Raw genomic sequence first — 55,803 nt, forward strand, 5'->3', positions numbered from 1 at the left:
ACGCTTTACACGCAATCGGGCGGCAAGGCGCTGGCGCAGCTGCGGCTGGATGCGCTGGAGGGGCCGATGCAGGCCGGAGAGGCGCAGTTGCGGGCGGTGGAGGCGATCACAAAAGCGTGAAGCCCGCGCCCGATTTGCGGCGCGCCCAAAGGACAGGCGGCGCCGCGCGGTCGAAGCGCAAAAACGCGGCGTCGCGCAATACCCCTTGTTTTGCACGCTCCGGACTTGAACGCAACGGTTTGGTAACCATATATGCGCCGGTGTTGCCGTTAACGGCACCTAAATACGGGGGCTGTTGCGGCAAGCCATGCACCATGCGCATGCCGGACATGCCTTTCAGGGCATATCGAATCGGTGGGCAGGGGGCCTAGATGGCCGCCACGCCAGCAAACGCAAGAGCAATAACAAAGGACGGAATAATGCGCGATTTCGTTGACGGCTCCGCATTCAACTATGAGCAAGGTCAGAGGGCGCGCAAGCTGTTTGCCGCGGTCGTCCTGGCGGCTCTGGATGATGCGATTGCCGATGACAAGAAATACGGCAACGGCCCCGAGCAGATCGCCCGCTGGGCGCGCTCGCGCGATGGGCGCGAGGTCTTGTCCTGCGCCGGGATCGACCCGAACGAGCGCGTGGTCAAGGGGCTGATGGAATTCGTGTCGAAAGGGGTGCGGACCTCGGTGGCACTGTCGCGCGAAGAAAGCGAACGGCGGATCGCGGCAGAGGAAGCAGAGGCGGCCTGACCGCCCCTGCCCTGCCAGAGACGGAAAACGGCGCGCCAGGGGCGCGCCGTTTTCATTTCCGGGGGGGGTCGCGGGGGGCCTTCGGCGCGACGGGGGCCGCGCCGGGGCCGGATCAGTCGTAATCCTGCCCCAGCAGCGCGCGCTGGATTTCGCGGCGCACCAGCTTGCGGACATTCTGGGTGATCCGCTCGCCCAGGCTGCCGCGCAGCTCCTCGCGCACGAGCTGGGCCACCATGTCGCGCAGAACCGTCTCGTCGATCAGCCCGTCCTCATAGGACGGCACCAGATCTTCGGGGTAAAGCTCCGCGGCCTCGTCCAGATCCTGCGCCAGCTCCTCGCGCAGCTCCTCGTAGCTCGAGCGCATCGTGGCGGCGTCCTGCACCGTCTCCTCGGCCTCCGAGACGGCCAGACGCCGCGGCGGGGTCCGACGCGCCAGATTGAGCGTCGCCTCGGCCCAGTCCATGCCGACCCCGGGCTCTTCGGGGCCGCTGTCGCCCTGCGGTTCGGGCGCGGTCATCTCGGCCAGCACTTCCGCCGCGTGATCCTGTTGCGCCAGCTGCTCCGCCTCGGCCGCGGCCTCGATCGCCTCTTCGGCGGCATCGGCACTCCAGGCCTCGGCGCTGTCCGCAAGCGGTTCGGCGACCGGCTCGGCCGACGCGGCGAGATCCTCGGCCGGGGCCGTGACATCCTCGGCCGGGGGCTCCGCAAGCGCCTCCGGGGCGGGAGTTTCGATCGCCTGACGCACGTCGGCCTCGAAGGCGTCGGGAAGCTCGGCGCCGGCCGCTTCGGGCTCCAGCGCAAAGGGATGGCCGGTGTCCGGCTCGAAGTCGAAGCCGCTTTCGGCCACCGCGGCCTCAAGCTCGGCAATCGTGCTTTCCAGCCGCGACAGCTCGTCGCCCAGATCGATCGCCGTCCCGGCACGCGGATCGGCGGGCGTCTCGGCCAGTGCCGCATCGCCCTCGCCCGCGGCATCGATCGCGCTCGAGGCATCTTCCAGCACGACCCCGGTTTCGGCCAAGGCCGCCTCGGCTTCGGCCAGCAGCACCTCGGCCTCGGTCATCGGACGCGAGGCGGGCACGACGGCAAAGGGACGGATGTCGGAAGGCGAGACCGCCGCGGAGGGTTGCAGCAGGAACGGCGCAGAAGCGTCGAAAGCCGGGCCGACATCGGCTTCGGCAGGGGTCTCGACGGCCAGATCGGCGGCGGTGTCGACAGCGGGTTCGACAGGGATTTCGGCAGCGGCTTCGGCGGGCACAAGCGGCGCGGCCGCCTCGGCTTCCTCGGCAAACGCAGGGTCGAGCGCGGCGGAAGGGGCGGCAAAGTCGAGGATTTCCGCCGCGACCGGCGCGGCTTCTGCCGTCTCCTCGGGGGAGGTCAGCGCCGCCTCTGCGACCTCGGCCGCGCTTTCGATGGCCGCTTCGATTTCGCTCTCCAGCTCCGCCCCGAACGCGGGCCCGAACGCGGTTTCGATTTCGGGCGCGCTTTCGGCCGCCGCCGCGATCTCTTCCGCCTCCTCGCCGATCCGCAGCGCCGGGGTCAGCACCAGGCAATCCGCCTCGGCCGGTTGCGGCGCGGGCATGGTCTCCGGCGCAACCGCGGCGGGGGCCGCAGCGGGCGCAGGCGGGGTCACCGGCATCGGCCGCGCCGCCCCGATATCGCGCGAGACCAGACGACGGATCGACGACAGGACGTCTTCAATTTCGATTTTCGTTTCGGGTTCGGACATCATGCTCCCAATCCTGCTCTCTGGCCGACACAAGGTCCGGCTGTTTGAATTAAGCAGAATTCCTCCTCCCGAGGACGCCGTCCGAGGGAAGCCGGGTCACACCCAGTCACAGCCACGCGGGGCACAAGAACTCAGTTCTTGCCGATGGCGCGCAAGACACGATCAAGAGCCTTGCCCTGATCGCTGAGAGGCGCGTTCTGCACCGCGTTGTAGTAGGCTGCGGGGTCATAGGTGGGGATCCCGAGCTTGAGGTTTTCTACCGTCAAGAGTCCCATAGCGGACAAAAGTTGATAATATGCTACCTGCAACGAGGCTTCCGCCGAAATCCGCGAAGCTTTTGCATCAAGAAGGTCCTGTTCGGCATTCAGCACGTCCAGCGTCGTCCGCGCGCCCAGCGTCGCTTCCTCGCGCACGCCCTGATAGGCCAGATCGGCGGCCTGGATCTGCTGGTCATAGGCGTTGATCTGCGCCCGGTAGACATCGATGCCGGCAAAGGCATTGGCGACGGCCTGCGCCACTTCCACCCCCGCCTGGCTCAGCCCGGCCCGGGCCTTGTCGCGGTTGGCAACCGCCTTGCGGTTGGCCGAGGCGATGGCGCCGCCGGAATAGATCGGCTGCCCGATCGACAGCGTCAGGGTGGATTTGCGCCCGGTGTCTTTCGGATCGGCCAGCTGCGCCTCTCCGGTCACCGTCGGCAGATGCTGGGCAAAGGCCAGCTCCACCCCCAGATCGGCCGCCGACACCAGATGCTGGGCCTGCTTGATGACGGGATGCAGCCGCAGCGCCGTCGCATTCGCCTCGGCGGTGGTCTTCGGCAGCTTCGGCGCTTTCGGCAGGCGCGACAGGCGTTCGGGATAATGCCCGATCACCGCCTTGTAGGCCTCGCGCGCGGCCTTGTATTCGCCCTGCGCCGCCGCCAGCGAGGCACGCGCCCCCGCCAAAGACGCTTCCGCCTGCGACACGTCGGTCTTCGTCACTTCGCCGACATCGAACCGATCCTGCGCGGCCTTCAGCTGTTCGGAAATCACCCGCACCGAATTCTCGGTGATCGCCACCTGTTCGGCCGTGGCCTTGGCATCGGCATAGGCCTTGACGGCAGAGAGCAGCACATCCTGTTCGGTCGAGAGCAGCGCAGCCCGCGTCGCCAGAACGGTTTCCTTCTGGATATCCACCGTCAGCCGATTGCGGCCAAAGTCGAACAGCGTCCAGTCAAGCGTCAGCGCCATCGTCGCCGACAGCTCATCCCAGTGGCCGTCGCAGCTGGTCAGGAAGGTCGACGGCATGTTGCAGCGGCTGCGGGAAAACTCTGCCCCCCATTTCGCCACCGGACGCAGCGCCGAAACGGCGGTCGCCACATCCTCGTCGGCGGCGCGCAGCGTGGCGCGGTTCTGCTCCAGCAGATGCGAGACCTTGTAGGCCGAGACCAGCGCATCGGCCAGCGTCTCGGCCGAGGCGGAAAGCGACCCGGCCAGAAGGCCAAGCCCGGCGACGGTGGCCAGAAGAAGGGGTTTGAACTGTCTGCGCGTCATGCCTCGCATCCTCTTGCTGCACCGCTGCCCGGCGGCTGTCCCGCCGTTCTACGGCGTTAACATTCATTTCCGCCGATATGAGCCCAATTCGGAGGCAAAGGCAATCAGAGGACGAATTCTTTTGCGCAGGTGAAGCCCGGAAGCACCGGTGCCGCGGCGTTGAACGCATCGCGCCAGGCCACCAGACCATCGATCTTGCGGCCGATCCGCACCGTGCCCAGGGGCCCCTGCATGAAGATCGCCGCGATCCGGCCGCCTTCCTTCAGCTGCGCCTCGATCGCCGCGGGCACCTGCTCGACGCCGCCCTCGATCACGATCGCGTCATAGGGCCCCTCGTCGGCGACGCCCGCCTCCAGCCGCCCTTCGACGACGGTCACGCCCTCGATGTCCTGCACCGACAGATGCGCCTCGGCCGAGGCGGCCAGCGTGCCTTCCTCCAGCGCGACGACGGCTTTCGCCATCCGCGCGAGGACGGCCGAGGAATAGCCCATGCCCGCCCCGATATCGAGCACGAGATCGCCGGGCTGGATATCGAGCGCATCGAGCATCTTGGCGAAATTGCGCGGCTCGAGCAGCCAGCGCCCCTGCCCCAGATCGAGGTTTTCGCCGACATAGGCGGCCTCGCGGCGGGCATCGGGCACATAGGCCTCGCGGGGGACGGCCAGCATCGCTTCGATGATCGGGAATTTCGTCACGTCATTGGGGCGAACCTGGGTGTCGACCATCATGGTGCGGCGGGCGGCGAAATCCGGCATGGGGGAACTCTTCCGTCTGAGCGTTGCGTTGCGCGGTTTTGCCACAGAAGTCGCAAGGGAGCAACGGTCGGCGGCAGGCTGCGCCCGGTTTTGCATACCATGGTGCACGGAACAAGCTGCAAAGTCGGCGCAAGACCCCTTGCACGGGGCGGCGTGATTGGGTAGGTGAGAGGCACCTCACGGCGGCGGGTTGGCGGAGAGGTTACGCAGCGGATTGCAAATCCGTGAAGACCGGTTCGATTCCGGTACCCGCCTCCACGAGCCCCCGCAAAATCCTGACAACAAGCAGTAGTTCGGCGATCCATGTTTTGGCTCGCCATGCAGCCCGTCATTCCGTCTGCGCTTGGTTGCGAGAGATCGCAGCGCATCGCGGGGAAAGACTCACCCTGCGCAGCTGAGCTGGGCAAGGTGCCGTCTCTGTTCCGAGACGGCTTGACGATCCTGGCAGCCTTGCTTGCAGCAAGGCTTGAAGGGTGGCTTGAAAGCACCCTTCAAGGCCCTCCGAGACGTTCACGGCGCCGCCCGCATTCCGGTGATCAGGGGGCCGCGAACATCAACAGCGCCTCGGCCAGATCAAGCGCGTCGTCGGGCCAGCAGGGGGCCGGGCGCGGATGGGCGACATCGGGCGCCGCAACCGCACGGCAGCCGAGAATCATCCCCTGCCAGCGCGCAGGAAGGGCGGACCACCGATGCAGCCCGCAAAGCCGCCCCGGCCATGCACGACCGGCGCCCCGTTCGCCTGCACCAGCACGCCGCCCGCCCCGATCAGCGCCGCATGGCCCGCGGCGATGTCGTAACTGTCGAGCCCTTGGGTCAAACTGATTGCCGCGTCGACCTCGCCCACCGCGGTCAGCGCCAGCCGATAGGCAATCGAGGGGAGCGCCCGCAGCGCGGCGGGGGCGAAGCGGGCATGGTTGGCAGCGGCGAAATCGCCCGCCTGTTCGTTCAGCGCAAGGACGGTCGCGGCATCATGGCGACGCGGGGCGAGCGGCCCGACCGGCTGGCCGTTGCGTGTGAGGCGCCGCCCCTCGGCCCAAGCGATCACGTCGCCCGCATCCGCGCGCGCAGTCGGCGCATGGATCACCCCAAGCACCGGCTGCCCATGGCGCAAAAGCGCCACCGAAACCGCCGACCCCCGATGGCCGCGCAGAAAGGCCGAGGTGCCGTCCTGCGGATCGACCGCCCAGACGTCGGGATGGCCGCTCGCTTCGCGCGGCAGTTCCTCGCCGCGCCAGTCGCAGCGATGCAGCGCCAGCAACTGCGCTTTCAGAAATGCCTCGATCTCGGCATCGATTGCGGCATGGCTGCCCTGCCCCCGCGGCCCGCCGGGGCGGTGAAACTCGGTCCAGAGCATCGCCCCGGCCTGATGTACCGCGGCCAGCACGTCTTCGAGCAGATCGGCGGGGTCGGGCAGGTGGAAATCTCGGGTCATCGCTGATATCTCCTTTGCTGATGGCCCTTTGTGCCAGCCAACCCGGCCCCGCCGGGGCTTTGTCGGAAAATTCCGCGTCGAGGTCTCATGGACAGCCCCCTGCGCATCATCGGTTTTTACTGGACGCTTCCCGTGCCCTGGCGGGGCTTCACCCGCCTGCCCGGGGGCATCGACGAAGCCGCCGCCGCCAGCCGCTCGATCCGCTATCAGCGCGAACGGGTTTGGCGCTGGGCAAAGGACGAGGGCGGGCAGGTGGTGGCCGAGGAGGCCTTTCTGGAAACCCGCGCGGATCGCGGCACCAGCGCCATCCTGCCCGAGGTCGAACGGCTTCTGGCAAAGGCCGAGGCAATGGGCGCCACCCTGGCCGTGGTCAATTTCGCCGAGAGCTTTCACTGGCGCCCGCATGCAAGCCTTTGGGGCCGCTTGCAGGCCGCGCCGCGGGTGATGGCGCTTGACCCGGTGCCGGTGCTGATCGACGGGCAGATCTTCGACCCGGTGACGCATTTCCGCGCCTGGGGCGAGATGGCCGCGGCCCATACCGCGCTCAAACCCAAAGCCAAGGCCGAGATGGCCGCGCGCATCCGCAGGATGAAGGACACCGGCGCGAGTTACGCCGAGATTGCGAAAGCGCTGAATGCCGAAGGCGTCACCACGCCCGGCGGCAAGCCCTGGCGGGCGGACAACCTGCGCAAGCTGCTGGCGGCGCTTTGATCAAAGGCGGCGCTGTCAGGGTCGGGAGACGCTCCATCAGGCCGAGGGAACGTCCGCCGGGCCGGGCAACAGGCGGAAAATCGCGCAGAGCTCCTCCGGAATTCGGGTATGCTCCGGGCAAGCGCGAGGCTTTTCCGGTTCCTTTCCGCACCCGAGCACAGCGCACCCCGTCTCCGGGTTCCGCCGCGGGGTGGATGTCCGATCGCCCTGCCCGGTCACACCAGCCCCTCGTCCTCGATCTTCAGCACCACGCCGCAATGCTTGCAGTGCACCGCATCGGCATCATGCAGCAAGAGCCCGCAGCTGGGGCATTTGTGACGCACCTTCAGCGGCCGGAACAGCACCTGTGCCAGCCGCAGGAACAGCGTCACCCCCACGATCATCACCACCACCGAGATCATCCGCCCCGAAGTGCCCTGCAACGTCACGTCGCCAAAGCCCGTCGTCGTCAGCGTCGTCACGGTGAAATACAGCGCATCGGCGTAATTGCCGATCTGCGGGTTGTGCCCGGCCTGCGTCGCGTGGATCAGCCCGGTCATCACGAACAGGAAGACCGCCAGATTGACCGCCGCCAGAATCACCTCTTCATGCTTGCGAAACAGCCGGAAATCCTGCCGCAGCCGCCCCAGCATCTGATAGGCATGCAACAGCCGCACCGTCCGCAGCACCCGCAGGAACCCCAGCTGCGCCCCCAGAAGCGGCGCCAGGAACGACAGCATCGCCACCACATCGGCCCAGGTCGCCAGCCGCCGCCAAAAGGCAAGCTTGCGTTCCTCGACCGCGAAGCGCGCGGCGAAATCCAGCACGATCACCGCCCCGATCGCCACATCGGCGACCAGAATCCACGGCGTCATCGGCAGGAACGAGGTCACGATGACAAACAGGATCGTCGCCAGATCAAAGGCCAGCAGCGCATAACGGAACCGATGCGCCCGCTTCGAGCGCCCGTGATAGAGGTTGCGCAACTCTTTCAGCATCCATCCCTCCCGGTGGGCTTTGGCGGCTCACCCCTTCCCCAAAGGCCCCGTTTCCCCTATCTAGCCACAAACTTCCCTTTCCCAAGGTGCGCGCAATGGCTTCCTATCAATATGTCTACCACATGGATGGCGTCTCCAAGACCTATCCCGGTGGCAAGAAATGCTTCGAGAACATCCGCCTGAACTTCCTTCCGGGCGTCAAGATCGGGGTCGTCGGCGTCAACGGCGCCGGGAAATCGACGCTGTTGCGCATCATGGCGGGCATCGACAAGGATTTTCAGGGCGAGGCCTGGGCCGCCAAGGGCGCCAAGGTCGGCTATCTCTCGCAGGAGCCGCAGCTGGATGAAACGCTGTCGGTGCGCGAAAACGTCATGCTGGGCGTGGCGGAAAAGACCGCCAAGATCGCGCGCTACAATGACCTGGCGATGAACTATTCCGACGAGACCGCCGAGGAAATGGCGCGTCTGCAAGACGAGATCGACGCCGAGAACCTCTGGGATCTCGACAGCCAGGTCGATATCGCGCTCGAAGCGCTGCGCTGCCCGCCCGATGACGCCAATGTCGCGACGCTGTCGGGCGGCGAACGCCGCCGGGTGGCGTTGTGCAAGCTGCTTCTGGAAGCGCCCGACATGCTGCTCTTGGACGAACCGACCAACCACCTTGACGCCGAGACCATCGCCTGGCTGCAAAAGCACCTGATCGACTACAAGGGCACGATCCTTTGCGTCACCCACGACCGCTATTTCCTCGATGACATCACCTCGTGGATCCTGGAACTCGAGCGCGGCCGCGGCATCCCCTATGAGGGGAACTATTCCAGCTGGCTGGAACAAAAGGCCAAGCGGCTCGAACAAGAGGCGCGCGAGGACAAGGCCAAGCAGAAGGTCATGGAAAAAGAGCTGGAATGGATCCGCGCCGGCGCCAAGGCCCGGCAGGCGAAATCCAAGGCCCGGATCGCGGCTTACGACAAGATGGCCGAGGAAGGCGTCAAGGAACGGGTCGGCAAGGCGCAGATCATCATTCCGAACGGGCCGCGTCTCGGCGGCAAGGTGATCGAGGTCGAAGGCCTGAAGAAGCACATGGGCGACAAGCTTCTGATCGAGAACCTCAGCTTCTCGCTGCCGCCGGGCGGCATCCTTGGGGTGATCGGCCCGAACGGCGCCGGGAAATCGACGCTGATCAAGATGCTGGTCGGCGCCGAGGCCCCGGACGAGGGCACGATCACGCTGGGCGACACGGTGAAGCTGGCCTATGTCGATCAGTCGCGCGACGCGCTCGATGCGAACAAGAACGTCTGGGAGGAAATCTCGGGCGGGGCGGAACTGATCGAACTGGGAGATGCGCAGGTGAACTCGCGCGCCTATTGCGGTGCCTTCAACTTCAAGGGCGCGGATCAGCAGAAGAAAGTGGGCCTGCTCTCGGGCGGGGAACGCAACCGCGTGCACATGGCGAAACTGCTGAAATCGGGCGGCAACGTGCTGCTGCTTGACGAACCGACGAACGATCTGGACGTGGAGACCCTGCAGGCGCTGGAAGCGGCGATCGAGGATTTCGCGGGCTGCGCGGTGATCATCTCGCACGACCGCTTCTTCCTGGACCGTCTGTGCACGCATATCCTGGCGTTTGAGGGCGACGCCCATGTGGAATTCTTCGAGGGCAACTTCGAGGATTACGAAAACGACAAGATCCGCCGTCTGGGCCCGGATGCGGTCGAGCCGAAGCGGGTGAAATACAAGAAGTTCACCCGCTGACACCTGCGCGCAAGTTGACGGGAAGCCGCGAGGGGAGACCTTCGCGGCTTTTTCGTTTTCCGATCGGGAAACGAGTCAGGTCTGCCCTGCGCAACGTGACCGTGGCCAAGGCCATCGCCGAGGCCCAGCGTGACAGATGCCCTACGACCGCCGGGGGTCCAAAGTGGCCTTCGGTGGCCATCTGTGAATATGATGATGAGAGCCAACAGATTAGCGGAACGCTTCTGCAGAGAAAATATGTGCATGCGAGGCGTGCAAATGCCAACGCGTAAGCAAACGACGCCCTATTAAATTTTCTCAACACAAGGGAATCATTTTCCAGAAAAGAGCACATTTCAACTTAAGTTAATAAAGGTATAAATTTATACCTCAAAGCAATAACGAATACACCTCACCTCAGACTTGAAGCAACCCCGATTGCATGTTATTTTTTTGCCGTTCTAATCTGGTTGAGAAAATGGCAAAAATTTCTTCCCCTTGCGAAATCGGCAGCGTAACGGATCTTCTTGAAATTGTGTTCGGCGAGAAAAAAAGTGCTGCATCAACTCGTTGCTTTCGCGGACAAAAGAACGCATCTTGGCCCGTCAAGCCGAGTGTCAGCAGAAAGAAAGCGAGCGACGCTGAGTCGAAAATGTTTTCTGAAATTGCGCTTGATGCCCCCGGCGATTTCGCCAGCGACAAAACGATGTTTGAGAAGCTTGTGCGGGCGCAGCATTATGAGTTGCCAACCAGGCTTCTTGATGTCTCCCTGAACCCGCTCGTCGCGCTGTTCTTCGCGTCAGAGGCGCATGTCGAAGATGACAAAGAACACGATGGTGCGATACATCTCTACGATGTTCAGGCTGCCAGAACGAAACATGCGGACAGCGACACGTTGAGTTTGATCTGCAATTTGGCAAGACTGACGGATGACGAAAAGAGCACATTGAAAGCCGCGTCGAAAGATTGCAGTTCGGAAGAGGCCATAGATAGTTTTCGCAACCTGCCAGCTTGCAAACGACTTTGTCAGTTCGTGAAGATGGAAAAACCGTACTTTGAAAATTCAGTTCAACCCATCGATTTGCGAAAATATTACCTGGCACGTCCGTACAGAAACAACAAACGTATCATCGCGCAGTCTGGCGCCTTTATTGCCTCCGGTCTTCTGGAATATCAAGCCCTTGAAACATCAAGCCTCTCAGATCGCTATAAGAAGATTTTGGTGAGAGCGGGGGATAAGTCGAAAATACGCGCAGACCTTGACAAGCTCGGAATTAATGGCGGGAGTTTGTTCCCGGAGATCGTCTCTGCCGCCAAGAATATTAATGCGAGATATGACTAAACATTTTCGCAGATAGATTTCCGGCGAAAGTTAGTTCCATCAGCAAACGAAGGGGCCGCTTCGCAACGCAGCAGTAGCTGCCCCCTCAGGCGTGCTAGGACGTTCGACGCTCAGATCGATCCCCGAAACGATTGCCCCCCCCAAGGGCGGGGTCGCTTGCGCTTCGGGCGTTCGGGGCTCGCCCCTAGCCCTCGCAAGTGTGCTCGGGCGTTCGACGCTCGAATCGTTCCACTGGAACGATTTGACCCCGCCAAGGGCGGGGTCGCATCTCACTCATCCATCTTCAACGCTGCAATAAACGCCGATTGCGGGATTTCCACCTTCCCGAACTGGCGCATCTTCTTCTTCCCGGCCTTCTGCTTCTCCAGCAGCTTCTTCTTCCGCGTCGCGTCGCCGCCGTAGCATTTCGCCGTCACGTCCTTGCGCATCGCCGACAGCGTCTCGCGCGCGATCACGCGGCCACCGATCGCCGCCTGAATCGGGATCTTGAACATGTGCCGCGGGATCAGATCCTTCAGCTTCTCCACCATCGCCCGGCCCCGCCCCTCGGCGCGGTCGCGGTGCACCATGATCGAGAGCGCATCCACCGGCTCGTCATTCACCAGAATCGACATCTTGACCAGGAAATCCTCGCGGTATTCGGCCAGCTGATAGTCGAAGCTCGCATAGCCCTTGGTCACCGATTTCAGCCGGTCGTAGAAGTCGAACACGACTTCCGACAGCGGCAGGTCATAGACCACCATCGCCCGCGAGCCCGCATAGGTCAGATCCATCTGGATGCCGCGGCGGTCCTGACACAGCTTCAGCACGTCGCCCAGATAATCGTCAGGGACCATGATCGTCGCCTTGATCCGCGGCTCCTCGATATGATCGACATAGGTCAGATCGGGCAGGTCGGCGGGGTTGTGCAGGTCGCGGACCTCGCCGTCCTTCATGTAAAGCTTGAACACGACCGAGGGCGCGGTGGTGATCAGATCAAGGTCATATTCGCGTTCCAGCCGGTCGCGCACGACTTCCAGATGCAACAGCCCGAGGAAACCGCAGCGGAAGCCAAAGCCCAGCGCGGCCGAGGTTTCCATCTCATAGGTGAAGCTGGCGTCGTTCAGCGCCAGTTTCTCGATCGCGTCGCGCAGGGGCTCGAAATCATTCGCATCGACCGGGAAGAGGCCGCAGAACACCACCGGCTGGGCGGGCTTGAACCCCGGCAGGGCGGCGTCGCAGGGCTTGCGTTCATGGGTGATCGTGTCGCCCACCCGGGTATCGCGGACCTGTTTGATACTGGCGGTCAGCACGCCGATCTCGCCCGGGCCAAGCTCGGCGATATCGACCATCTGCGGCTTCAGCACGGCCAGCTTGTCGATCCGGTAGCTTGCCCCGGTCTGCATCATCTTGATCTGGTCGCCCTTGCGGACAACGCCATCCATCACGCGGATCATCACGACGACGCCCAGATAGGGGTCATACCAGCTGTCCACCAGCATCGCCTTCAGAGGCGCGTCCACCTCGCCCACGGGCGCAGGCAGGCGGTGCACGATCGCCTCCAGCACGTCGGGAATGCCAAGGCCGGTCTTGGCCGAAATCGGAATCGCATCCGAGGCATCGATGCCGATCACATCCTCGATGTTCTTCTTCACCGCATCGGGGTCGGCGGCGGGCAGGTCGATCTTGTTCAGCACCGGCACGATCTCGTGCCCCGCGTCGATCGCCTGATAGACGTTCGCCAGCGTCTGCGCCTCGACCCCCTGCGAGGCGTCGACGACCAGAAGCGAGCCTTCGACGGCGCGCATCGAGCGGCTGACCTCATAGGCGAAGTCGACGTGGCCGGGGGTGTCGATCAGGTTCAGGATATAGGTGCGCCCATCCTTGGCCGGATAGTCGATCCGCACGGTGTTCGCCTTGATGGTGATGCCGCGCTCGCGCTCGATATCCATGCTGTCGAGCATCTGCTCTTTCATGTCGCGCGCGGCCACCGTGCCCGTCATCTGGATCAGACGGTCGGCAAGCGTGGATTTGCCGTGGTCGATATGCGCCACGATGGAGAAGTTGCGGATGTGATCGAGCTTTTTCATGGGCGCGCAAATAGCAGCAATTCAAGGGTGCGGGAAGGGGGATTGCGGCGGGCCCGCGGGCCGGGACGCCGCGCCCGGATCGGCCGGAACACCGCCCTGCCGAGTCCGTTGACGCAACCATAGGGCGAGTGGTAGCGTTATCGGGCCAGACCACCGGCGCCTTGCGACCGACCGACCGGACAATCTCATCAAGGGAGGAAAGAGAATGCCGAGACCCGATTGCACTGCCGTGACACAGCCTGTCGACACCGGAGGCTGAGGGGATCATGGACACGCAAACCACGCTGAATGCGCCGCTCACCCTGACGTCGCTGACCACCCGCAGCATCGGGCTGGTGTCCTTCATCCGGCTGAAGGGGTATTTGCCCAATGCGGGCTGGAACGTGACCGGCGAGGCGGCGCTGACCACCTCCGGCGTGCTGGTGTCGCTGCGCACCCGCCAGCGCCCGGGGGAGTTTCCCGACGTCGCCCAGCCGCTGATGCTGGAATATGCGCTTGGCCAGCTGCGCCCGGGCGAGCGCCCCTATCGCGTCACCTGTGACGGGGCCCAGCTGGCCGAGGGCCGGCTGATGTTCTGAACCGGGCTGCGGGCGGCACATGCAATCGCGGTTGACGCCGCCCGCGGATCGCGCCAGATCATGCAAGACGAAGCGCGGAGGCCCCCGATGATCCTGTCCGTTCCCAACATGACCTGCGGCCATTGCAAGGCCAGCGTGGAAGCCGCCATCACCGAAGTGGGCGGCAAGGCCCTTGTCAGCCTGGAAGACCGCGAGGTCGAGGTGAACGGCCTGCCCGAGGAAACCGTCCTCGCCGCGCTCAAGGCCGCGGGCTTCGAGGCCGAGGTCATCGCCTGACCCAGATTTCGGCGGAAATCCGCCCCTTGCCGCCAGATCTGGCGGCCCCTCCGGGCAATCGGCGGAAAGTCGCCGAAACTATTGTGCCTGCTTGTCGAATCCCCTAAAACACCGGTCAAATCGACGGGATACGGGCGTGAACCCGACCCGCAACCGAAGAGCAGAGCATGATGAAATATCTTCTTTCCGCCGCCTTGGTTCTTGCGGGAACCACGGCTTTTGCCGGTCCCATCGATCGGGCCTGCCTGAACGCCGGACGCACCGCCGATCCGGCGCTGTGCGGCTGCATCCAGCAGGTCGCCGACCAGACCCTGTCGCGGTCGGACCAGCGCCGGGCGGCGAAATTCTTCGAAGACCCGGATCAGGCCCAGGAAACCCGCGTTTCCGACCGCGCCGCGGATGAAGATTTCTGGGCCCGCTACAAGGCCTTTGCCCAGACCGCCGAAGCTTACTGCGCGCGCTGAAGCCGCGCCAGCAAGGCCCTTGCGCCTGCCTCGATGATGTCGAGGCAGCCGTCGAAATCGCGGGTGTAATAGGGGTCGGGCACCTCGGAGACACCGCGTTCGCCCTGCAGGAACATTTCCAGCCGCGCCGTCGCATCGGCGGGCCGCAGCGCCTGCGCATCGCGGTAATTCTGCCGGTCCATCGCCAGAATCAGATCGAAGTCGCGGAAATCCGCCGGTTTCAGCTGCCGCGCCCGCAGCGCGCTCAGGTCATGGCCGCGCGGGCTGGCGGCCGCCTGCATCGGACCATAGGGCGGCTCTCCGACATGCCAGGCGCCGGTTCCGGCGCTGTCGAGCGTGACCGGCACCCCGGCCTGCGCGGCCAGCGTGCGAAAGACCCCCTCGGCGGCGGGGGAGCGACAGATGTTGCCAAGGCAGAGAAACAGGATACGCATGGGGAGGGTTTACCAAGGGGAAACGCCGATGGCCAGAATCGTGATTCTCACAGGTGCGGGAGTTTCCGCCGAAAGCGGCATCCGCACCTTCCGCGCCAGCGACGGCCTGTGGGAGGAACACCGGATCGAGGATGTGGCAACGCCCGAAGGCTTTGCCCGCGATCCGGCCCTTGTGCACAGGTTCTACAACCAGCGCCGCGCGGCGGCCGCGGCGGCCCTGCCCAATGCCGCCCATCTGGCCCTGGCGCGACTTGAAGCCGCAGGGGCTCATCAGCTGCTGGTGGTGACACAAAATGTCGACGACCTGCACGAACGGGCGGGGACGCAAAACCTGATTCACATGCATGGCACGCTGGCGGGGGCGCTGTGCGCCGCCTGCGGCCATCGCTGGCCCGCGCCTGCCGAAATGGCACCGCAAGACAGCTGCCCGCGCTGCCTGCATCCCGCGACGCGGCCCGACATCGTCTGGTTCGGCGAGATGCCCTACCGGATGGAGGAGATCTGGGCGGCGCTGCGGGCGGCCGATCTTTTCGTTTCGATCGGCACCTCGGGGAATGTCTATCCGGCCGCCGGCTTCGTTGCCGATGCCCGCCATGGGGGCGTGGCGACGCTCGAGCTGAACCTCGAGCCCTCGCAGGGGACGCGGTTCTTCGACGAGGCCCGGCACGGCCCGGCAACACAGGTGGTTCCGGCCTGGGTGGATGAGATGCTTTGCACATGAATCGCTTGACGCGGGGCGGCTTTGGCCCTATTCCCCGCGGACGGATTTCCGGGCCTCGCGCGCAGCGGGTCCCGCAGTATTGGAAGTGGGCCGCGTCGCCCGAGGAAACGAAGGAACAACGCCATGTCGCGCGTCTGCGAACTGACCGGCAAAGGCCCGATGTCGGGCAACAACATCAGCCACGCGAACAACAAGACGCGTCGCCGCTTTCTGCCGAACCTGAACGAAGTCACCCTGATCTCGGACGTGCTGGGGCAATCGTTCCAGCTGCGCGTTTCGGCCGCCGGCCTGCGCACCGTCGATCACCGCGGTGGTCTGGACGCTTTCCTCGCGAAAGCCTCGGATGACGAGCTGTCGGCGAATGCGCTGAAGATCAAGAAAGCCATCGCCAAGGCGCAAGCCGCGGCGTGATTGGCCGCCGCGTGATCGGATGATCCACGGATCAAAAACCCCGCCTCTGGCGGGGTTTTTCGTTTGCATCATCGTTGCAGCGCCGCCAGCATCTCGGCCGCCGCCACCGCGGGCGCCGTCTGCCCCGCGGCCACGGCACTGCCCAGGGCCTGCATCCGCGCCCGAATCGCCGGGTCGGTCACCAGCCGCGCCAGCAGACCTTCGCGCACTTCGGTCTCGAACCAGTGCCGCGCCTGTTCGGCCCGGCGGCGGTCGAAATGCCCCTGCGCGCGCCGCCAGGCGGCCAGCGCCTGCATGTCTTCCCAGGCCGTCTTCAGCCCCTCCTCGGCCAGGGCCGAGACCGCCACCGCCTTCGGAAAGCCCGCCGGATCCTGCGGACGGCGCCGCAACAGCCGCAACGCCCCCGCGTAATCCGCCATCGTCCGCAAGGCCGCCGGTTTCAGATCGCCATCGGCCTTGTTGACCAGAATCATGTCGGCCATTTCCATGATGCCGCGCTTGACGCCCTGCAACTCATCCCCGCCCGCAGGCGCCATCAACAGGATGAACAGATCGGTCATTTCGGCCACCAGCGTTTCCGATTGCCCGACGCCCACCGTCTCGATCAGCACGACGTCGAACCCCGCCGCCTCGCACAGGCTGACCGCCTCGCGGGTGCGCCGGGCGACGCCGCCCAGCTGCGCCTGGCTCGGCGAGGGGCGGATGAAAGCCGCAGGCTCGCGCGAGAGCCGCTCCATCCGGGTCTTGTCGCCCAGGATCGAGCCGCCCGAGCGTGCCGAGGACGGATCGACCGCCAGCACCGCGACCCGGTGCCCCTGCCCGACCAGCATCATCCCGAAGCTTTCGATGAAGGTCGATTTGCCCACCCCCGGCGTGCCCGAAAGGCCGATCCGCAGCGCCTTTTTCGCCGTGCCCAGCCGGTCGAGCAGCGCCGTCGCCTGCGCCCGGTGATCGGCACGGCCCGATTCCACCAGCGTGATCGCCCGGGCCAGCGCGCGGCGCTCTCCGGCCAGGATGCGGGGGGCAAGATCGGCGGCAGTCTCGGGGGAAAAGGTCATGGCGGGCCTGTGCGAAACGGTGCCGATCGAACGAAATCGTCAACCGGCGTGAAACGGTTTCGGTTTCATGCCCTCAACGGGCGGTGTATGTCCAGTCCGAAGGCATCCGCAGAGCAGGCCCATGACAGCAGTTCCCCCCCGTCCCCTTTCCGCGATCGTCACCGGCCTTGCGCTGGCGCTGGCCCAACCCGCGCTGGCCGATCAAAGCGACCGCATCGTTTTTGACGTCGTCCTCAAGGGGATCAAGGCGGGCGAGCTGGCCATCGACGGCAAGATTGCCGACGGCGCCTATGCCGCCAATGGCGTCGTCAAGACCACCGGCCTTGCGGGCATGATCAAGAAGATCCGCTACGATGCCACCGCCTCGGGCCGCTTTGCCAAGGGCAAGTTCACCCCGCGCGCGGTCGAGGTGGCGTCGCAGCGCGGCGATGACCGCTCGAAGAACACGATGATCTACAAGAACGGCACCCCCGCCTCGGTCAGCCACGAACCGCCGCGGGTGCCGCGCCCGACCGATGTCGACCCGGCGCAGCAAAGCGGCACGATCGATCCGCTGACCGCGCTTTACGCCGTGCTGCGCGATGTCGACCGGTCCGAGGCCTGCCAGCTGAACGTGACGATGTTCGACGGCGTGCGGCGCTCGCAGGTGGCGCTCTCGGCGCCGCAGGTGCAGGGCGAGGGCGTCGTCTGCAGCGGCGAATACCGCCGCATCGCGGGGTTCAAGGACAAGGAAATGGCGGAAAAGACCCGCTTTCCCTTCACCCTCACCTATGCGCCGACCGGCGACGGCTCGCGGCTGCGGGTGGTCGATATCGCCACCGACACGATCATCGGCCAAGGCCGCCTGACCCGGCAGTGACGACCGCGCTTCCCATTGATGACGTGCTGCCCGATCTGGCCGACGCCCTGCGTCGCGCCGGGCGGGCGGTGCTGATGGCGCCGCCGGGCGCGGGCAAGACCACCCGCGTTCCGCTGGCGCTGCGCGATCTTGTGCCGGGCCGCATCCTGATGCTGGAACCGCGCCGTCTGGCCGCCCGCGCGGCCGCCGAACGGATGGCGGAAACCCTGGGCGAGAGCGTCGGGCAAACCGTCGGCTACCGCATCCGCGGCGAGGCGAAGCTTTCGAAAGCGACCCGGATCGAGGTGGTGACCGAGGGCATCCTGACCCGGATGATCCAGTCCGACCCGGAGCTGACCGGCATCGGCTGCGTGATCTTCGACGAATTCCACGAACGTTCGCTGAATGCCGATCTGGGCCTCGCGCTGGTGTGGGAGGCGCGCACGGCGCTGCGCCCCGATCTGATGCTTGTCGTGATGTCGGCGACGCTCGATGCCGCGCCGGTCGCCGCGCTGCTCGAGGATGCGCCGATTCTGCGCTCCGAGGGGCGGGCCTTTCCGGTCGAAACCCGCTGGCTGGGGCGGCCTTTGGCGCCGGGGATGCGGCTCGAGCCCGCCGTGGCGGGGCTGGTCGAGCAGGCCCTGGCCGAAACCACCGGCGGCGTTCTGGTCTTCCTGCCCGGCGAGGCCGAGATCCGCCGCACCGAATCGCTTTTGCGCGACCGGCTGCCCGCGGGGGTGCAGCTGCGCCCGCTGTTCGGCGCGATGGACTTTGCCGCGCAACGCGCCGCGATCGCGCCCTGTGCCGATGGCCGGAAAGTGGTGCTGGCGACCTCGATCGCGGAAACCTCGCTGACGATTCAGGATATCCGCGTCGTCGTCGATGCCGGTCGCGCCCGGCGGCTGCGGTTTGATCCCGCCTCGGGCATGGCGCGGCTGGTGACCGAACGTGTCTCCCGCGCCGAGGCGGAACAGCGCCGTGGCCGGGCGGGCCGTGTGGCCGAGGGGATCTGTTACCGGCTTTGGACCAGGGGGGAGGAAGGCGCGTTGCCCGGTTTTGCGCCGCCCGAAATGGCCGTGGCCGATCTGGCGGGCCTGGCGCTCGAACTTGCGCAATGGGGCAGCGACGGCGCGGATCTGGCCTTTCTGACCCCGCCGCCGGGCCCGGCTTTGGCCGAGGCGCGGGCGCTGCTGGAAAGCCTCGGTGCACTGACGGGCGGCCGGATCACGCCGCACGGCAAGGCGCTCGCTGCCCTGCCGCTGCATCCGCGTCTCGCCCATATGCTGGTGACGGCAGGCCCCGAGGCCGCGACCTTGGCCGCGCTTTTGGAAGACCGCGACCCGATCCGCGGCGCCTCGGCCGATCTGACCCTGCGCCTCTCGGCCATCGCCAACCCGGGCCGGTTTGAGGCCGACCACCCCGGCCAGCTGCACCGCGGCACGGTGGAACGCATCCGTCTGGAGGCGAAACGCCTGGCCCGCATGGTCGATCCGGTCAGCGCGCGCCATTCCCCGGCCGAGATGCTGGCCCTGGCCTATCCCGACCGGATCGGGCTGCGCCGCAAGGGCGATGCCGCCCGTTACGTGCTTTCCGGCGGCAAGGGCGCGGTGGTGGACGAGGCCGATGGTCTGGGCAAGCACCGCCTTCTCGTCGCCTCGGATCTGGATGGCGACCCGCGCGAGGCCCGGGTGCGGCAGGGGCTTGCGCTTGCCGATGCCGAGCTGCGCCGTCTTTACGGCGAGCGCATCACCTGGGTCGATCTGTGCGAATGGAGCAAGCGCGAGGGTCGCGTGGTCGCCCGGCGGCAAGAGCGTTTCGGCGCGCTGGCGCTGGAAGACCGGCACTGGCCCGAGGCCCCGCCCGAGGCGATGGCCCGCGGCGCGCTTGATGGTCTGCGCCAGATCGGCCTGACGCTTTCGCCCGGCGCCGCGCGTTTTCGCGCCCGCGTCGATATCCTGCGCGCCGATGGCGTCGATCTGCCCGACCTTTCCGATGGAGCGCTTCTGGGGTCGGAAGCGCTGCTGCCCTGGCTGAAAAAGGCCCGGACCGAGACGGATCTGCGCAATCTTGACCTGACCGAGGCTTTGCGTGCCCAGCTTGACTGGGGCCAGATGGCAGAGCTTGACCGGCTTGTGCCGGGTCATTTCGAAACGCCGCTCGGGCGGCGCGTGCCGATCGACTATGGCGCCGAGGTGCCGACGATCGAGGTGAAACTGCCCGAGATGTATGGGGTCACCGTACATCCCTCGGTCGGGCCGAAGCGGCATCCGCTCCGGATCGAACTGCTCTCGCCCGGGGGCAAGCCGATTCAGGTGACGATGGACCTGCCCGGCTTCTGGGACGGGTCCTATGCCGAGGTCCGCAAGGAAATGCGCGGCCGCTATCCGCGCCACCCCTGGCCGGAAAACCCGCGCGAGGCCGCCCCGACGACGCGGGCGAAACCGCGCGGCACCTAAAGGCTGGCGATCACCTCGGGCGTCGTGGTCAGGGTGGCGAAATCGGCGCCCAGCAGACCGAAACTGACCCGGGCGATCTCCTCGGCCGAAAGTCCCATCCCCGGCAGATCGAAGCCCAGACAGGCATCGCGCGGCAAGATCACCGCAAAGCCCAGATCGGCAGCCGCGCGCACGGTCGAGGTGACGCAAAAGCCCAGCACCGCACCGGTGATGATCAGCCGGTCGATCCCCTGCCCGCGCAGATGCGCCGCCAGATCGGTCGAGGCAAAGGCCGAGGACGTGGATTTGAGGAACACCGCCTCGCCGGGCAAGGCCGCGTCACAGGGCATCGGCTGCGCCCCGGGCGCATCCGGGTGAAGGGGCGAGGCGGGACCCGCATCGTGATGGCGCACATGCACCACCGCCACGCCCTTCGCCCGACAGGCCCCGGCCAAGGCCGCAATCGCCGCCCCGGCCTCACGGTTCACCGCGGCGCGGCCCGCATCAAGCCGCGCCTGCATCTCGCTTTGCATGTCGATGATCAGAAGCGCGGTCTTGCCCATCGCCGTGCCTTTCATCTTGCCATAAATATCCTGGGGGTCTGGGGGCAAACCCCCAGCCTTCACTTGCCCAAAGCCCAGCGCATGATCGCCTTTTGCGCATGCAGCCGGTTCTCCGCCTCGTCGAAGATCACCGAATGCGGCCCGTCCATCACGGCGCTGGTCGCCTCGTCATTGCGATGCGCGGGCAGGCAATGCATGAAAAGCGCATCGGGTTTCGCCTTGGCCATCAGCGTCTCGTTCACCTGATAGGGGCGCAGCTGGTTGTGGCGGCGTTCCTTGGCCGATTCCGGGTCGTGCATGCTGACCCAGGTGTCGGTGACGACCAGATCGGCGCCTTCGACCGCCTTGGCCGGATCGCGCTCGATCACCACATTCACCCCCTTGGAGCGCGCAAACTCGATCCAGTCGCGTTCGGGATCAAGCGCCTGCGGCCCGGTGAAGGTCAAATCGAACCCGAACTGCCCCGCCGCCTGCAGGAAGCTGGCACAGACATTGTTGCCGTCGCCCGACCAGACCACCTTGCGCCCGGCAATGGGGCCGCGGTGTTCCTCATAGGTCATGATGTCGGCCATGATCTGGCAGGGATGGGTGCGGTTCGTCAGCCCGTTGATGACGGGAACCGAGGCATATTCCGCCATCTCGAGCAGCGTCGCCTCTTCGAAGGTGCGGATCATGATCAGATCCACATAGCGCGACAGCACCCGGGCGGTGTCGGCGATGGTCTCGCCATGGCCCAGCTGCATTTCCTTGCCCGAGAGCACCATGGTCTGCCCGCCCATCTGCCGCACGCCGACATCGAAGCTGACGCGGGTCCGGGTCGAGGGTTTTTCGAAAATCAGCGCCACCATGCAGCCCGCCAGCGGCTGATCGTCATCGAGCGCGCCTTTCGGGCGGCCGAGGCGGGCGGTCTTCATCGCGCGGGCGCTGTCGATCATCGAGCGCAGATCGGCCGGGCTGGTGGTGTGGATGTCAAGAAAATGGGTCATGTCGGTTTCCTTGCCGAGCGGCCGGGGGCTCTGCCCCCGGACCCCCGGGATATTTGTGGCAAGATAAATCAGGCCGGTTGGGTTTCGAGCGAAGCGGCGGCGGCATCAAGGCGGCGGACGGCCTCGGCCATGTCGTCTTCGGAGATGGTCAGCGCGGGCAGAAGCCGCAGCACATTATCGGCCGCGGGCACGGTCAGCAGGTTCTGCGCATAGGCCGCCTTGACCACATCCCCGGGCGGCAGCTTGAGCCGCAGGCCCAGCATCAGGCCCTGACCGCGCACCTCCTCAAAGATGTCGGGATGGGCGGCGACAAGACCTTCGAGCCACTGGCGCAGGAAGCCCGCCTTGCGGCTGACCTCGTCCAGAAAGCCCGGCGCGGTGACGATCTCGATCATCTTCGCGCCGATGGCACAGCCCAGCGGGTTGCCGCCATAGGTCGAGCCATGCGTGCCCGCGATCATCCCCGAAGCCGCGTCTTCGGTGGCCAGCACCGCGCCCAAGGGGAAGCCGCCGCCGATGCCCTTGGCCACCATCATCACATCCGGCGTGACGCCCGCCCATTCATGCGCGAACAGCTTGCCGGTCCGCGCGACGCCGCATTGCACCTCGTCAAAGACCAGAAGCGTGCCGGTTTCGTCGCAGATTTCGCGCAGCGCGCGCAGGAAGCCCTCGGGCGCGGGGCGGATGCCGCCTTCGCCCTGAATGGGTTCGATCAGGATCGCCGCCGTGGTTTCGGTGACGGCGGCTTTCACCGCGTCAAGGTCGCCCCAGGGCAGATGGACGAAGCCGGGCAGCAGCGGGCCGAAGCCCTTGACCATCTTTTCCGTCCCCGCCGCGGCGATCGCGGCCGAAGACCGGCCGTGGAAGGCGCCCGAGAAGGTCAGGATCTCGGTCCGCTCCGGCTGGCCCTTGTCGTAGAAATGCTTGCGCACCATCTTCACCGCGAGTTCGCAGGCCTCGGTCCCCGAATTGGTGAAGAAGACGGTATCGGCGAAGGTCTTGGCCACCAGCATGTCGGCCAGCCGTTCCTGTTCCGGGATCCGGTAAAGGTTCGAGACATGCCAGAGCTTGCCCGCCTGTTCGGTCAGCGTCGCCACAAGGTCGGGCGCGGCATGGCCCAGCGCATTGACCGCGATCCCGGCGCCCAGATCCAGATATCGGCTGCCATCCGCGGTCCAAAGCCAGGAGCCCTCGCCGCGCACGAAGGCGAGGGGGGCACGGGTGTAGGTCGGCAGCACGGAAGCGATCATTTGCGGCTCCTGAAAAAGGAAGGCCAAGGCGTGCAACAGGCGCAGGGCGGCTGTCAACGGTCCGGGACCTTCGGGGGCGGTTTTGTGGAAAGGGTGTGGCGAGAAGCCACGGCAGATCAGGCGTCAGGCGCAGGTGCGGCGACGTCGGGGACGGGCAAGAGGGGCGGTCCGGGTGATCATTTCCCCCGCTTAGCCGCCGCCTGACGCAAAGTCAAAGGAAATGACCGTTTCACGCTTTTGCGAAAGATGCGCGGCAGATGCGCATCTGCCTTGGCCCCGGGGGGCTCCGTCTCTATGATGCACGCGACTTGAGGAGGACCCCGCATGATCGTCGAGACCGGCCATTTCGCCCTGATCCTGGCCCTGTGCGTGGCGCTGGTGCAGGCGGTCATTCCCCTGGTGGGCGCGCAAAAGGGCTGGTCGGGCTGGATGGCCGTTGCCACCCCCGCGGCGCTGGCGCAGTTCGGGCTGATCGCCATCGCCTTTGCCGCGCTGACCTATGCCTTTGTGACGTCTGACTTTTCGCTGAAGCTCGTCTACGAAAACTCGCATACCGACAAGCCGATGCTCTACAAGGTCACCGGGGTCTGGGGCAACCATGAGGGCTCGATGCTGCTTTGGGTGCTGATCCTCGCCATGTTCGGCGCGGCGGCCGCGGCCTTTGGCGGTGCCTTGCCGGAGCGGCTGCGGGCGCGGGTGCTGGCGGTGCAGGGCACCATCGGGGTCGCGTTTCTGGTCTTTGTGCTTTTCACCTCGAACCCGTTCCTGCGGCTGGAAGAAGCGCCGTTCAACGGCCGCGACATGAACCCGCTGCTGCAGGACCCGGGTCTCGCCTTCCATCCGCCGTTCCTGTACCTTGGCTATGTCGGGCTTTCGATGGCCTTCAGCTTCGCCGTCGCCGCGCTGATCGAGGGGCGGGTCGATGCCGCCTGGGCGCGCTGGGTCCGGCCCTGGACCTTGGCCGCCTGGATCTTCCTGACCATCGGCATCGCGCTGGGATCGTGGTGGGCCTATTACGAGCTCGGCTGGGGCGGCTTCTGGTTCTGGGACCCGGTGGAAAACGCCTCGCTGATGCCCTGGCTGCTGGCGGCGGCGCTGTTGCATTCCGCCATCGTCGTCGAAAAGCGCGAGGCGCTGAAAAGCTGGACGATCCTGCTCGCCATCATGGCCTTCGGCTTTTCGCTGATCGGCACGTTCCTGGTGCGGTCCGGGGTGATTTCCTCGGTGCACAGTTTCGCCAATGACCCCGAGCGCGGGGTGTTCATCCTGTTCATCCTTGCCTTCTTCACCGGCGGGGCGCTGACGCTTTATGCCGCGCGGGCCTCGGAGATGCAGGCGAAGGGGCTGTTTTCCATGGTCAGCCGCGAATCGGCGCTGGTGATGAACAACGTGCTTTTGGCGGTGGCGGCGCTGGTGGTGTTCACCGGCACGGTCTGGCCGCTGATCGCGGAGCTGTTCTGGGACCGCAAGCTCTCGGTGGGGGCGCCGTTCTTCGAAAAGGCCTTTACCCCCTTCATGGTCGGGCTGGCGCTGCTGTTGCCGCTGGGATCGATGATGCCGTGGAAACGCGCGAGCCTCGGCAAGCTGGTGCGGCCGCTGTTGCCCGCGCTTGTGCTGACGCTGGCGGTGCTGGCGCTGGTCTGGGTGATGGCGACGGGGCGGCCGATGCTGGCGCTTGGCGCGGCGGGGCTGGGCGCCTGGATCCTTTTTGGCGCCCTGGCCGAGATCTGGCAACGCGCCGGGCGGACGCCGGGACGCATCCTGCGGCTGCCGCGGGCGGATTGGGGCAAGGCCTTCGCGCATGGCGGGCTGGGCATCGTCTTTGCGGGCGTCGGCCTCTTGATGGCCGGGCAGGTCGAGGATATCCGCGTGGCGAAGGCGGGCGACAGTTTCGAGGTGGCAGGTTACACGATCACGCTGGTGTCGGTCGAGGATGTGCCGGGGCCGAACTTCACCGCCAAGACCGCGACGATGGAGGTGCGGCAGGGCGGCAAGCTGGTGGCGACCCTGCATCCCGAAAAGCGCATCTATCCGGTGCAGGCGATGCCGACGACCGAGGCCGATATCGACAACGGCTTCTGGCGCGATGTCTATCTGGTGATCGGCGACCCGCAGGAGGGCGGCGGCTGGGCGGTGCGGACCTATGTCAAGCCTTTCGCGAACTGGATCTGGGCGGGCTGTCTGCTGATGGCCTTTGGCGGCGGGCTGAGCCTGACCGACCGGCGTTATCGCAGCGCCGCCGGGGCGCGGCGGGCGACGGTGGCCGATGCTGTTGCGGCGGAGTGAGCGATGCTGAAACGACTTCTGCTTTTGCTGGTGCTGGCCACGCCCGTTCATGCGGTGCAGCCCGACGAGGTTCTGTCCGATCCGGGGCTTGAAGCCCGGGCGCGGCAGATTTCGCAGGTGCTGCGCTGCCCGGTCTGTCAGGGCGAGAATATCGACGAATCGAATGCCGGGGTGTCGCGCGATCTGCGGCTTGCGGTGCGCGAGCGGCTGGTGGCGGGCGACAGCGACGCGCAGGTGATCGACTATATCAAGGACCGTTTCGGGGAATATGTGCTGTTCGAGCCCGAGCGGCGCGGGGCGAACCTGATCCTGTACTGGATCGGGCCTGCGGTGCTGGTGGTGGCCCTGGGCGGCATCTTCCTGTGGCTGCGCGGGCGGCGGCGCGAGGAAGAGCCGGTGCCGGTGCTCTCGGCCGAGGAAGAGGCGCGGCTGAAAGACCTGCTGAAGGACTAGGGATTTCGCCCGGGGCTTGCGCCCCGGGCGACCCGCGGGCGGCTCCGCCCCCCGCACCCCCCGGGCGTATTTTGCCAAGGAAAAGCGGGGGTCTGGTCGTGACGTTTGGTTTCGCTTTGCCTTTCGGCGCCCGCGCGGCAAGCTGGGGCAAAGAGGAGGCAGGCCATGAGCTATCACACGATCCGCTACGAGATCTCCGAAGGGCTGGCGGTGATCACGCTCGATCGCCCCGAGGTGATGAATGCGCTGAACGCGGCGATGCGGCACGAATTGACCGCGGCGCTGCACCGCGCGCGGGGCGAGGCGCGGGCGATCGTGCTGACCGGATCGGGGCGGGCCTTTTGCTCTGGGCAGGATCTGGGCGATGGCGCGGCCGAGGGGCTGAACCTGGAAACCGTGCTGCGCGAGGAATACGAGCCGCTTTTGCAGGCGATTTACAGCTGTCCGCTGCCGGTTCTGGCGGCGGTGAACGGCGCGGCGGCGGGGGCGGGGGCCAATCTGGCTCTGGCGGCCGATGTGGTGATCGCGGCGCAATCTGCGGCCTTCATGCAGGCTTTCACCCGGATCGGGCTGATGCCGGATGCGGGCGGGACCTGGTGGCTGCCGCGGCAGGTCGGCATGGCCCGCGCCATGGGGATGGCCCTGTTCGCCGAGAAGATCGGCGCCGAAGAGGCCGCGCGCATGGGGCTGATCTGGGAAGCCGTGCCCGATGTCGATTTCGAGCATCACTGGCGGGCCCGGGCGGCGCATCTGGCGCGGGGCCCTTCGGCGGCCTTTGCGGCGGTGAAGAAGGCCTTTCATGCCGGTCTGAGCAATCCCCTGCCCGCGCAGCTGGCGCTGGAAGCCCGGTTGCAGGGCGAACTGGGCCAGAGCGCGGATTTCCGCGAGGGCGTGCAGGCCTTTCTGGAAAAGCGCCCGCCGCATTTCACCGGGCGCTAGGCCCTTGCCCCGCCCGCTTGCCCGCGCTACCCAAGGCGGGCTGCGGGCGTGGCGAAATGGTAGACGCATGGGACTTAAACTCCCTCGGAGGGACCTCCATGCCGGTTCGAGTCCGGTCGCCCGCACCAGCCTGCCTGCCGGGATGAACCTTGCTGTCGGGCGCATTCGGCCCTAGATCGGTCGAAACCGAAGGGAGAGCCGATGGCCCGCAGACCCGCCACCCCGCTGGAAGACCGCCCGAAACCGAAACGTGTGGGCGCGATCCGGGGTCTTGCCCCCTTCATCGCCCCCTATCGGCGTCTGGCGCTGGCCACCGCCGCGGCGCTGGTGCTGACCGCCATGGTGACGCTGATCCTGCCGATCGCCGCGCGCCGCGTGGTGGACGGGTTCCAGCAGGGTGGCGAGATGCTCGACAGCTATTTCCTGGCCGCCCATGTCATCGCCGCGGCCCTGGCGCTGGGCACCGGGCTGCGCTACTGGCTGGTCACCCGCTTTGGCGAGCGCGTCGTGGCCGACATCCGCAAGGCGGTCTTCGGCCGGGTGATCGAGCTGTCCCCCGCCTTTTACGAAAAGATCCTGACCGGCGAGATCATCTCGCGCATCACCACCGACACCACGCTGATCCTGTCGCTGCTGGGCTCCTCGATCTCGGTGGCGGCGCGCAACATCCTGATCCTGCTGGGCGGGTTGACCATGCTTCTGGTCACCTCGGCGAAGCTGACCGGGCTGGTGCTTTTGATCGTGCCGCTGGTCATCGTGCCGATCGTCGTCATGGGCCGCCGCCTGCGCCGGCTGAGCCGCGAAAATCAGGACTGGATCGCCTCTTCCTCGGGCTCGGCCTCCGAGGCGCTGAGTTCCGTGCAGACGGTGCAGGCCTTCACCCACGAGGCGCTGACCCGCAAGGCCTTTTCCGAGGTCACCGAAAAGGCCCTTGCTTCCGCCAATGACCGCATCACCACCCGCGCGATCATGACGATGATCGTGATTTTCCTGGTCTTTGCCGGGATTGTCGGCGTCCTTTGGATCGGCGCGCGCGACGTGCAGGCGGGGCTGATGACGGTGGGCCAGCTGGTGCAATTCGTCATCTATGCGATCATGGTTTCGGCCGCGGTCGGCGCGCTGACCGAAATCTGGGGCGAGGTGCAGCGCGCCGCGGGCGCGACCGAACGGCTGGTGGAGCTGCTGCATGCGGGCGACACGGTCACCGATCCGGCGCGGCCGCTGGCGCTGCCCAGCCCGGTGAAAGGCGCCATCGCCTTTGAGGACGTCACCTTCCATTACCCGTCGCGGCCCGAGACTTCGGCCCTGAACGCGGTCAGCCTGCAGGTTGCGCCGGGCGAGACGGTGGCGCTGGTCGGCCCTTCGGGGGCAGGGAAAACCACGATCATCCAGCTGATCGAGCGGTTTTATGACCCCGAACAGGGGCGGATCACGCTCGATGGCATCGACCTGCGCGATCTGGCCCGGGCCGAATATCGCCGCGCGCTGGCGCTTGTGCCGCAGGACCCGGTGATCTTTGCCGCCAGCGCCCGTGAAAACATCCGCTTCGGCCGCCCGGACGCCAGCGATGCCGAGGTCGAGGCCGCCGCCCGCGCGGCCTATGCCCATGATTTCCTGACCGCGCTGCCGCAGGGCTTTGATACCTATGTGGGGGAACGCGGCATCATGCTCTCGGGCGGGCAGAAGCAGCGCATCGCCATTGCCCGGGCGATCCTGCGCGATGCGCCGGTGCTGCTGCTCGACGAGGCGACCTCGGCGCTGGATGCGGCCTCCGAGCGCGCGGTGCAGGCGGCGGTCGATGATCTGCGCGCCACCCGCACCACCCTCATCGTCGCGCATCGGCTGGCCACGGTGAAAAAGGCCGACCGGATCGTCGTCTTCGATCAGGGCCGGATCGTGGCGCAGGGCACCCACGAAGCCTTGGTGGCCGAGGGCGGGCTTTACGCCGAACTGGCGCGGCTGCAGTTCACCGACGGGGCCGCGAGCTGAGGCCCCTGTCCTTGCGTCATGCCCGTTATGACGTGACGTTTGCGGCAATCCCGCCCTTGCCCGGATGCCGCTTTATGACGCATTCTCAGACCAAGGCCCGCGGAGGAACGGGCCGGGGGAGGACCTGATGACCGAGACCTATGCGACCGTGGCCGACCGCGACCGCGTCGAAGGGCAGATGCCCTGGGAAGACCGTGACCGTGCGGTGACGATATATGATTTCCTGTCCCGCGTGGCGGCAAAACACGGCTCCCGTCCGGCGCTGACGTTTCAGATCACCTCCGGGCCGAAGGATCATTCCCTGACCATGACCTGGGCCGAAGTGCTGGCCCGGGTGACGCAGGCGGCGAACCTGCTGCGCCGGATGGGCGTGGGGGAAAAGGACACGGTGGCCTATCTGCTGCCCAACAGCCTGGAAACCGCGGTGGTGCTTCTGGGTGGGGCGACGGCGGGGATCGTCAATCCGATCAACCCTTTGCTGGAGCCCGAGCAGATTTCCGCGATCCTGCGCGAGACCAAAGCCAAGGTGCTGGTGACGCTGAAAAGCTTCCCGAAATCCGACATCGCGCAAAAGGCGGCCGAGGCGGTCAAGCACGCGCCGAATGTCAAGACGATCCTGGAAGTCGATCTGAACCGCTACCTGACCGCGCCGAAAAGCTGGATCGTGCCCTTTGTCCGGCCGAAAACGCATTTCCGCCATCACGCCGATGTCTATGATTTCAACACCGCCTGCGACGGCCAGCCCGCCGACAAGCTGGTGTTTGCCGATGCGACCGCCGACCGCGTCGCCGCCTATTTCCATACCGGCGGCACCACCGGCATGCCGAAAGTGGCGCAGCACAAGTATTCGGGCATGGTCTACAACGGCTGGCTTGGCGGCACGCTTCTGTTCCGCCACACCGACGTGATGATCTGCCCGCTGCCGCTTTTCCACGTCTTTGCCGCCTATCCGATCCTGATGTCGGCCATCCATTCCGGCGCCCATGTCGTCTTCCCCACCCCCGCGGGCTATCGCGGCGAGGGGGTCTTCGACAATTTCTGGAAGCTGGTCGAACGCTGGCAGGTGACCTTCCTGATCACCGTGCCCACCGCCATCGCCGCGCTGATGCAGCGCAAGGTCGATGCCGATATCTCGTCGCTGCGCACGGCAATCTCGGGCTCCGCCCCCCTGCCGGTCGAGCTTTACAACCGCTTCAAGGACGCGACCGGGGTCGAGATCTGCGAGGGCTACGGGCTGACCGAAGCCACCTGCCTTGTCTCGATCAACCCGGTCGACGGGCTGAAAAAGGTCGGCTCGGTCGGCATCCCCCTGCCCTATTCGCACGTCCGGATCCTGCGCAAGACCGAGGCCGGGTTCGTCGAATGCGCCGCCGACGAGGTGGGCGAGATCTGCGTCGCCAACCCGGGCGTGTTCGACGGCTCGACCTATACCGAAGTGGACAAGAACCACGACCTCTTTGCCGAGGAACGTTTCCTGCGCACCGGCGATCTGGGCCGGATCGACCCGGACGGATACCTCTGGATCACCGGCCGCGCCAAGGATCTGATCATCCGCGGCGGTCACAACATCGACCCGGCCGAGATCGAGGAGGCGCTGCTGTCGCATCCCTCCATCGCCTTTGCCGGTGCGATCGGCCAGCCCGACGCCTTTGCGGGCGAATTGCCCTGCGCCTATGTCGAGCTGATCAAGGAGGCCACGATCACGCCCGAAGAGCTGATGGCGCATGCCAAACGCCACATCCACGAACGCGCCGCCGTGCCCAAGCACATCGAGGTGCTGGACGAGCTGCCGAAGACCGCGGTGGGCAAGATCTTCAAGCCCGACCTGCGCAAGCGCGCGATCACCCGGGTTCTGGATGCGGCGCTGGCCGAGGCCGGGGTGCCGGTGCAGGTCGTCGCGGTGGTCGAGGACAAGAAACGCGGTCTGGTGGCGCAGCTGGCCAGCAGCGGCGAGGTCGATCAGGAGAAGATGGCGCATGTGCTGGGGCAGTTCACCGTGCCCTGGGCCTGGGCCGAGTGACCGGCGGCGACTGGGCGCCTTCGGGCCGGAAAGACCTCTGCGGATGACAGGCTGACCGGATCCGCCGGGCGGCGCAAGGGGCGGTTCCTTCGGGGACCGCCCTTTTCATTCCGGCAGTTCCCTCTGGCCAAATGAAAAGCGGCCCCCAAAGGAGCCGCTTTCCGAAATCCCGTGCGCACAGGCTCAGGCGATGGCGAGGTTGATCGCCGATTCGCGGCCATCGCGGCCTTTTTCCAGATCGTAGTTGATCGCTTGGCCGTCATTCAGGCCACGCAGACCGGCACGTTCCACGGCCGAGATGTGGACGAACACGTCCTTGCCGCCCGATTCCGGCGCGATGAAGCCGAAGCCTTTGGTTTGGTTGAACCATTTCACGGTGCCCTTGGCCATCCGTTGTCTCCTTCTGTATGCCGCCCGCAGGATTGCGGCGGCCCGGCTCAGTCACGTCACGATCGAGAACTGTAGCCGCAAAGGGAGCAGGTCGTCGAAAAGGCGCGGTGCGCAGGGCTAGGATATGAGGCCTTCGCCCCCACATTGCAAGAAAATTGCGCGTGGGGGTGGCGCGGCAAAAAGCCTATTGCACACGCCCCCAAAGGTCGTAATCCGACGCTTCCTCGACTTCGACCGTCACCATGTCGCCCGGCGACAGGTCTTCGAATCCCTCGTCGATGAACAGATTGCCGTCGATTTCGGGCGCATCGGCGCGGGTGCGGCAGGTCGCCCCCTCGTCATCCACCGCATCGACCAGCACCTGTTGCACGGTGCCGACCTTGGCCGCCAGCTTCGCCTCGGAAATCGCCTGCGCGGCCTCCATGAAGCGTTCCCAGCGTTCCTGCTTCACTTCCGCAGGCACATGGTCGGGCAAATCGTTCGACCGCGCGCCCTTGACGTTTTCATACTGGAAGCAGCCGACACGATCGAGCTGCGCCTCGGCCATCCAGTCGAGCAGATACTGGAATTCCGCCTCGGTCTCGCCGGGATAGCCGACGATGAAGGTCGAACGCAGCACGATCTCGGGGCAATCGGCACGCCAGGCGGCGATTTCATCCAGCGTCTTCGCAGAAGCCGCGGGCCGGGCCATGCGCTTGAGCGTTTCCGGATGGGCATGCTGGAACGGGATGTCGAGGTAAGGCAGCACAAGCCCATCCGCCATCAGGGGAATCAGCTCGCGCACATGCGGATAGGGATAGACGTAATGCAGCCGCACCCAGGCGCCCGAGGGCTGGGCAAGCTTGCCCAGCTCGCGCGTCAGATCCGTGATATGCGCGCGGACCTCGGCGCCTTTCCAGGCCGTCGCCTCGTGCCGCCGATCCAGCCCATAAGCCGAGGTGTCCTGGCTGATCACCAGCAGCTCCCGCACCCCCGCCTCGAGCAGCTTTTCCGCCTCGCGCAGCACCGCATGGGCCGGGCGGCTGACCAGTTTGCCGCGCATGTCGGGGATGATGCAGAACTTGCAGGCGTGATTGCAGCCCTCGGAGATCTTCAGATAGCTGAAATGCCGCGGCGTCAGCTTGATGCCGGTCGCGGGCAGCAGATCGACAAAGGGATCGGGTTTCGGCGGCACCGCCCCATGCACCGCATCGAGCACCTGTTCGTATTGCTCGGGCCCGGTGACGGCCAGCACCTTGGGATGCACGCCGGTGATGAACTCGGGCTCGGCGCCCAGACAGCCGGTGACGATCACCTTGCCATTCTCGCTCAGCGCCTCGCCGATGGCTTCCAGGCTTTCGGCCTTGGCACTGTCCAGAAAGCCGCAGGTGTTCACGATCACCGCATCGGCGCCCTGATAGCTGGGCGAGATCGCATAGCCCTCGGCCCGCAGCCGGGTCAGGATGCGTTCGCTGTCCACCAGCGCCTTGGGGCAGCCCAGCGAGACCATGCCGATCGTCGGCTGGCCCGGGCGGGGGGTGTCGGTGACAAGCGCTTTCGGCGCAAGATCGGGGCGGAGGTTGGGCGGGTTCTGGCTCATGGGGGCGATATACACCGCCTTGGGGGGCCGCGGGAAGCGCCTTGCGCGACAGGGGAGGGTTGCGCAGGATGGCGGGGTATTGGAGGTGCCGGGATGGCCGACGGGGATTTGAGCGAAGCGTTTGCGTGGGCGGAGGAGCGGCTAAGGCGAGAGCTTTGGCCGCGGGAAAAGCAGTTTATTGCGACGGGCGGATATGCCTGGCCTGATGGTTTCAAACACTCGAACCGGGAACGTCCGAAGACCGACGACGATAGCAATAGGTTCGATGCAAGGCTGATCCGCTGGCTGCTGACACAGGAAATCCCCGGCATCGTCTGTCGTCCCGAAGGGGTGACGGTCATGGGGCTCTGGATCGAAGAAACCCTGAGCCTCGGCTTCGTGGATTGCGAGCGGGCAATCAACGCGAGCAACTGCACCTTTCAGGAAGCTCCTGTCCTGCGAAACGCACAGCTGAACGGGCTCTATCTGACCGGCACGGCCCTGCCCGGCTTCAATGCCGTCAGGCTGACCTGCAACGGACCGATTCACCTGGACACAGGCTTCACGGCAAATGCTTGCGTTCAGCTGGGCGGAAGCAGAATCACCGGGCACGTTTATTGCAGAGGCGGCCACTTCGCGTCGAAGAAGGGCCCTGCCCTCAACCTCAGTTCCGCCGAGATCGGCGCAGATGTATTCTTGAACGATGGTTTTACCGCGCATGGCGCAGTGAAGCTCGTGCGTGTCCAGATCGTGGGGCAACTCACCTGCGATGACGGCAAGTTCGAAGCGACAGACGGCCTCTCCTTGAATTGCAACGCCGCCGTGATCGGCGCGGATGTGTTCTTGCGGAACAAGTTCAATGCGACGGGAAGAGTGGACTTCGCCCGCGCGCAAGTGACGGGAAATCTGCGGTGCCAATCGGCCCATTTCAACGGCGCATTCAACGCAGAGGGCGCCAAGATCGAGGGGGGCTTCTTCTGGGAGAATGTCTCCGGCAAGGTCGTCGTTCTCGATCTGACCGAAACCAGCGTTGAAAGATTGAATGACGATTCCGGCTCCTGGGCAAAAGTGAAAACGCCCAAACTCTCCGGCTTTCGCTTCGACTCCATTCAAAGCGACATGACGGTGCAGGATCGCCTGAACCTTCTGGGGCGGAAATCGGAGCGGACAATCTCCTGCCCATTCCAGATGACCCGAAGACGCAACGATTTCGACCCGCAACCCTACAGCCAGCTGGCCAAGGTCTATGACGCCATGGGCCATCGCAGGGATGCGGCCAAGGTGCGTTACGCGCGGGATGAACGGCTCATGTGGGCTACATTTTTCCGGGCGTTGGCGCCGCCGAAACCGGATACGTTCGGGCAAGGCCTGGCGTTTGTCTCATTGGTTTGGGGATGTGGTTACCGCGTCACCTTCGGTTACGGCCATGCCCCGTTCAAGGCGCTGCGCACAGCGCTGTTGATCCTTGCTGCTACCGTGTGGCTGGCCAATGCCACCTATCAGCGCGGGGAAATGGCCCCGGCCAATGTCGATATCCTCCTGTCCGACGACTGGAAAGACGCGATCAAGAACGGATGCCCCTCCATCCAGACGGCCAGTTGCACGATGCCGCTGCGGCTGTGGGAGAATACACCCGCCGGACAGGACTACGAGGCTTTCTCCCCCTGCATCTATGCGCTCGATCTGTTCCTGCCGCTCGGCACACTCGCCCAGAAGGATTCGTGGGCGCCCTCGAAAGACCGCGGCGCATTCGGCTGGACGCTGCACTATTGCCGCTGGATCATTCAGCTTTCCGGCTGGTTGCTCATTGCCACCGCCGCAGCCGTGTTCTCGGGGGTTCTGGGGAAGAAGGACTGAAACGAAAAGGGCGCCCGCAGGCGCCCTGTTTCATCCCCTGTTCCGGCCTTCAGCGCCGCCGATCCCGGCGCGCCGACATCGGCTGGAAGGCCACCGAGACATGCGCCTCGCAATAGGGTTTTCCGGCCGAGCTCGGCAGGCCGCAGAAATAGAAATTCTCGGTCGCCGGATCGCCGATCGGCCATTTGCAGGTCCGCTCGGTCAGCTCCATCAGCGAGATCTTGCGCGAGCGCTTTTCGACCTCGCGGACCGAGGCCAGCGTCTCGGGGCTGATCTCGTTCAGCGAGGGTTGCGGCGGCAGCGGCTGGCCCGCGGGCACCAGCGCGGGCTTGCGCACGACACCCAGCACCGGGGCAGCCGCGGCCGCGGGTTGCGGCAGGACAGCTGCAGATTGGTTTCCGTCCGCCCCACGCCCTCAAGGCGGCGGATCGACAGGATCGTCTCGTCCAGCTCTTCCAGCGAGCGGGCGCCGATTTCCGCGATCAGATCCCACTGCCCGTTCGTCGTATGCACCGCCTGCACCGGCGGCAGGCCGAGCAGGCGGGCGATCACCTTTTCGGTCGCCCGCCCGTCGATGTTCAGCATCATCATCCCCCGCACCGGCGCGGCAGAGACATCGGCGCGCGTCATCACGGTAAAGCCCGAGATTTCGCCGCGCGCCACCAGCCGCTCGATCCGCGCGCGCACGGTGGCACGCGACAGACCAAGCTGCACCGCCAGATCCGACACCGCGGCCCGGCCGTCGCGGCGAAGCGCCGCGATCAGCCGTTGGTCGGTGTCATCCAGACGCTCTGCCCCGCGGGCGGGTTCGCCCCACATGGCCTCAGCCCTTCGCGGCGAGGATCGAGGCTTCGAGGATGTCCAGCGCCTCGTCAAAGACCGCGTCCTGGATGGTCAGCGGGGCGAGGAAACGGATGACGTTGCCGTAAACGCCGCAGGTGAGCAGGATCAGACCGCGCTTCAGCGCCTCTTCGCGGACGCGGTTGGTCATCTCCGGGTTCGGCGTGTCACTGCCCGCGACGTTGAACTCGACCGCGTTCATGAAGCCCGGGCCGCGGATGTCGATGATCTCCGGCACGCTGTCCTGCAGCGCCGCCAGACGCTGTTTCAGCCGCGCGCCCAGACGCTCGGCACGGGCGCAGAGCTGCTCGTCCTCGATCACGTCAAGAACGGCATGCGCCGCGGCCACGGCAATCGGCGCCCCGGCATAGGTGCCGCCAAGGCCGCCCGGGTTCGGGCTGTCCATGATGTCGGCGCGGCCGGTCACCGCCGAGATCGGGAAGCCGCCGCCCAGCCCCTTGGCCATGGTGGTGATATCGGCGGCAACCCCGTGATGTTCCATCGCAAAGAGCTTGCCGGTGCGGGCAAAGCCGGTCTGCACCTCGTCGGCGATCAGGACGATGCCGTTCTTGTCGGCGATCTCGCGCAGTTTGCGCATGAAGCCCTCGGGCACCGGGTAGAAGCCGCCCTCGCCCTGCACCGGCTCGACGATGATCGCGGCGACGCGGGCGGGTTCGATATCGGCCTTGAACAGACGCTCCAGCGCCGCCACGGCGTCCTCGCCCGTCACGCCATGCAGCGGGCAGGGGAAGGGCAGGTGCCAGACGTCGTTCATCATCGGGCCGAAGCCGGCCTTGTAGGGCTGCACCTTGCCGGTCAGCGTCATGCCCATGAAGGTGCGGCCGTGGAAACCGCCCGCAAAGGCGACGATCCCGGCGCGGCCGGTGTAGTGGCGGGCAATCTTGATCGCGTTTTCAACGGCTTCGGCGCCGGTGGTGGCGAAGATCGTCTTCTTCGCAAAGTCACCGGGCACGGCGGCGTTCAGACGCTCGGCCAGGATGACGTAGTTTTCGTAAGGCACGACCTGATGGCAGGTGTGGGTGAAGGCATCGAGCTGCGCCTTGACCGCCTCGATCACCCGCGGGTGACGGTGGCCGGTGTTCACCACGGCGATGCCCGCGGCGAAGTCGATGTAACGGGTGCCGTTCTTGTCCCAGATTTCCGCGTTCTCGGCGCGTTCGGCATAGATCTGCGTCGTCACGCCAACGCCCTTGGCGATGGCGGCGGCACGGCGGGCGGACAGGTCGGGCGAGGTTTGCACGGTCATGAAGGGGCTCCGATTCGAGATATCTCATCCTCTCACTTTACATTTTTTCTGCAAGAAAATTCTTGGCAAGATCGGTGACAAAGGCCATCCTGCGCCTGTAAGGCAGGGAAAATGACCGAGTCGCATGCAGATACGCCCGAGGAAGAACCGCTGTTTCGGGTGACCGAGGCCGCGCGGGCGGCGGGCGTGGCCTCCTCCACGCTGCGGCTGTGGGAGACGCAGGGGCTGATTGCACCGCAACGCCGGGCCTCGGGGCAGCGGCTGTATTCGGCGGCCGATGTGGCGCGGCTGCAGCGCATCGCCTATCTGCGCCGCGAGGCCGGGCTGAACCCCGCCGCGATCCGCGCGACGCTGGAAGCCGAAAGCGACGCCCCCGCGCCCCCCGCGATCACCAACGAACCGCTGGGCATGGCGCTGCGGGCGCTGCGGCAAAACCGCGGCGAGACGCTGGAGACGGTGGCGCAGGCGCTGGGGGTCTCTGCCTCGGCGCTCTCGACGCTGGAACGCACCGGGGCGGGGGTCAGCTTCAAGACGCTGGCGGATCTGGCGCAATATTACGGCACCACCGTGTCGCGGCTTTCCGGGCAGGAGGAGGTCGGCCAACCCGTGGTGCGCGCGGGCGCGGCGCGGGTCTGGCCGATGCCGGTCGAGGGCGTGCGGGTCGAGGTTCTGGCCGAGGGGCGGCGGCAGATGGATTGCCACCGCTTCATCCTTGCCCCCGGCGCGGCGTCGGAGGGCGGCTATGGCCACGAGGGCGAGGAATTCATCACCGTGCTGGAGGGTCGTTTTCGTCTGACGCTGGACGGCACCGAGCTGCACGAATTGGGCGTCGGCGACAGCATCTATTTCGAAAGCCGCCGCCCGCATGCCTGGGCCAATGCCGCCGACGGGCGCACCGTGGTGATCTGGGTCAACACGCCGCCGACCTTCTGACACCCGACCTTCTGACACCGCCGAAAGCCACACCTTTGCGTGATGCCCTTGCGGGGATCGCGCGCCGCGGTCACTCTGACCGAAACACCGGAGGTCCCATGCGCGTCGCCGTTCTTGCCCTTGCCCTGATCGCCCTTGCCGCCTGCAAGGAGGACGCGACCGCCCCGGCCGATCCGCTGGCCCTGATCGGCACCGGAACCGAATGGACCGTCACCGAAATCGCGGGCACCGCCGTGCCCGCCGCAGTCAAGGTCACCCTGCTGTCCCCCGAGCCGGGGATGCTCGCGGGCACCTCCGGCTGCAACCGCTATGCGGGCCGCATCGAGACCCGCGAGGGCGCGTTGCATGTGGGCGCCCTGGCCGGAACCCGGATGATGTGCCCCCCCGACCAGATGCAGGTGGAACAGGCCTTCCATTCGACCATCGGCACGGTGACGGCCTTGCGGCAGGCCGGTCCGGCGCTGGACTTCACCGATGCGACGGGCAAGGTCGTTCTGCGCGCCACCCGCTAGAGGCTTGACGCAATCCCCGTCTTCGGGAAGGCTGGGCCGATGTTCCCGATCCGCGACCATAACCCCTCGACCCGCACCCCCTGGGTGGTGCGCGGGCTGATCGTGCTGAATGTGCTGATCTATGTGCTGACGGCCGACTGGGGCGGGCGGATGTTCGGGCTGTGGCAATGGGGCGCGCTTTACCCCGGGGCGATCAGCCACGGCGTCTGGCTGCACGGGCTTCTCACCCACATGTTCCTGCATGCCGGGATCATGCACATCCTTGGCAACATGTTGTTTTTATGGGTCTTTGGCGACAATCTGGAAGATCAGCTCGGCCATCTCGGCTTTCTCGTCTTCTACCTGCTGGGCGGGCTCGCGGCGGCGGGCGCACAGATCGCGGGCGATCCGTTCAGCGATGTGCCGATGGTCGGTGCCTCGGGCGCGATCGCCGCGGTGATGGGCGGCTATCTGCTGCTTTTCCCGAAGGCGCGGGTCGACATCCTGTTCATTTTCTTCATCGTCTACAAGATCTTCACCATCCGCGCCTGGATCGTGCTGGGCTTCTGGTTCGCGGTGCAGCTGTTGAATTCGCTCGGCGGCTCGGCCGATGGCGTCGCCTATTGGGCGCATGCGGGCGGCTTCATCGCCGGGCTGGTGCTGATGGCGCCGCATTTCCTGCGCCTCGGCGGGCCGCTCTTCTGGCGCGCGCACGGCGGGCTGCCGCCGAACCCTTCGATCGACTATGTGACCAGCCGCGTGCCAGTGGTGAAACGGCGCCGCTAGCGCCCCCGGATCATCGCAGCCGCGCGTTCGGCGATCATGATGGTGGGCGCATTGGTGTTGCCGCCAATGAGGCTGGGCATGACCGAGGCATCTACGACCCGCAGCCCCTCGATCCCGCGCACCCGAAGTTGCGGATCCACCACCGCTATCGCATCGGTGCCCATGCGGCAGGTGCCGACCGGGTGATAGATCGTGTCGGCGCGCGCGCGGATATCGGCCATCAGCCCGGCCTCTGACCCGTCATGCGGATAAAGCCTGTCGCCCCGCCAGGGCGCCAGGGCCGCCGCGCCCACGATCTCTTCCAGCATCCGCGCCGCCCGCAGCATCAGGGCTTCGTCGCGCGGATCGGCCAGAAAGGCCGGGTCGATCAAGGGCGCCTTGCGCGGGTTCTTCGACGCCAGCCGCACCGTCCCCCGCGATTGCGGCCGCAGCACGCAGATATGCGCCGACCAGCCGTCCGCGACATGCAGCTTGCGCATGTGGGCATCGACAATGCCGACGACGAAATGGATCTGCAGATCGGGCACCGTGACCCCGGGCGCAGAGCGCAAAAACGCCCCCCCCTCGGCCATGGGCGAGGCGAAGAGCCCCTCGCCATGCCGCATCCAGCCGCCCGCGGCCCTGGCCAGCCGCCACAGCCCGCGCGGATTGAGCCCCACGACATCGCGGCGGGGCGAAAAATGCGAAATCGTGTAATCCAGATGGTCCTGCAGGTTTGCCCCCACCCCGGGCAGATCCTGCACGACATCAATGCCCAGATCGCGCAGATGCGCCCCCGGCCCGATACCCGAGAGCATCAGAAGCTGCGGCGAGCCGAAAGCGCCTGCCGAGAGGATCACCTCCCGCGCCGCCTCCAGCCGCAGCCGGTGCCGCCCCTGCCGCACCAGCGCCCCGGTGGCGCGCCCCTCGGAAATCAAGACCTTTTCCGCCCGTGCCCCGGTCAGCACGGTCAGATTGGGCCGGTCCATCACCGGATGCAGATAGGCCGCCGCGGCGGAACAGCGCTCGCCCTTTTTCGGACCATCCCAGAATTGCGTGACCTGAAAGGGCGCGGCCCCCTCCTGACACGCGCCGTTGAAGTCGTCGGTTTCCGGGCAGTCCACCGCGCCGCAGGCCTGCACGAAAGCGCGGGTGATCGGCCGCGGGCGGCGCTGATCGCCCACCTGCAACGGGCCATCGGCCCCATGATGCGCGGACGCCCCGCGCATGTTGCGTTCGGATTTCAGAAACCACGGCTGACAGGCGGCCCAGTCCCAGCCCACAGCCCCCTCGGCCGCCCAACGGTCGTAATCCGAGGGATGACCGCGCACATACAGCATCGCATTGATCGCGGACGAGCCGCCCAGCCCCCTGCCCCGCGGCTGAAACCCCCGCCGCCCGTTCAGCCCGGGCTGCGGAACGGTGTGCAGCGCCCAGTTGTGGGCGTAAAGATACCCGGGCACCAGCGCCGCGACCAAGGCAGGCGCCCGCACCAGAATATCCCGCGCCGCATCGCCCGCCTCGACCAGACAGACGCGCGTGGCCGGATTCTCGCTCAGCCGCGCCGCCAGCACCGACCCGGCCGAGCCGCCGCCGAGAATGACATAGTCGAAATGCATCAGGCTCCCCCGTTTCCGAGAGAGCCTAACCGGTTTTTCACATCCGCAAAGCGTGACTTCAGGTCACTTCCGCTGCACGCCGCCGGTGGCCTTGGTGACCTTTTCGACGACCTTGGCCGAAACCGCCTCGATCTCGGCATCGGTCAGGGTCTTGTCGCGCGGCTGCAGCCGAACGCTCAGCGCGATCGACTTCTTGCCCGCGCCCATCTGCTCCTCGGCCTTGGCGCCGGTGAACTGGTCAAAGACCGAAACCGCCTCGATCAGCGCCTTGTCGGCGCCGTAAGCCGCGTTCACCGCCGTCAGCGCCTCGACACCCGCATCGACGACAAAGGCGAAATCGCGCTCGACCGCCTGCAGATCCGACAGCGCCAGCGCAGGCCGGGTCGGGGTCTTGGCTTTCGGGAAGGGCACGGCTTCGATCCAGACGGTGAAGGCGACCGCTGGCCCCTTCACCCCCATCTCGCGCAGCACCTTGGGGTGAACCTCGCCAAAGCTGGCCAGCGCATTCGGCCCCAGCGCGATGGTGCCCGAGCGGCCCGGATGGAACCAGCCCGCCACCTTGCGGTTGATCTGCACCCGCGCGGGGGCGCCGATGGCGGCCAGCACGGCCTCGACATCGGCCTTGGCGTCATAAAGATCGACCGGACGGCGCGAGGCCCAGGGGTCGCGCGGCGCCGAAGCGCCCACGAGCAGCCCCGCCGCCTGCAATGCCTGATCCCCCGGCTCGCCGCCGCTGAAAGCCGGACCAACCTCGAAGAGCGCCAGATCCGCAAAGCCGCGCGCCTGATTGCGCGCCGCCGCCTGCAGAAGCCCCGGCAGCAGATCCGGGCGCAGATGCGTCATCTCCGACGAGATCGGGTTTTCGATCCGCGTCGCCTCAAGCCCGCCACCGAAGAGCGCCGCCGACTTGGCGTCGATGAAGCTGTAGGTCACGCATTCATTGTAGCCCAGCGCCGCAATCGTGCGCCGCGCGGTGCGTTCGCGGGTCTGGATCGGCGTCAGCACCGGACCGGGAACGCCCGTGGTTTCGCGCGCCATCGGACGGCCGACGAGCTTCGTCAAGGACGCAATCCGCGCCACCTCCTCGACCAGATCGGCCTCGCCCAGCACATCGGGCCGCCAGCTGGGCGGGCAGGCCATGTCGCCCTCGAAGGTGAAACCGAGCGCCGTCAGGGTTTCGCGTTGCGTCGCCTCGGGGATCTCCATCCCGACAAGGCTGATGACCCGGGCGGGGTCGAGCTTGTAGGCGCGTTTGGTATCGGGAACGGCGCCGTCCATCACCACATTGGATGCCTCGCCGCCGCAGAGGTCGAGCACCATCTGCGTCGCCAGTTCCAGCCCCGGCAGGGTGAACTCCGGGTCCACGCCACGCTCGAACCGATAGCGCGCATCCGAGTTGATCTTCAGCGCGCGGCCGGTGGTGGCAATGGTGATCGGGTCCCAATAGGCGCTTTCAAGGAAGACATCGACCGTCTCCTCGGTGCAGCCCGAAAGCTCGCCGCCCATGATCCCGGCAAGGCTTTCCGGCTGCGCATCGTCGCAAATCACCATCTGACCGGGGCGCAGGGTGTAGGTCTTGCCATCGAGCGCCAGCAGTTCCTCGCCGCCCTTGGCAGGGACAATCCGCAGGTTCCCCGCCACCTTCGCCGCATCAAACACGTGCAGCGGGCGGTTCAGGTCATAGGTGAAGAAGTTGGTGATATCGACGAGCGCCGAGATCGGCCGCAGCCCGATCGCCCGCAGCCGCGCTTGCAGCCAGTCGGGGCTCGGCCCGTTCTTGACGCCACGGATCAGACGGCCAGCAAAGAGCGGGCAGCCCTTTTCCTTCAGGGTGGCGTCAATCTCCACCTTGATCGGGCTTTCAAACCCGCCCGGCACGGCCTCGATTTCGAGCGGCTTCAACCGACCCAGACCGCGCGCGGCCAGATCACGGGCCACACCGCGCACGCCCAAAGCGTCGGGGCGGTTCGGGGTGATCTTGATGTGGATCATCGGATCGACGGCCTCGGGGCGGTTTTCCGCCAGCCAGTCGATGAATTTGCAGCCGACCTCGGAATTCAGGCTGTCCTCGGGCAGTTCGATGATGCCGTTATGCTCGTCGGACAGCTCCAGCTCGCGTTCCGAGCACATCATGCCGTGGCTTTCAATGCCGCGGATCTTGCCGATGCCAAGCGTGGTGTCGATGCCCGGCACATAATCGCCCGGTTTCGCCAGCACGACGGTGATCCCCGCCCGCGCATTCGGCGCACCGCAAACGATGACCTTTTCGCCCTCGTCGGTCAGCACGCGGCAGACCCGCAGCTTGTCGGCATCGGGGTGCTTTTCGGCGTGCAGCACCTTGGCGATGGTGAAGGGGGCGAGTTTCGCGCCCGGGTTCACCACCTCCTCGACCTCAAGGCCAAGGTCGGTGAGCGCATCGGCGATCTCGGTGACCGAGGCCTCGGTCTCGAGATGGTCTTTCAGCCAGGAGAGGGTGAATTTCATAGGAGTGCTCCCGATTTCATCGCAAGATTAACAAGCCCAACACACGACACAACGATCAAATTTAATTATCTCCGCAGACCACTTTGTTGTTCGCAGTTAAAAAGACGAAAATCCTTCGAACCCGGCAGCCAAAGGCAGCCCCTTTTGACTTCGAAAAAGACAAGGTACCCGTCGAAGCAAAATAATAGAAAATCGAGAACGCAATCGTCAAATAGTATACATAGTTTCTCCAGTCATCCGGCAGATCAGCGGCAGCACCGGGCGCCATTAACTCAAAGAAATCGCACCAAAGGACACCCGATGACAAAAACGTTGCAACCACAAACAAAAATCTGGCAGCATCGAAAACGGCCCTTCTCTTCTCAACCCGAAGAGCATGACTTTCTAGCAAGCGCGCAGACCACTCCTGATCAGATAAAACTCTTGACCCGAATTTAAAACTATTATCCGGCGTCATCGATGCTATAAATTCAGCTATCGAGGCGCAAATTAAGAATATTAATAAAACCTGAATTACATAACCGTAATGCTGAAAAAAGAAAAACAATGATGGGAGGTAAATTTTCAGACTACTCGCATGCTGAAGCCACGCCACAATTCCTGATGCGCCGAATGCCCCCGCCACCCACGAAAATACTTTTCTTGCCGCACCTTTATTCTCACTCTGAAAATTGCTATAAAGTTTGAAGTAAACATAGTGCGTAACGCTTGCTTCATCGGCGAGCCATTCAGCTAGGTTCTTAGTTCTCTGCATCGAATTCGACTTAGTGTCACTCATTTTCCCTCCAAAAAACTCTTGATACAGCCACAATAAGTAACTCACTTACTCAACCCCCCGAACACCGTCGGCAGGTCCAAGGCCGCGAAACCGTAGTGTTTCAGCCAGCGCAGGTCGCTCTCGAAGAACGCCCGCAGATCCGGGATGCCGTATTTCAGCATCGCGATCCGGTCGATGCCGACGCCGAAGGCGAAGCCCTGATATTCGGTCGGATCGATCCCGCCCGCCGCCAGAACCTTGGGGTGCACCATGCCCGAGCCGAGGATTTCCAGCCAGGAATTGCCCTCGCCGATCTTCAGCTGGCCGCCTTCCCAGGAACAGCGGATATCCACCTCGGCCGAGGGTTCGGTGAAGGGGAAGTGGCTGGCGCGGAAACGGAGTTCGACCGAGGGCACCTCGAAGAAGGTCTTGCAGAATTCCTCCAGCACCCATTTCAGGTTCGCCATCGAAATGTCGCGGCCGATCGCCAGACCCTCGACCTGATGGAACATCGGCGCGTGGGTCTGGTCCATGTCCATGCGGTAGACGCGGCCCGGCGCGATCACGCGGATCGGCGCGCCCTTGGCCTGCATGGCGCGGATCTGCACCGGCGAGGTATGGGTGCGCAGCACATGCGGCGGGCGCGGGTCGGCAGCGTCGCGGGCCATGAAGAACGTGTCATGCTCCTGCCGCGCCGGGTGTTCCGGCGCGATGTTGAGCGCGTCGAAATTGTACCAGTCGCTTTCCACCTGCGGGCCTTCGGCGACGGCAAAGCCCATATCGGCGAAAATCGCGGTGACTTCGTCCATGACCTGGCTGACCGGGTGGATCGTGCCCGCCCGGCGCGGACGGCCGGGCAGCGTCACATCAAGCCATTCCGATTTCAGCCGGGCATCCAGCGCCGCATCGGCCAAAGCCTCTTTCTTCGCGCGCAAAGCGGCGTCGATCTCGTCCTTCAGCCGGTTCAAGGCCGCGCCGGTGGTGGTGCGTTCCTCGGGCGTCATTTGCCCCAGTTCACGCATCTTCAGGCTGATCTCGCCCTTCTTGCCAAGGGCAGCCAGACGCAGCTCCTCAAGGCTCGCCTCATCCGCGGCGGCCGCGATGCCTTCGAGATATTTCGCCTTGAGCACATCGAGCGTGGTCATGAGGTCTCTCCTGCAAGTGGGTGCGTCTTGCTAGCCGCCCCCCGGGGTGATTTCAAGCGCCCGAACGCAAAACCCCCGCGACGGCGGCTGCCGCGCGGGGGTTCCGTTTCCCGTGAGTGGGGAATTACGCGGCCGCGGCGGCTTTGGCCTGGGCAACGATGGCCGCAAAGGCCTCGGGCTCGTGGACGGCCAGATCGGCCAGAACCTTGCGGTCCACCTCGATCCCGGCAAGCGCCAGACCGTTGATGAAACGCGAATAGGTCATTTCCAGATCAATCGCGCGCACGGCGGCGTTGATGCGCTGGATCCACAGCGCGCGGAAGTTGCGCTTGCGCTGCTGGCGGTCGCGCGTGGCGTATTGCATCGCCTTGTCGACAGCCTGGGTGGCGGTGCGGAAGTTGCGCGAACGGGCCGAGTAGTAGCCTTTCGCCTTCTTCAGGACTTTCTTGTGCGAGGCGTGAGTGACCTTGCCGGATTTGACGCGGGACATTGTTCAGGCCTCCAGATCAGCGGTTGTAGGGCATGTATTTCTTGACGATCTTCGCGTCCGCATCGGACAGGATCATCGTGCCCGCGCTGTCGCGGATGAACTTGGTCGAACGCTTGATCATGCCGTGGCGTTTGCCGGCCGGACCCGCGATGACCTTGCCGGTCGCCGTGAATTTGAACCGCTTCTTCGCAGCGGATTTGGTCTTCATCTTGGGCATTTTCATCTCCTTTTCGAGAGTGAACGCACGACTCGGCATGCCACTGTTGGCCGGCCGTGCGGGATAGATGCGGGCAGATAGCCGCGGCGGGGGCGATTGGCAAGCGAAAAGCGGCTAGCGGGCCAGGAAACGCGCGATGATCCGGGCGAAGGTTTCGGGGATCTGGCCGGGCGTGTAGCCGCCCGGCTTCGTCGCCATCGCAAACAGGATCAGCCCGCCGCCGATCATCACCGCCAGGGCCGCCGCCCGCGGCGGACGGCTGTCGGCAAAGGCCGAGATCACCGCGGGAACCGCAAAGGCCGAAACAAGGATCCCCAGCACGAGAAACAGATCGCTGTCGAGCATGGCCCCCCCCGGCAAACCTTTGACGAAGGTTACTCCGGGTCGGTGCGGTAGATCAATCTTTCGTCGCAGGGCGCCACGCGCAGGATGTTCGTCGTCCCCTGCACGTTGAAGGGCACCCCGGCGATGACGATGATCTGATGACTTTCATCGGCGAAACCATAGTCGCGCGCGGCGCGGGCGGCATTGACCACGGCTTCCTTGAAGCGGCTGACCTCGTCGCAGCGCACCGCATGCACGCCCCAGTTCAGGCAAAGCTTGCGCAGGGTCTGGGTGATCGGCGAAAGCGCGATCACCGGCACGCGGGGCCGTTCGCGGCAGACCAGCGCGACGGTTTTCCCCGATTGCGTGTAGCAGCAGATGGCGGAGACATCGGTGGTTTCGGCGATCTCGCGCGCGGCGGCGACGATGCCATCGGCCACGGTCTGCCGCTTGGCCGAGCGCGACGCCTCGATGATGTCGCGATAGGTGGGATCGCTTTCGACCGAGCGGGCGACGGCGTTCATCGTCTGCACTGCCTCGACCGGATAGCGCCCGGCGGCGGATTCGGCCGAGAGCATGATCGCATCGGCGCCCTCGTAGATCGCGGTGGCGACGTCGGAGATTTCGGCCCGCGTCGGCATCGGGCTTTCGATCATGCTTTCCAGCATCTGCGTTGCCACGATGACGGGCTTGGCGGCGGCCCGGCACTTGCGGATCAGCCGCTTCTGGATCGGCGGCACGGATTCGACCGGCAGCTCCACCCCCAGATCGCCGCGGGCGACCATGATCCCGTCCGAGACCTTGAGGATCTCGTCAAAGGCGCGTTCGGCCTGCGGCTTCTCGATCTTCGAGAGCACCTGCGCGCGGCCGCGGGCCAGGGCCTTGGCCTCGATCACGTCCTCGGGGCGCTGCACGAAGCTCAGCGCCAGCCAGTCGGCGCCCAGATCGCAGGCGAATTCCAGATCGTCGCGGTCCTTGGCCGAAAGCGCGGCAAGCGGCAGCACCACATCGGGCACGTTCACGCCCTTGCGGTTCGAAATCGTGCCGCCGACGGTGACGATGCAATCGGCGAAATCCGGGCCGCAGGCGGTGACGCGCAGGCGGATCTTGCCGTCATTGACCAGCAGGCGGGCGCCAACTTCCAGCGCGGCGAAAATCTCGGGATGCGGCAGGCAGACCCGGTGGCCGTCGCCCTCGGTCGGGTCGAGATCGAAGCGGAAGGGCTCGCCCTCTTCCAGATCGGCGGCGCCGGCGGCAAAGGTGCCGACGCGCAGCTTCGGGCCCTGCAGATCGGCCAGCACCGCGACCGGACGGCCGGTGTCGGCCTCGATCTGGCGGATGATGTCGTAGCGGACCTTGTGTTCGGCATGGGTGCCGTGGCTCATGTTCAGGCGGAACACGTCGGCACCGGCCTCGAACAGGGCGCGGATGGTCTTGTAATCGGAAGATGCGGGGCCAAGCGTAGCCACGATCTTGACATTGCGAAGGCGTCTCATGCGTCCTCGGGCGTTGGTGTTGCAGTCATTTCGTGGGCCGATCCCAGCTATGGCGCAAAATGTCGCGCAGGGCAACTGGAACACCGGGCCCCGCTGACGTAAATCTGTTGTGAGCGACAAAGGCAAAGAAAGCATGACCGAAGCCTGTCACATTCATGGCGAAACCCGCCCCGGCCGCTGGCTGGTCACCGTCGATCACGCCACCAACCGGGTGCCCGACTGGGTGGGGGGCGGCAGTCTCGGCATTACCCCCGAGGACATGGCCCGCCACATCGCCTGGGACCCGGGCGCGCTGGAGGTGGCCCGGCATCTGGCAGAGGCGCTCGAGAGCCCGCTGATCTGGTCGGATTTCTCGCGGCTCGTCATCGACCCGAACCGCGGCGAGGATGACCCGACGCTGGTGATGCAGCTTTACGACGGCACGATCATTCCGGCCAACCGCCACCTTTCGCCCCCCGCACTGGCGGAGCGGCTGGACCGGCTGCACCGGCCCTATCACGCGGCGCTGGCGCGGCTGGCGGCGCGGCGCGACGATACGGTGATCTGCGCCATCCATTCCTTTACCCCCTGCCTGCGCGGGCGGCCCCCCCGGCCCTGGCAGGTGGGCGTGCTGCACGCGCCCTGCGACACGAGGCTGGCGCTGCCGCTGATTTCGGGCCTGCGCGCCGCGGGGCTTTGCGTCGGCGACAACGAACCCTATTCCGGCCATCTGCGCGGCGACAGCATCGACCGGCATGCGCTGCAGACCGGGCGGCCCAACGTGCTGATCGAGCTGCGCAACGACCTGATCGCAAACGAATCAGGACAGGCGCATTGGGCCGGGGTGCTGGCACCGATCCTGCGGGACGCCCTGAGGGCGGCCGAAACAGTCGCTCCCTGATCGCACCATTGTTGCCGCCGAAAGCGACAATTCCCCGCGGCTTTGCCACTTTCGTTGCCCCTCCCGGGTGGCGGTGTTAGCCGTTCGTTTACGGATTTTCAAAACCAGATCAGGAGCGCAGTCTTGGGCAGCCTCATTCTTCTTTCGCTTTTCCCGGTCCTTCTTGTGGGGCTGGCCATCAACGGGCAGGATGACGACGAGGACGGAGCCGCCGCCCCCGCGCACAAGATCTTCGGCGACGACGACGCCAACGAGATCGAGGGCACCGACGGCCGGGACTTCATCGACGGCGGTCATGGCCATGACACGATCGATGGCGGGCTGGGCAACGACACGCTGCGCGGCAATCTGGGCGCCGACGAGCTGACCGATTTCTTCGGCGCGAACACGCTGCACGGCGGCTACGGCTATGACCATCTGACCGCGCTGGATGCCAAGGGCGGGGCCTCCGACCTGCTCGACGGCGGCGGCAACAATGACACGCTTCTGGGCGATGACGGCGACACGCTGCTGGGTGGCGACGGCACCGATTACTTCCGCGCCTACTGGACGCCGGGCAGCACCGCCCTGACGCTGAGCGACTTCGATCCGGCCGGCGGCGAGCGTTTCTCGATCGAGATCGATGACGCCGTGACCGAGGAGACGGACTTCCACCTCGAGGCCATCGAAGGCGGGGTGAACCTGATCCTCGACGGCGAGACCGTCGCCTGGTTCGAGGGCGGCGACATCGCGGCGCTGGCCCCCGCGGTGACGCTGACCCAGACCGACAGCGACAGCAGCCTGCACCCGACGATCCCGGGCGAGGACGAGACCGGCACCGAGAATGCGGACGATCTGCAGGGCACGGAGGCCGATGACAGCATCGACGGTCTGGCCGGGAACGACACGCTGGACGGTCTGGCGGGGGCCGACACGCTGTCGGGCGGGGCGGATGACGACAGTCTGGACGGCGGCGCCGACAATGACGCGCTGGCGGGCGATGACGGGGCCGACACGCTCGCGGGCGGCGCGGGTGACGACACGCTGGCGGGCGGGGCAGGCAATGACGCGCTGGCGGGCGATGACGGGACCGACAGCCTTGCGGGCGGCGCGGGCGATGACACGCTGGACGGCGGGGCGGGCAATGACGCGCTGGCGGGCGATGACGGGACCGACAGCCTTGCGGGCAGTGCGGGCAATGACACGCTCGACGGCGGCGCCGGGAATGACGCCCTGACCGGCGGCGACGGAACCGACAGCCTTGCGGGCGGCGCGGGCAATGACACGCTCGACGGCGGCGCCGGGGAAGACAGCCTTGACGGCGGCGCAGGCGACGATGCGCTCGCGGCGGGGTCCGGCGACGTGATGACCGGCGGCGCGGGGCGCGATTCCTACGACATCACCTGGAGCCCGGGCGACGCGCCGCTGACGCTCACCGATTACGGCGACCTCACCGGCGCGGCGGCGGGAAGCTTCGAGACGGTGCTGATCCGCGACGAGGCTTTCACCGCCGACATGGAATTCCGGCTCGACACCGTCGAGGGCGGCGTGGTGGCGATCGTCGATGGCGAGACCGTGGCCCTGTTCCGGGGCGCCGATCTTGCGACCCTGTCCGAACACCTGACGCTGCAGGATGCCGCCGACAACAGCTACACGCCGGATCTGCCCACGCCCACGATCCACGGCACCGATGATCCCGACACCCTGACCGGCACCGAGGCCGACGAGGCGATCTATGCCCATCTGGGCGCCGATACGGTGGTGGCGGGCGCGGGCAATGACACCGTCTCGGGCGGCTATGGCGCCGACAGTCTCAACGGTCAGGACGGCAATGACAGCCTCTTGGGCGGGGCGCAGAATGACAGCCTTGACGGCGGGGCGGGCAACGATTCGCTGCTGGGCGAAGACGGCGACGACCGGCTGAGCGACCTGAGCGGCGCGGATCTGCTGGATGGCGGCGCGGGCGACGATCTTGTGATCGCCACCGACGACCCGACCTCGACGGCGGCCGACACGCTGCTGGGCGGCGCGGGCAATGACACGCTGGTCGGCGACCTGCTCGACACGATGACCGGCGGCGCGGGCACGGATGTCTTCACCACCGGCTTCACCGCGACCGAGACCCCCTCGCCCGAGGTCGTCGTGGTGACCGATTTCACCGTCGGCACCGACCGTCTGGTGCTGGAGGACGTGCCCGCGGATGCGGTGATCAGCATCATCGATCGCGACCTGGGGGCCGTGGTCCGGGTCAATGGCGAAGATGCCTTCCGGCTGCACGGCGTTGCCGCCGCCGACATCACGCTCGACATGATCACCGTCAACACCGCCGCGGCCTGAACGGCCGACCGGGACATGGCGCAAGGCCCCGCTCCGGCGGGGCCTTTTCGCTTTCGTGACGGCACCGGCGCCAATCCCCGTCCTAGCGGCGCATGGTTACCAAAGCGTTGACAGTGCCATGCCGATGCCGCGGCGAATCCCTTGCCGACCCCCGGCCGCGCCGTCATGGTTCCGACAGGAACGGAGGATTTCCCGATGCTGGCGCTGTTCATCGCCGTCTCTGCCGCACTGGCGCTTGTGGTCTGGGCCGAATGGCGCGACCCATCCCTGCCGCGCGCGCAAACCGCCGGACGGCCCGCCACCGCAGGGTCCCCCGTCCCGGCGGCCTTCGCCGGGGATCTGCCCCGGATCATCGGCTTCCGCCCGGGCGACGTGATCGAGCTGGAAATCGAGGGCCCCCTGCCCCGCCCCGAAGAGCTGCACTTCGACCAGATCGGACAGGATGCGCGGCTGGTCCTCGACGGCCTGCCCGCGCTGATCTTCGAAGGCGTTCCGGCCCGCACCCTGCGGCCCGCACAGATCCGTTTCCGCAGTCCGCAGGCGGCCTGACCGGCCCGGCGGACGAAAAAGCCCCGGGCAGGGCTGGCCCGGGGCTTTTTATTTTCCGGCGTGCCGGCGGATCAGATCGCCGCCTTGCGCCCTTCTTCCAGATAGATTTCCCGCAGCCGCTTGGCCACCGGGCCGACGGCACCGCCGTTCAGCGCCACGCCATCCACCTCGACGACCGGCATCACGAAGGCCGAAGCCGAGGTGAAGAACGCCTCGTCGGCGGCCTGGGCTTCGGCGATGGTGAAGGGGCGTTCCTCGATCTCCATCTGCGCCTCGGCGGCGTATTTCAAAAGCGAGGCCCGGGTGATGCCGTGCAGGATGTCGTTCGACAGCTCGCGGGTGATGATCTTGCCACCCTTGACGATATAGGTGTTGTTCGACGAGCCCTCGGTCACGAACCCGTCCTCGACGAACCAGGCGTCATGCTTGCCCGCGGCTTCGGCGGCCATCTTCGCCATCGACGGGTAAAGCAGCTGCACCGTCTTGATGTCGCGGCGATGCCAGCGCAGATCCGGGATCGAGACGACCTTGATGCCGGTCTTCGCCTTCGGATCCTCGGCCAGACCCGGCTTCGACTGGGTGTAAAGCACGATCGTCGGCGGCGTCCCCGCGGGCGGGAAGTGGAAATCGCGGTCGCCCGCATTGCCGCGGCTGACCTGCAGATAGATCATGCCATCGACCAGATTGTTGCGCGCGATCAGCTGGCGGTGGATCTCCAGCCACTCTTCGCGGCTCAGGTTGCCGGTCATCTGCAGCTCCGCCATCGAGCGGGCCAGACGGGCCAGATGGCCTTCGAATTCCAGGATCTTGCCCTCAAGAACCGAGGTCACTTCGTAGACGGCATCGCCCATCACGAAGCCACGGTCAAAGATCGAGACCTTGGCCTCTTCCTCGGGCAGATACTCGCCATTCAGGTAAACGGTGCGGCTCATGCGCGTTCCTCCTCAGCCCCAGAGCCCCGGCTCGGGGGGACAAATCCTTCCGTCCGCATAGCGCAGCGGGCTTTCGCGGTCTTGGGCCAGAAGCAGGGGCCCGTCAAGATCGACATAGGCCGCACCCTGCGCCACAAGGGTCGCGGGCGCCATCGCCAGCGACGATCCGACCATGCAGCCGACCATCACGCCATAGCCTTCGGCCAAGGCCGCTTGGCGCAGGGCCAGCGCCTCGGTCAGCCCGCCGGTCTTGTCGAGCTTGATGTTCACAAGATCGTATTTGCCCTGCAGATGCGACAACGACTTGCGGTCATGGCAGCTTTCATCGGCACAGACCGGCACCGGCCGGGCCAGACCGATCAGCGCCTCGTCATCGATCGCGGGCAAGGGCTGCTCGACCATGGCGACGCCCAGCCGCACCAGATGCGGCGCCAGATCGGCGTAAACCTCCGCCGACCAGCCCTCGTTCGCATCGACGACGATCACCGATTTCGGCGCCCCCGCCCGCACAGCCTCAAGCCGCGGCATGTCATCGGGGGTGCCCAGCTTGATCTTCAGGATCGGCCGATGCGCATTCTTCGCGGCCGCGGCCCGCATCTGCTCGGGCTCGGCCAAGGAGAGCGTGTAACAGGTGACTTCCGGCCCGGGCGCGGAAAGCCCCGCCAGTTCCCAGACCCGTTTCCCCGCGGCTTTCGCCTCCAGATCCCAGAGCGCGCAATCCACCGCATTGCGCGCCGCCCCGGGCGGCAGGGCATCGTAAAGCGCCGCGCGGGTGATCCCCTCGGGCAGGCCCTCGATCTGTGCCGTCACGCTGTCCAGGCTTTCGCCATAGCGCGCGTAGGGCACGCATTCGCCCCAGCCGGTCACGCCCCCGCGCGTGATCCGCACCGTCAGCACCTTCGCCTCGGTCCGCGAGCCGCGCGAGATGGTGAACACCTCGGCCAGCCGGAACGTGTCGGCCGTTACGGAAATCATCTTCCGCCCCTTTATCTTGCCCCAAATATCCTCGCCGGAGGCTCCGCCCCCGGCAGGCAGCGCCAAGCTCTCAGATCGCGGCGAGCGCGTCCACCAGCTTCTCGGCGCCGAAGCGGAAGGGATCGGTGGTGGGCAGGCCCATCTCGGCCTCGACCTTGGCCAGATAGGCGCGGGCCTCGGCCTCGGGCATGTTCTGGGTGTTGATCGAGATGCCCACGACCTTGCAGGCCGGGTTCGCCACCTTCGCCACCTGCAGCGCCAGATCGCGCAGCGCGTCAAGGCCCGGCAGCTGATAGCCCGGCAGGCCGCGCATATGGGCCCGGGTCGGTTCGTGGCACAGCACCAGCGCATCGGGTTGCCCGCCATGCACCAAAGCCATCGTCACGCCGGAATAGCTGACGTGGAAGAGGCTCCCCTGCCCCTCGATCAGATCCCAGTGATCGGCGTCATTGTCGGGCGTCAGCCATTCCACGGCCCCCGCCATGAAGTCCGCAATCACCGCATCAAGCGGCACGCCGTCGCCGGTGATCAGGATCCCGGTCTGCCCGGTGGCCCGGAACGTCGCCTTCATCCCGCGCGCGCGCATCTCTTTTTCCATGCAAAGCGCGGTATACATCTTGCCGACCGAGCAATCGGTGCCCACGGCCAGCATCCGCTTGCCGGTCCGCTTCACGCCGTTGGCGATCGGATAGTCCACCGTCGGCACCCGCACGTCATGCAGCTGCCGCCCGCAGGCCTTCGCCACGGCGACCAGATCTTCCTCGTCACGAAGCAGGTTGTGCAGCCCCGAAGCCAGATCGAAGCCCTCTTCCAGCGCCATGATCAGCACCTTTTTCCAGGCCTGCGAGATCACGCCGCCGCGGTTTGCCACGCCGATCACCAGCGTCTTGCAGCCCGCGGCCTTGGCGGTGGCCAGGTTCATCTCGGGCAGGCCCAGATCGGCCTTGCAGCCCTCCATCCGGTATTGGCCGACGGCATATTCCGGCCGCCAGTCCTTGATGCCCTGCGCGACTTTCGCGGCCAGCTGGTCGGGCGCATCACCCAGGAACAGCAGATAGGGGGTTTCGATCAGCGACATGGGAACCTCGGCAGGTTGGAAAGGGTTTCGCAAGGTATGACGCGAGCAGCGCCGGATTTTCTTGGAAAGATAGCGCAGAACCGACAGAACTCGACACATTTCTTGCGCGACTTGCCGATTTCATCGCAGCTTCTTCCAAGTTTTCCGCGCGCTGCAAAATTCATCACCCTTTTGCCCCGATGCTGCAGGCGCAGAAATTCCTTGCACGCCGCAGCGCAACAATATATCGCAAACGCAACGCATCCCGTAACTTCATTGCCGAGAGACAGATGAGCTTCCGCACCCAGCCCCCTGCCCCCGCCCGCCTCAACCGCTGCCAGCTGTTCGGGCCGGGTTCGCGTCCGGCGATCTTTGAAAAGATGGCGCAATCGGCGGCCGATGTGATCAACCTCGACCTGGAAGACTCGGTGGCGCCCGACGACAAGCCGCAGGCGCGGCGCAACATCATCGAGGCCAGCCACAACATCGACTGGGGCAACAAATATCTGTCGGTGCGGATCAACGGGCTGGATACGCCGTTCTGGTATCGCGACGTGGTCGAGCTGCTGGAAGACGGGTCCGAGCGCATCGACCAGATCATGATCCCGAAAGTGGGCTGCGCCGCCGACGTTTACGCCGTCGATGCGCTGGTCACCGCGATCGAGGCCGCCAAGGGCCGGAAGAAACGCATCTCGCTGGAAGTGATCATCGAATCGGCCGCGGGCATCGCCCATGTCGAGGAAATCGCGGCCGCCTCGCCGCGGCTGCAGGCGATGAGCCTTGGCGCGGCGGATTTCGCGGCCTCCATGGGCATGGCCACCACCGGTATCGGCGGCACGCAGGAAAACTACTACATGCTGCATGCGGGCGTGAAACATTGGTCGGACCCCTGGCACTGGGCGCAGGCCGCCATCGTCGCCGCCTGCCGCACCCATGGCATCCTGCCGGTCGATGGCCCGTTTGGCGATTTCTCCGATGACGAGGGCTTCCGGGCCCAGGCCTTGCGGTCGGCGACGCTCGGCATGGTCGGCAAATGGGCGATCCACCCGAAACAGGTCGCTTTGGCGAACGAGGTCTTCACCCCCTCTGACGCTGCGGTTGCAGAGGCGCGGGAAATTCTGGCGGCGATGGAAAAGGCCAAGGCCGAGGGCGCCGGCGCCACCGTCTACAAGGGGCGGCTGGTCGATATTGCCTCGATCCGGCAGGCGGAAGTGATTGTCAGACAGGCGGAAATGGCTAAGGTCTGAGCATTCTGTAAACGATTCGTGACCGAATCGATTCGGATCCCGGAGCGGCAGGGAGGGGAGGCCCGGCTGCATGAGGGAACAGGGACGCCCCGGACCCGCGCCGGGGCGTTTCCAATTTGACCCCGCCCCCGCGCGGCCCGCTTCCCCGCGGCACTCTGCCCGGTTTTCCCTGCGTCAGTTGCAAATCCCGGCCCGCGCGGTCATATAGGCCACGACTGCGTTACGGAGGCTTCGATGACGACCTATCTCGAGTTCGAAAAGCCGCTCGCCGAGATCGAGGGCAAGGCCGAGGAACTGCGGGCGCTGGCCCGGGCGAATTCGGGGATGGATGTCGAAAAGGAAGCGGCCGCGCTGGACAAGAAGGCGGCGCAACTGCTGACCGACCTTTACAAGGATCTGACGCCCTGGCGGAAATGCCAGGTGGCGCGGCATCCCGACCGGCCGCATTGCCGCGACTACATCTACGAGCTTTTCACCGAATACACGCCGCTGGCGGGCGATC

Annotated in this window: 53 protein-coding genes, 2 tRNA genes and 1 pseudogene (2 of these 56 only partly in view); 28 read left to right on the forward strand and 28 right to left on the reverse strand. The window is 65.9% G+C overall.

Annotation, left to right across the window (positions count from 1 at the left end; translation table 11 throughout):
* Positions 1-120, forward strand: the 3' portion of a protein-coding gene (gene ygfZ / locus RCAP_RS15380; protein ID WP_013068808.1) for a CAF17-like 4Fe-4S cluster assembly/insertion protein YgfZ. Its footprint begins 624 nt before the window's first position; 120 of the gene's 744 nt are visible here — the last part of the coding sequence; its start codon lies beyond the left edge, outside the window; its stop codon occupies positions 118-120.
* Here ygfZ and RCAP_RS19420 read toward each other — a convergent pair.
* Positions 107-331: a hypothetical protein gene (locus RCAP_RS19420; protein ID WP_131725616.1), complete on the reverse strand. Its 225-nt coding sequence runs from the start codon at positions 329-331 to the stop codon at positions 107-109. The two genes, ygfZ and RCAP_RS19420, sit on opposite strands and share 14 nt — an antisense overlap.
* A gap of 88 nt (positions 332-419) precedes the next feature.
* Between RCAP_RS19420 and RCAP_RS15385 the strand changes: the two genes are divergently transcribed.
* A complete protein-coding gene (locus RCAP_RS15385; RefSeq protein WP_013068809.1) occupies positions 420-740 on the forward strand; it encodes a DUF6280 family protein in 321 nt (106 codons plus the stop codon).
* Positions 741-852: 112 nt separating this feature from the next.
* Here the strand turns inward: RCAP_RS15385 and RCAP_RS15390 are convergent, their stop codons facing one another.
* The 3 genes from RCAP_RS15390 to RCAP_RS15400 form a co-directional block, all read right to left on the reverse strand.
* A complete protein-coding gene (locus RCAP_RS15390; RefSeq protein ID WP_023911899.1) occupies positions 853-2,469 on the reverse strand; it encodes a hypothetical protein in 1,617 nt (538 codons plus the stop codon).
* A gap of 128 nt (positions 2,470-2,597) precedes the next feature.
* The gene (locus RCAP_RS15395) at positions 2,598-3,995 is read right to left on the reverse strand and encodes a TolC family outer membrane protein (RefSeq protein WP_013068811.1); all 1,398 of its coding nucleotides are present in this window, start codon (positions 3,993-3,995) and stop codon (positions 2,598-2,600) included.
* 104 nt (positions 3,996-4,099) lie between these two features.
* Complete coding sequence (locus RCAP_RS15400) at positions 4,100-4,750, reverse strand: protein-L-isoaspartate O-methyltransferase family protein (RefSeq protein WP_013068812.1); 651 nt, start codon at positions 4,748-4,750, stop codon at positions 4,100-4,102.
* Between the two features lie 184 nt (positions 4,751-4,934).
* On the opposite strand from RCAP_RS15400, the gene RCAP_RS15405 reads away from it, so the two are divergent.
* A tRNA-Cys gene (locus tag RCAP_RS15405) sits at positions 4,935-5,008 on the forward strand.
* 394 nt (positions 5,009-5,402) lie between these two features.
* Here the strand turns inward: RCAP_RS15405 and RCAP_RS19700 are convergent.
* A complete protein-coding gene (locus RCAP_RS19700; protein ID WP_013068814.1) occupies positions 5,403-6,182 on the reverse strand; it encodes an inositol monophosphatase family protein in 780 nt (259 codons plus the stop codon).
* 87 nt (positions 6,183-6,269) lie between these two features.
* Here RCAP_RS19700 and RCAP_RS19705 point away from each other — a divergent pair, with 87 nt between their 5' ends.
* Complete coding sequence (locus tag RCAP_RS19705; RefSeq protein WP_013068815.1) at positions 6,270-6,893, forward strand: recombinase family protein; 624 nt, start codon at positions 6,270-6,272, stop codon at positions 6,891-6,893.
* Between the two features lie 215 nt (positions 6,894-7,108).
* On the opposite strand, the gene RCAP_RS15420 is transcribed toward RCAP_RS19705, so the two are convergent.
* On the reverse strand, positions 7,109-7,870 hold the full coding sequence (locus RCAP_RS15420) for an ion channel (RefSeq protein ID WP_013068816.1): 762 nt from the start codon (positions 7,868-7,870) through the stop codon (positions 7,109-7,111).
* 95 nt (positions 7,871-7,965) lie between these two features.
* On the opposite strand from RCAP_RS15420, the gene ettA reads away from it, so the two are divergent.
* Together ettA and RCAP_RS19060 are read left to right on the forward strand one after the other, a co-directional pair.
* A complete protein-coding gene (gene ettA, locus RCAP_RS15425; RefSeq protein ID WP_013068817.1) occupies positions 7,966-9,621 on the forward strand; it encodes an energy-dependent translational throttle protein EttA in 1,656 nt (551 codons plus the stop codon).
* A 457-nt stretch (positions 9,622-10,078) separates the two neighbouring features.
* The gene (locus RCAP_RS19060; RefSeq protein ID WP_157834371.1) at positions 10,079-10,942 is read left to right on the forward strand and encodes an FRG domain-containing protein; all 864 of its coding nucleotides are present in this window, start codon (positions 10,079-10,081) and stop codon (positions 10,940-10,942) included.
* Positions 10,943-11,211: 269 nt separating this feature from the next.
* Here RCAP_RS19060 and lepA read toward each other — a convergent pair whose 3' ends face one another.
* Positions 11,212-13,011: a translation elongation factor 4 gene (gene lepA, locus RCAP_RS15430; protein ID WP_013068820.1), complete on the reverse strand. Its 1,800-nt coding sequence runs from the start codon at positions 13,009-13,011 to the stop codon at positions 11,212-11,214.
* Between the two features lie 266 nt (positions 13,012-13,277).
* Here lepA and RCAP_RS15435 point away from each other — a divergent pair, with 266 nt between their 5' ends.
* From RCAP_RS15435 to RCAP_RS15445, 3 genes are all read left to right on the forward strand, one after another.
* Entirely contained in the window at positions 13,278-13,589 is a 312-nt protein-coding gene (locus tag RCAP_RS15435; protein ID WP_013068821.1) for a hypothetical protein, read from the forward strand.
* 87 nt (positions 13,590-13,676) lie between these two features.
* Positions 13,677-13,865: a copper chaperone CopZ gene (copZ, locus tag RCAP_RS15440; protein ID WP_013068822.1), complete on the forward strand. Its 189-nt coding sequence runs from the start codon at positions 13,677-13,679 to the stop codon at positions 13,863-13,865.
* A 167-nt stretch (positions 13,866-14,032) separates the two neighbouring features.
* A complete protein-coding gene (locus RCAP_RS15445; RefSeq protein ID WP_013068823.1) occupies positions 14,033-14,329 on the forward strand; it encodes a hypothetical protein in 297 nt (98 codons plus the stop codon).
* Here RCAP_RS15445 and RCAP_RS15450 read toward each other — a convergent pair.
* The gene (locus tag RCAP_RS15450) at positions 14,314-14,763 is read right to left on the reverse strand and encodes a low molecular weight protein-tyrosine-phosphatase (protein WP_013068824.1); all 450 of its coding nucleotides are present in this window, start codon (positions 14,761-14,763) and stop codon (positions 14,314-14,316) included. The two genes, RCAP_RS15445 and RCAP_RS15450, sit on opposite strands and share 16 nt — an antisense overlap.
* Before the next feature lie 28 nt (positions 14,764-14,791).
* Between RCAP_RS15450 and RCAP_RS15455 the strand changes: the two genes are divergently transcribed.
* Both RCAP_RS15455 and rpmB read left to right on the forward strand, forming a co-directional pair.
* Complete coding sequence (locus tag RCAP_RS15455; protein ID WP_013068825.1) at positions 14,792-15,484, forward strand: NAD-dependent deacylase; 693 nt, start codon at positions 14,792-14,794, stop codon at positions 15,482-15,484.
* Positions 15,485-15,607: 123 nt separating this feature from the next.
* Positions 15,608-15,895: a 50S ribosomal protein L28 gene (gene rpmB, locus RCAP_RS15460; protein WP_013068826.1), complete on the forward strand. Its 288-nt coding sequence runs from the start codon at positions 15,608-15,610 to the stop codon at positions 15,893-15,895.
* Between the two features lie 68 nt (positions 15,896-15,963).
* On the opposite strand, the gene meaB is transcribed toward rpmB, so the two are convergent.
* On the reverse strand, positions 15,964-16,953 hold the full coding sequence (gene meaB, locus RCAP_RS15465; protein ID WP_013068827.1) for a methylmalonyl Co-A mutase-associated GTPase MeaB: 990 nt from the start codon (positions 16,951-16,953) through the stop codon (positions 15,964-15,966).
* Positions 16,954-17,074: 121 nt separating this feature from the next.
* Between meaB and RCAP_RS15470 the strand changes: the two genes are divergently transcribed.
* On the forward strand, positions 17,075-17,812 hold the full coding sequence (locus RCAP_RS15470) for a DUF3108 domain-containing protein (protein ID WP_013068828.1): 738 nt from the start codon (positions 17,075-17,077) through the stop codon (positions 17,810-17,812).
* Positions 17,809-20,247, forward strand: coding sequence for an ATP-dependent helicase HrpB (gene hrpB / locus RCAP_RS15475; RefSeq protein WP_013068829.1), 2,439 nt, complete (start codon positions 17,809-17,811; stop codon positions 20,245-20,247). Before RCAP_RS15470 ends, hrpB begins: the two co-directional genes overlap by 4 nt.
* On the opposite strand, the gene RCAP_RS15480 is transcribed toward hrpB, so the two are convergent.
* From RCAP_RS15480 to RCAP_RS15490, 3 genes are all read right to left on the reverse strand, one after another.
* Positions 20,244-20,804: an isochorismatase family protein gene (locus RCAP_RS15480; protein WP_023911903.1), complete on the reverse strand. Its 561-nt coding sequence runs from the start codon at positions 20,802-20,804 to the stop codon at positions 20,244-20,246. The genes hrpB and RCAP_RS15480 overlap by 4 nt on opposite strands.
* A 44-nt stretch (positions 20,805-20,848) precedes the next feature.
* Positions 20,849-21,775: an ornithine carbamoyltransferase gene (gene argF / locus RCAP_RS15485; protein WP_013068831.1), complete on the reverse strand. Its 927-nt coding sequence runs from the start codon at positions 21,773-21,775 to the stop codon at positions 20,849-20,851.
* Positions 21,776-21,843: 68 nt separating this feature from the next.
* On the reverse strand, positions 21,844-23,025 hold the full coding sequence (locus RCAP_RS15490; protein ID WP_013068832.1) for an aspartate aminotransferase family protein: 1,182 nt from the start codon (positions 23,023-23,025) through the stop codon (positions 21,844-21,846).
* Positions 23,026-23,349: 324 nt separating this feature from the next.
* Here RCAP_RS15490 and RCAP_RS15495 point away from each other — a divergent pair, with 324 nt between their 5' ends.
* The 6 genes from RCAP_RS15495 (at position 23,350) to RCAP_RS15520 (ending at position 30,712) form a co-directional block, all read left to right on the forward strand.
* Positions 23,350-25,311: a heme lyase CcmF/NrfE family subunit gene (locus RCAP_RS15495; protein ID WP_013068833.1), complete on the forward strand. Its 1,962-nt coding sequence runs from the start codon at positions 23,350-23,352 to the stop codon at positions 25,309-25,311.
* A gap of 3 nt (positions 25,312-25,314) precedes the next feature.
* Positions 25,315-25,764, forward strand: a complete 450-nt coding sequence (locus RCAP_RS15500) for a cytochrome c-type biogenesis protein (RefSeq protein ID WP_013068834.1) — start codon at positions 25,315-25,317, stop codon at positions 25,762-25,764.
* Positions 25,765-25,929: 165 nt separating this feature from the next.
* Positions 25,930-26,703: an enoyl-CoA hydratase-related protein gene (locus tag RCAP_RS15505; protein WP_013068835.1), complete on the forward strand. Its 774-nt coding sequence runs from the start codon at positions 25,930-25,932 to the stop codon at positions 26,701-26,703.
* Positions 26,704-26,745: 42 nt separating this feature from the next.
* Positions 26,746-26,831: transfer RNA gene (locus RCAP_RS15510), tRNA-Leu, on the forward strand.
* A gap of 73 nt (positions 26,832-26,904) precedes the next feature.
* Positions 26,905-28,692, forward strand: coding sequence for an ABC transporter transmembrane domain-containing protein (locus tag RCAP_RS15515; protein WP_013068836.1), 1,788 nt, complete (start codon positions 26,905-26,907; stop codon positions 28,690-28,692).
* 127 nt (positions 28,693-28,819) lie between these two features.
* Complete coding sequence (locus tag RCAP_RS15520; RefSeq protein WP_013068837.1) at positions 28,820-30,712, forward strand: acyl-CoA synthetase; 1,893 nt, start codon at positions 28,820-28,822, stop codon at positions 30,710-30,712.
* A 183-nt stretch (positions 30,713-30,895) separates the two neighbouring features.
* Here RCAP_RS15520 and RCAP_RS15525 read toward each other — a convergent pair whose 3' ends face one another.
* Positions 30,896-31,102: a cold-shock protein gene (locus tag RCAP_RS15525; protein ID WP_013068838.1), complete on the reverse strand. Its 207-nt coding sequence runs from the start codon at positions 31,100-31,102 to the stop codon at positions 30,896-30,898.
* A 184-nt stretch (positions 31,103-31,286) separates the two neighbouring features.
* On the reverse strand, positions 31,287-32,681 hold the full coding sequence (rimO, locus tag RCAP_RS15530) for a 30S ribosomal protein S12 methylthiotransferase RimO (RefSeq protein WP_013068839.1): 1,395 nt from the start codon (positions 32,679-32,681) through the stop codon (positions 31,287-31,289).
* Between the two features lie 93 nt (positions 32,682-32,774).
* On the opposite strand from rimO, the gene RCAP_RS15535 reads away from it, so the two are divergent.
* On the forward strand, positions 32,775-34,517 hold the full coding sequence (locus RCAP_RS15535) for a hypothetical protein (RefSeq protein ID WP_013068840.1): 1,743 nt from the start codon (positions 32,775-32,777) through the stop codon (positions 34,515-34,517).
* A gap of 49 nt (positions 34,518-34,566) precedes the next feature.
* On the opposite strand, the pseudogene RCAP_RS15540 reads toward RCAP_RS15535, so the two are convergent.
* The 3 genes and pseudogenes from RCAP_RS15540 to RCAP_RS15550 all read right to left on the reverse strand — a co-directional run.
* Positions 34,567-34,893: pseudogene (locus RCAP_RS15540) on the reverse strand (GcrA family cell cycle regulator); the annotation flags it as partial.
* Entirely contained in the window at positions 34,797-35,336 is a 540-nt protein-coding gene (locus RCAP_RS15545) for an Lrp/AsnC family transcriptional regulator (protein WP_013068842.1), read from the reverse strand. The gene RCAP_RS15545 and the pseudogene RCAP_RS15540, both read right to left, overlap by 97 nt.
* A 4-nt stretch (positions 35,337-35,340) precedes the next feature.
* Positions 35,341-36,624 (reverse strand): 4-aminobutyrate--2-oxoglutarate transaminase, encoded by a 1,284-nt coding sequence (locus RCAP_RS15550; protein ID WP_013068843.1) that lies wholly within the window; start codon positions 36,622-36,624, stop codon positions 35,341-35,343.
* 111 nt (positions 36,625-36,735) lie between these two features.
* Between RCAP_RS15550 and RCAP_RS15555 the strand changes: the two genes are divergently transcribed.
* The 3 genes from RCAP_RS15555 to RCAP_RS15565 all read left to right on the forward strand — a co-directional run bounded on the left by RCAP_RS15555 (position 36,736) and on the right by RCAP_RS15565 (position 38,834).
* Positions 36,736-37,557: a MerR family transcriptional regulator gene (locus RCAP_RS15555; RefSeq protein ID WP_013068844.1), complete on the forward strand. Its 822-nt coding sequence runs from the start codon at positions 36,736-36,738 to the stop codon at positions 37,555-37,557.
* Between the two features lie 98 nt (positions 37,558-37,655).
* Complete coding sequence (locus RCAP_RS15560) at positions 37,656-38,069, forward strand: META domain-containing protein (protein ID WP_013068845.1); 414 nt, start codon at positions 37,656-37,658, stop codon at positions 38,067-38,069.
* A gap of 39 nt (positions 38,070-38,108) precedes the next feature.
* Positions 38,109-38,834, forward strand: a complete 726-nt coding sequence (locus tag RCAP_RS15565; protein WP_013068846.1) for a rhomboid family intramembrane serine protease — start codon at positions 38,109-38,111, stop codon at positions 38,832-38,834.
* Here RCAP_RS15565 and RCAP_RS15570 read toward each other — a convergent pair.
* The 8 genes from RCAP_RS15570 to pyk form a co-directional block, all read right to left on the reverse strand.
* A complete protein-coding gene (locus RCAP_RS15570) occupies positions 38,831-40,432 on the reverse strand; it encodes a GMC family oxidoreductase (RefSeq protein WP_013068847.1) in 1,602 nt (533 codons plus the stop codon). The genes RCAP_RS15565 and RCAP_RS15570 overlap by 4 nt on opposite strands.
* Positions 40,433-40,495: 63 nt before the next feature.
* Complete coding sequence (gene pheT / locus RCAP_RS15575) at positions 40,496-42,916, reverse strand: phenylalanine--tRNA ligase subunit beta (protein WP_013068848.1); 2,421 nt, start codon at positions 42,914-42,916, stop codon at positions 40,496-40,498.
* Between the two features lie 61 nt (positions 42,917-42,977).
* Positions 42,978-43,694: a hypothetical protein gene (locus tag RCAP_RS19430; protein WP_131618327.1), complete on the reverse strand. Its 717-nt coding sequence runs from the start codon at positions 43,692-43,694 to the stop codon at positions 42,978-42,980.
* A 41-nt stretch (positions 43,695-43,735) separates the two neighbouring features.
* Positions 43,736-44,818, reverse strand: a complete 1,083-nt coding sequence (pheS, locus tag RCAP_RS15580; protein ID WP_013068850.1) for a phenylalanine--tRNA ligase subunit alpha — start codon at positions 44,816-44,818, stop codon at positions 43,736-43,738.
* Between the two features lie 124 nt (positions 44,819-44,942).
* Positions 44,943-45,308 carry a 50S ribosomal protein L20 gene (gene rplT, locus RCAP_RS15585; protein WP_013068851.1) on the reverse strand — a complete coding sequence of 122 codons (366 nt, stop codon included), beginning with the start codon at positions 45,306-45,308 and terminating at the stop codon, positions 44,943-44,945.
* 16 nt (positions 45,309-45,324) lie between these two features.
* Complete coding sequence (gene rpmI, locus RCAP_RS15590; protein ID WP_013068852.1) at positions 45,325-45,525, reverse strand: 50S ribosomal protein L35; 201 nt, start codon at positions 45,523-45,525, stop codon at positions 45,325-45,327.
* Positions 45,526-45,639: 114 nt separating this feature from the next.
* Positions 45,640-45,870: a hypothetical protein gene (locus RCAP_RS15595; RefSeq protein WP_013068853.1), complete on the reverse strand. Its 231-nt coding sequence runs from the start codon at positions 45,868-45,870 to the stop codon at positions 45,640-45,642.
* A gap of 29 nt (positions 45,871-45,899) precedes the next feature.
* The gene (gene pyk, locus RCAP_RS15600; RefSeq protein ID WP_013068854.1) at positions 45,900-47,345 is read right to left on the reverse strand and encodes a pyruvate kinase; all 1,446 of its coding nucleotides are present in this window, start codon (positions 47,343-47,345) and stop codon (positions 45,900-45,902) included.
* Between the two features lie 133 nt (positions 47,346-47,478).
* Between pyk and RCAP_RS15605 the strand changes: the two genes are divergently transcribed.
* The 3 genes from RCAP_RS15605 to RCAP_RS15615 all read left to right on the forward strand — a co-directional run bounded on the left by RCAP_RS15605 (position 47,479) and on the right by RCAP_RS15615 (position 51,090).
* Positions 47,479-48,225, forward strand: a complete 747-nt coding sequence (locus RCAP_RS15605) for an N-formylglutamate amidohydrolase (RefSeq protein ID WP_013068855.1) — start codon at positions 47,479-47,481, stop codon at positions 48,223-48,225.
* Between the two features lie 123 nt (positions 48,226-48,348).
* The gene (locus RCAP_RS15610; RefSeq protein ID WP_013068856.1) at positions 48,349-50,541 is read left to right on the forward strand and encodes a calcium-binding protein; all 2,193 of its coding nucleotides are present in this window, start codon (positions 48,349-48,351) and stop codon (positions 50,539-50,541) included.
* Between the two features lie 165 nt (positions 50,542-50,706).
* A complete protein-coding gene (locus tag RCAP_RS15615; RefSeq protein WP_148214859.1) occupies positions 50,707-51,090 on the forward strand; it encodes a hypothetical protein in 384 nt (127 codons plus the stop codon).
* 71 nt (positions 51,091-51,161) lie between these two features.
* On the opposite strand, the gene RCAP_RS15620 is transcribed toward RCAP_RS15615, so the two are convergent.
* The 3 genes from RCAP_RS15620 to dgcN form a co-directional block, all read right to left on the reverse strand.
* Positions 51,162-52,022 (reverse strand): D-amino-acid transaminase, encoded by an 861-nt coding sequence (locus tag RCAP_RS15620; RefSeq protein WP_013068858.1) that lies wholly within the window; start codon positions 52,020-52,022, stop codon positions 51,162-51,164.
* A gap of 12 nt (positions 52,023-52,034) precedes the next feature.
* Positions 52,035-52,997, reverse strand: a complete 963-nt coding sequence (dgcA, locus tag RCAP_RS15625; RefSeq protein WP_013068859.1) for an N-acetyl-D-Glu racemase DgcA — start codon at positions 52,995-52,997, stop codon at positions 52,035-52,037.
* A 70-nt stretch (positions 52,998-53,067) separates the two neighbouring features.
* Positions 53,068-54,069, reverse strand: coding sequence for an N-acetyltransferase DgcN (gene dgcN, locus RCAP_RS15630; RefSeq protein WP_031321585.1), 1,002 nt, complete (start codon positions 54,067-54,069; stop codon positions 53,068-53,070).
* A gap of 275 nt (positions 54,070-54,344) precedes the next feature.
* Between dgcN and RCAP_RS15635 the strand changes: the two genes are divergently transcribed.
* Both RCAP_RS15635 and RCAP_RS15640 read left to right on the forward strand, forming a co-directional pair.
* A complete protein-coding gene (locus tag RCAP_RS15635) occupies positions 54,345-55,301 on the forward strand; it encodes an L-malyl-CoA/beta-methylmalyl-CoA lyase (protein WP_013068861.1) in 957 nt (318 codons plus the stop codon).
* 234 nt (positions 55,302-55,535) lie between these two features.
* A protein-coding gene (locus RCAP_RS15640; RefSeq protein WP_013068862.1) for an acetyl-CoA carboxylase carboxyltransferase subunit alpha crosses the window boundary here: on the forward strand, positions 55,536-55,803 show its 5' end (the start). 695 nt of this gene lie beyond the right edge of the window; 268 of the gene's 963 nt are visible here — the first part of the coding sequence; the start codon lies at positions 55,536-55,538; the stop codon falls past the right edge of the window.

It is taken from the genome of Rhodobacter capsulatus SB 1003 (assembly GCF_000021865.1).
In the GTDB taxonomy this organism is placed as follows: domain Bacteria; phylum Pseudomonadota; class Alphaproteobacteria; order Rhodobacterales; family Rhodobacteraceae; genus Rhodobacter; species Rhodobacter capsulatus_B.

Coding starts and splice junctions, on each gene's coding strand:
- RCAP_RS19420 (WP_131725616.1), bottom strand. CDS start 331: ATGTCCGGCATGCGCATGGTGCATGGCTTGCCGCAACAGCCCCCGTAT.
- RCAP_RS15385 (WP_013068809.1), top strand. CDS start 420: ATGCGCGATTTCGTTGACGGCTCCGCATTCAACTATGAGCAAGGTCAG.
- RCAP_RS15390 (WP_023911899.1), bottom strand. CDS start 2,469: ATGATGTCCGAACCCGAAACGAAAATCGAAATTGAAGACGTCCTGTCG.
- RCAP_RS15395 (WP_013068811.1), bottom strand. CDS start 3,995: ATGACGCGCAGACAGTTCAAACCCCTTCTTCTGGCCACCGTCGCCGGG.
- RCAP_RS15400 (WP_013068812.1), bottom strand. CDS start 4,750: ATGCCGGATTTCGCCGCCCGCCGCACCATGATGGTCGACACCCAGGTT.
- RCAP_RS19700 (WP_013068814.1), bottom strand. CDS start 6,182: ATGACCCGAGATTTCCACCTGCCCGACCCCGCCGATCTGCTCGAAGAC.
- RCAP_RS19705 (WP_013068815.1), top strand. CDS start 6,270: ATGGACAGCCCCCTGCGCATCATCGGTTTTTACTGGACGCTTCCCGTG.
- RCAP_RS15420 (WP_013068816.1), bottom strand. CDS start 7,870: ATGCTGAAAGAGTTGCGCAACCTCTATCACGGGCGCTCGAAGCGGGCG.
- ettA (WP_013068817.1), top strand. CDS start 7,966: ATGGCTTCCTATCAATATGTCTACCACATGGATGGCGTCTCCAAGACC.
- RCAP_RS19060 (WP_157834371.1), top strand. CDS start 10,079: ATGGCAAAAATTTCTTCCCCTTGCGAAATCGGCAGCGTAACGGATCTT.
- lepA (WP_013068820.1), bottom strand. CDS start 13,011: ATGAAAAAGCTCGATCACATCCGCAACTTCTCCATCGTGGCGCATATC.
- RCAP_RS15435 (WP_013068821.1), top strand. CDS start 13,278: ATGGACACGCAAACCACGCTGAATGCGCCGCTCACCCTGACGTCGCTG.
- copZ (WP_013068822.1), top strand. CDS start 13,677: ATGATCCTGTCCGTTCCCAACATGACCTGCGGCCATTGCAAGGCCAGC.
- RCAP_RS15445 (WP_013068823.1), top strand. CDS start 14,033: ATGATGAAATATCTTCTTTCCGCCGCCTTGGTTCTTGCGGGAACCACG.
- RCAP_RS15450 (WP_013068824.1), bottom strand. CDS start 14,763: ATGCGTATCCTGTTTCTCTGCCTTGGCAACATCTGTCGCTCCCCCGCC.
- RCAP_RS15455 (WP_013068825.1), top strand. CDS start 14,792: ATGGCCAGAATCGTGATTCTCACAGGTGCGGGAGTTTCCGCCGAAAGC.
- rpmB (WP_013068826.1), top strand. CDS start 15,608: ATGTCGCGCGTCTGCGAACTGACCGGCAAAGGCCCGATGTCGGGCAAC.
- meaB (WP_013068827.1), bottom strand. CDS start 16,953: ATGACCTTTTCCCCCGAGACTGCCGCCGATCTTGCCCCCCGCATCCTG.
- RCAP_RS15470 (WP_013068828.1), top strand. CDS start 17,075: ATGACAGCAGTTCCCCCCCGTCCCCTTTCCGCGATCGTCACCGGCCTT.
- RCAP_RS15480 (WP_023911903.1), bottom strand. CDS start 20,804: ATGAAAGGCACGGCGATGGGCAAGACCGCGCTTCTGATCATCGACATG.
- argF (WP_013068831.1), bottom strand. CDS start 21,775: ATGACCCATTTTCTTGACATCCACACCACCAGCCCGGCCGATCTGCGC.
- RCAP_RS15490 (WP_013068832.1), bottom strand. CDS start 23,025: ATGATCGCTTCCGTGCTGCCGACCTACACCCGTGCCCCCCTCGCCTTC.
- RCAP_RS15495 (WP_013068833.1), top strand. CDS start 23,350: ATGATCGTCGAGACCGGCCATTTCGCCCTGATCCTGGCCCTGTGCGTG.
- RCAP_RS15500 (WP_013068834.1), top strand. CDS start 25,315: ATGCTGAAACGACTTCTGCTTTTGCTGGTGCTGGCCACGCCCGTTCAT.
- RCAP_RS15505 (WP_013068835.1), top strand. CDS start 25,930: ATGAGCTATCACACGATCCGCTACGAGATCTCCGAAGGGCTGGCGGTG.
- RCAP_RS15515 (WP_013068836.1), top strand. CDS start 26,905: ATGGCCCGCAGACCCGCCACCCCGCTGGAAGACCGCCCGAAACCGAAA.
- RCAP_RS15520 (WP_013068837.1), top strand. CDS start 28,820: ATGACCGAGACCTATGCGACCGTGGCCGACCGCGACCGCGTCGAAGGG.
- RCAP_RS15525 (WP_013068838.1), bottom strand. CDS start 31,102: ATGGCCAAGGGCACCGTGAAATGGTTCAACCAAACCAAAGGCTTCGGC.
- rimO (WP_013068839.1), bottom strand. CDS start 32,681: ATGAGCCAGAACCCGCCCAACCTCCGCCCCGATCTTGCGCCGAAAGCG.
- RCAP_RS15535 (WP_013068840.1), top strand. CDS start 32,775: ATGGCCGACGGGGATTTGAGCGAAGCGTTTGCGTGGGCGGAGGAGCGG.
- RCAP_RS15545 (WP_013068842.1), bottom strand. CDS start 35,336: ATGTGGGGCGAACCCGCCCGCGGGGCAGAGCGTCTGGATGACACCGAC.
- RCAP_RS15550 (WP_013068843.1), bottom strand. CDS start 36,624: ATGACCGTGCAAACCTCGCCCGACCTGTCCGCCCGCCGTGCCGCCGCC.
- RCAP_RS15555 (WP_013068844.1), top strand. CDS start 36,736: ATGACCGAGTCGCATGCAGATACGCCCGAGGAAGAACCGCTGTTTCGG.
- RCAP_RS15560 (WP_013068845.1), top strand. CDS start 37,656: ATGCGCGTCGCCGTTCTTGCCCTTGCCCTGATCGCCCTTGCCGCCTGC.
- RCAP_RS15565 (WP_013068846.1), top strand. CDS start 38,109: ATGTTCCCGATCCGCGACCATAACCCCTCGACCCGCACCCCCTGGGTG.
- RCAP_RS15570 (WP_013068847.1), bottom strand. CDS start 40,432: ATGCATTTCGACTATGTCATTCTCGGCGGCGGCTCGGCCGGGTCGGTG.
- pheT (WP_013068848.1), bottom strand. CDS start 42,916: ATGAAATTCACCCTCTCCTGGCTGAAAGACCATCTCGAGACCGAGGCC.
- RCAP_RS19430 (WP_131618327.1), bottom strand. CDS start 43,694: ATGAGTGACACTAAGTCGAATTCGATGCAGAGAACTAAGAACCTAGCT.
- pheS (WP_013068850.1), bottom strand. CDS start 44,818: ATGACCACGCTCGATGTGCTCAAGGCGAAATATCTCGAAGGCATCGCG.
- rplT (WP_013068851.1), bottom strand. CDS start 45,308: ATGTCCCGCGTCAAATCCGGCAAGGTCACTCACGCCTCGCACAAGAAA.
- rpmI (WP_013068852.1), bottom strand. CDS start 45,525: ATGCCCAAGATGAAGACCAAATCCGCTGCGAAGAAGCGGTTCAAATTC.
- RCAP_RS15595 (WP_013068853.1), bottom strand. CDS start 45,870: ATGCTCGACAGCGATCTGTTTCTCGTGCTGGGGATCCTTGTTTCGGCC.
- pyk (WP_013068854.1), bottom strand. CDS start 47,345: ATGAGACGCCTTCGCAATGTCAAGATCGTGGCTACGCTTGGCCCCGCA.
- RCAP_RS15605 (WP_013068855.1), top strand. CDS start 47,479: ATGACCGAAGCCTGTCACATTCATGGCGAAACCCGCCCCGGCCGCTGG.
- RCAP_RS15615 (WP_148214859.1), top strand. CDS start 50,707: ATGGTTCCGACAGGAACGGAGGATTTCCCGATGCTGGCGCTGTTCATC.
- RCAP_RS15620 (WP_013068858.1), bottom strand. CDS start 52,022: ATGAGCCGCACCGTTTACCTGAATGGCGAGTATCTGCCCGAGGAAGAG.
- dgcA (WP_013068859.1), bottom strand. CDS start 52,997: ATGATTTCCGTAACGGCCGACACGTTCCGGCTGGCCGAGGTGTTCACC.
- RCAP_RS15635 (WP_013068861.1), top strand. CDS start 54,345: ATGAGCTTCCGCACCCAGCCCCCTGCCCCCGCCCGCCTCAACCGCTGC.